This window comes from Rheinheimera pleomorphica, from assembly GCF_011634895.1.
In the GTDB taxonomy this organism is placed as follows: domain Bacteria; phylum Pseudomonadota; class Gammaproteobacteria; order Enterobacterales; family Alteromonadaceae; genus Alishewanella; species Alishewanella pleomorphica.
The window spans coordinates 229,359-275,801 of sequence record NZ_SIRR01000025.1 but is presented as its reverse complement, the minus strand read 5'-3'; the positions used below and the strand labels follow the sequence as shown (position 1 = coordinate 275,801).

At 51.4% G+C, this 46,443-nt stretch carries 47 protein-coding genes and 1 pseudogene (1 of these 48 cut by a window edge); 26 read left to right on the top strand and 22 right to left on the bottom strand.

Translation table 11 applies throughout. The features are described from left to right. The first annotated feature begins 212 nt into the window (after positions 1 to 212). Complete coding sequence (locus tag EYB30_RS16275; RefSeq protein WP_166840150.1) at positions 213 to 704, top strand: transposase; 492 nt, start codon at positions 213 to 215, stop codon at positions 702 to 704. Between the two features lie 284 nt (positions 705 to 988). Here EYB30_RS16275 and EYB30_RS16270 read toward each other — a convergent pair whose 3' ends face one another. Further along, positions 989 to 2,605: an MFS transporter gene (locus EYB30_RS16270; RefSeq protein WP_166840148.1), complete on the bottom strand. Its 1,617-nt coding sequence runs from the start codon at positions 2,603 to 2,605 to the stop codon at positions 989 to 991. Between the two features lie 320 nt (positions 2,606 to 2,925). On the opposite strand from EYB30_RS16270, the gene narL reads away from it, so the two are divergent. The 7 genes and pseudogenes from narL (at position 2,926) to EYB30_RS16235 (ending at position 10,340) form a co-directional block, all read left to right on the top strand. After that, complete coding sequence (narL, locus tag EYB30_RS16265) at positions 2,926 to 3,579, top strand: two-component system response regulator NarL (RefSeq protein WP_166840146.1); 654 nt, start codon at positions 2,926 to 2,928, stop codon at positions 3,577 to 3,579. Between the two features lie 14 nt (positions 3,580 to 3,593). Beyond that, on the top strand, positions 3,594 to 4,841 hold the full coding sequence (moeA, locus tag EYB30_RS16260; protein WP_174978759.1) for a molybdopterin molybdotransferase MoeA: 1,248 nt from the start codon (positions 3,594 to 3,596) through the stop codon (positions 4,839 to 4,841). A gap of 312 nt (positions 4,842 to 5,153) precedes the next feature. Next, complete coding sequence (locus EYB30_RS16255; RefSeq protein WP_166840144.1) at positions 5,154 to 6,773, top strand: thiamine pyrophosphate-binding protein; 1,620 nt, start codon at positions 5,154 to 5,156, stop codon at positions 6,771 to 6,773. A 96-nt stretch (positions 6,774 to 6,869) separates the two neighbouring features. After that, entirely contained in the window at positions 6,870 to 8,189 is a 1,320-nt protein-coding gene (gene trhP, locus EYB30_RS16250) for a prephenate-dependent tRNA uridine(34) hydroxylase TrhP (RefSeq protein ID WP_166840142.1), read from the top strand. Between the two features lie 2 nt (positions 8,190 to 8,191). Beyond that, positions 8,192 to 8,374: pseudogene (locus EYB30_RS16245) on the top strand (YfhL family 4Fe-4S dicluster ferredoxin); the annotation flags it as partial. A 97-nt stretch (positions 8,375 to 8,471) separates the two neighbouring features. Beyond that, a complete protein-coding gene (locus EYB30_RS16240) occupies positions 8,472 to 9,800 on the top strand; it encodes a PP2C family protein-serine/threonine phosphatase (protein ID WP_166840138.1) in 1,329 nt (442 codons plus the stop codon). Positions 9,801 to 9,845: 45 nt separating this feature from the next. Continuing rightward, the gene (locus EYB30_RS16235; RefSeq protein WP_166840136.1) at positions 9,846 to 10,340 is read left to right on the top strand and encodes an STAS domain-containing protein; all 495 of its coding nucleotides are present in this window, start codon (positions 9,846 to 9,848) and stop codon (positions 10,338 to 10,340) included. Between the two features lie 14 nt (positions 10,341 to 10,354). On the opposite strand, the gene EYB30_RS16230 is transcribed toward EYB30_RS16235, so the two are convergent. Then, complete coding sequence (locus EYB30_RS16230) at positions 10,355 to 11,260, bottom strand: LysR family transcriptional regulator (protein WP_166840134.1); 906 nt, start codon at positions 11,258 to 11,260, stop codon at positions 10,355 to 10,357. Positions 11,261 to 11,394: 134 nt separating this feature from the next. Between EYB30_RS16230 and ycaC the strand changes: the two genes are divergently transcribed. From ycaC to EYB30_RS16210, 4 genes are all read left to right on the top strand, one after another. Continuing rightward, complete coding sequence (gene ycaC / locus EYB30_RS16225; RefSeq protein WP_166840132.1) at positions 11,395 to 12,021, top strand: isochorismate family cysteine hydrolase YcaC; 627 nt, start codon at positions 11,395 to 11,397, stop codon at positions 12,019 to 12,021. Positions 12,022 to 12,147: 126 nt separating this feature from the next. Further along, positions 12,148 to 12,612 carry a VOC family protein gene (locus EYB30_RS16220; RefSeq protein WP_166840130.1) on the top strand — a complete coding sequence of 155 codons (465 nt, stop codon included), beginning with the start codon at positions 12,148 to 12,150 and terminating at the stop codon, positions 12,610 to 12,612. Positions 12,613 to 12,631: 19 nt separating this feature from the next. After that, the gene (locus EYB30_RS16215) at positions 12,632 to 13,183 is read left to right on the top strand and encodes a YdeI/OmpD-associated family protein (RefSeq protein WP_166840128.1); all 552 of its coding nucleotides are present in this window, start codon (positions 12,632 to 12,634) and stop codon (positions 13,181 to 13,183) included. A gap of 207 nt (positions 13,184 to 13,390) precedes the next feature. Next, positions 13,391 to 13,936, top strand: coding sequence for a GNAT family N-acetyltransferase (locus EYB30_RS16210; protein ID WP_166840126.1), 546 nt, complete (start codon positions 13,391 to 13,393; stop codon positions 13,934 to 13,936). Between the two features lie 90 nt (positions 13,937 to 14,026). Here EYB30_RS16210 and EYB30_RS16205 read toward each other — a convergent pair whose 3' ends face one another. Next, positions 14,027 to 14,494 (bottom strand): CreA family protein, encoded by a 468-nt coding sequence (locus EYB30_RS16205; protein ID WP_166840124.1) that lies wholly within the window; start codon positions 14,492 to 14,494, stop codon positions 14,027 to 14,029. Positions 14,495 to 14,772: 278 nt separating this feature from the next. On the opposite strand from EYB30_RS16205, the gene EYB30_RS16200 reads away from it, so the two are divergent. The 5 genes from EYB30_RS16200 (at position 14,773) to EYB30_RS16180 (ending at position 18,390) form a co-directional block, all read left to right on the top strand. Beyond that, entirely contained in the window at positions 14,773 to 16,014 is a 1,242-nt protein-coding gene (locus tag EYB30_RS16200) for a hypothetical protein (RefSeq protein WP_166840122.1), read from the top strand. A gap of 1 nt (position 16,015) precedes the next feature. After that, on the top strand, positions 16,016 to 16,828 hold the full coding sequence (locus EYB30_RS16195) for a hypothetical protein (RefSeq protein WP_166840120.1): 813 nt from the start codon (positions 16,016 to 16,018) through the stop codon (positions 16,826 to 16,828). Next, positions 16,818 to 17,297, top strand: coding sequence for a hypothetical protein (locus EYB30_RS16190; protein ID WP_166840118.1), 480 nt, complete (start codon positions 16,818 to 16,820; stop codon positions 17,295 to 17,297). The genes EYB30_RS16195 and EYB30_RS16190 overlap by 11 nt, the downstream gene beginning before the upstream one ends. A gap of 259 nt (positions 17,298 to 17,556) precedes the next feature. Beyond that, entirely contained in the window at positions 17,557 to 17,868 is a 312-nt protein-coding gene (locus EYB30_RS16185) for a cupin domain-containing protein (protein WP_166840116.1), read from the top strand. Between the two features lie 15 nt (positions 17,869 to 17,883). Further along, positions 17,884 to 18,390 carry a GNAT family N-acetyltransferase gene (locus EYB30_RS16180; RefSeq protein ID WP_166840114.1) on the top strand — a complete coding sequence of 169 codons (507 nt, stop codon included), beginning with the start codon at positions 17,884 to 17,886 and terminating at the stop codon, positions 18,388 to 18,390. 73 nt (positions 18,391 to 18,463) lie between these two features. On the opposite strand, the gene katG is transcribed toward EYB30_RS16180, so the two are convergent. The 3 genes from katG to EYB30_RS16165 all read right to left on the bottom strand — a co-directional run bounded on the left by katG (position 18,464) and on the right by EYB30_RS16165 (position 21,783). Continuing rightward, a complete protein-coding gene (katG, locus tag EYB30_RS16175; RefSeq protein WP_410200350.1) occupies positions 18,464 to 20,671 on the bottom strand; it encodes a catalase/peroxidase HPI in 2,208 nt (735 codons plus the stop codon). A gap of 297 nt (positions 20,672 to 20,968) precedes the next feature. Beyond that, on the bottom strand, positions 20,969 to 21,373 hold the full coding sequence (rnk, locus tag EYB30_RS16170) for a nucleoside diphosphate kinase regulator (protein WP_166840109.1): 405 nt from the start codon (positions 21,371 to 21,373) through the stop codon (positions 20,969 to 20,971). Next, positions 21,373 to 21,783: a GreA/GreB family elongation factor gene (locus EYB30_RS16165; RefSeq protein ID WP_166840107.1), complete on the bottom strand. Its 411-nt coding sequence runs from the start codon at positions 21,781 to 21,783 to the stop codon at positions 21,373 to 21,375. Before EYB30_RS16165 ends, rnk begins: the two co-directional genes overlap by 1 nt. A gap of 367 nt (positions 21,784 to 22,150) precedes the next feature. Here EYB30_RS16165 and EYB30_RS16160 point away from each other — a divergent pair, with 367 nt between their 5' ends. Beyond that, positions 22,151 to 22,687, top strand: coding sequence for an OmpA family protein (locus EYB30_RS16160; protein ID WP_166840105.1), 537 nt, complete (start codon positions 22,151 to 22,153; stop codon positions 22,685 to 22,687). A gap of 11 nt (positions 22,688 to 22,698) precedes the next feature. Here the strand turns inward: EYB30_RS16160 and EYB30_RS16155 are convergent, their stop codons facing one another. Both EYB30_RS16155 and EYB30_RS16150 read right to left on the bottom strand, forming a co-directional pair. Further along, the gene (locus EYB30_RS16155; RefSeq protein ID WP_166840103.1) at positions 22,699 to 23,637 is read right to left on the bottom strand and encodes a universal stress protein; all 939 of its coding nucleotides are present in this window, start codon (positions 23,635 to 23,637) and stop codon (positions 22,699 to 22,701) included. Between the two features lie 136 nt (positions 23,638 to 23,773). Continuing rightward, entirely contained in the window at positions 23,774 to 24,331 is a 558-nt protein-coding gene (locus EYB30_RS16150) for an ECF-type sigma factor (protein ID WP_166840101.1), read from the bottom strand. A 107-nt stretch (positions 24,332 to 24,438) separates the two neighbouring features. On the opposite strand from EYB30_RS16150, the gene EYB30_RS16145 reads away from it, so the two are divergent. Next, positions 24,439 to 26,904 (top strand): serine/threonine-protein kinase, encoded by a 2,466-nt coding sequence (locus EYB30_RS16145; RefSeq protein ID WP_166840099.1) that lies wholly within the window; start codon positions 24,439 to 24,441, stop codon positions 26,902 to 26,904. On the opposite strand, the gene EYB30_RS16140 is transcribed toward EYB30_RS16145, so the two are convergent. Further along, positions 26,901 to 27,311 (bottom strand): hypothetical protein, encoded by a 411-nt coding sequence (locus EYB30_RS16140; protein ID WP_166840097.1) that lies wholly within the window; start codon positions 27,309 to 27,311, stop codon positions 26,901 to 26,903. The genes EYB30_RS16145 and EYB30_RS16140 overlap by 4 nt on opposite strands. 178 nt (positions 27,312 to 27,489) lie before the next feature. Between EYB30_RS16140 and EYB30_RS16135 the strand changes: the two genes are divergently transcribed. Further along, positions 27,490 to 28,542 carry an aldo/keto reductase gene (locus EYB30_RS16135; protein ID WP_166840095.1) on the top strand — a complete coding sequence of 351 codons (1,053 nt, stop codon included), beginning with the start codon at positions 27,490 to 27,492 and terminating at the stop codon, positions 28,540 to 28,542. 35 nt (positions 28,543 to 28,577) lie between these two features. On the opposite strand, the gene dinF is transcribed toward EYB30_RS16135, so the two are convergent. From dinF to EYB30_RS16095, 8 genes are all read right to left on the bottom strand, one after another. Continuing rightward, a complete protein-coding gene (gene dinF / locus EYB30_RS16130; protein WP_206674669.1) occupies positions 28,578 to 29,897 on the bottom strand; it encodes an MATE family efflux transporter DinF in 1,320 nt (439 codons plus the stop codon). A gap of 62 nt (positions 29,898 to 29,959) precedes the next feature. Continuing rightward, a complete protein-coding gene (locus EYB30_RS16125; RefSeq protein WP_241698065.1) occupies positions 29,960 to 30,568 on the bottom strand; it encodes a Type 1 glutamine amidotransferase-like domain-containing protein in 609 nt (202 codons plus the stop codon). 97 nt (positions 30,569 to 30,665) lie between these two features. Continuing rightward, positions 30,666 to 31,319: a lipase family protein gene (locus tag EYB30_RS16120; RefSeq protein WP_241698064.1), complete on the bottom strand. Its 654-nt coding sequence runs from the start codon at positions 31,317 to 31,319 to the stop codon at positions 30,666 to 30,668. Between the two features lie 569 nt (positions 31,320 to 31,888). Next, the gene (locus EYB30_RS16115; RefSeq protein ID WP_166840091.1) at positions 31,889 to 32,398 is read right to left on the bottom strand and encodes a M23 family metallopeptidase; all 510 of its coding nucleotides are present in this window, start codon (positions 32,396 to 32,398) and stop codon (positions 31,889 to 31,891) included. Between the two features lie 439 nt (positions 32,399 to 32,837). Beyond that, positions 32,838 to 33,281 (bottom strand): DUF3429 domain-containing protein, encoded by a 444-nt coding sequence (locus tag EYB30_RS16110; protein WP_166840089.1) that lies wholly within the window; start codon positions 33,279 to 33,281, stop codon positions 32,838 to 32,840. Then, positions 33,281 to 33,610, bottom strand: coding sequence for a hypothetical protein (locus tag EYB30_RS16105; protein WP_166840087.1), 330 nt, complete (start codon positions 33,608 to 33,610; stop codon positions 33,281 to 33,283). The genes EYB30_RS16110 and EYB30_RS16105 overlap by 1 nt, the downstream gene beginning before the upstream one ends. 2 nt (positions 33,611 to 33,612) lie before the next feature. After that, positions 33,613 to 33,957 (bottom strand): thiol-disulfide oxidoreductase DCC family protein, encoded by a 345-nt coding sequence (locus EYB30_RS16100; protein WP_166840085.1) that lies wholly within the window; start codon positions 33,955 to 33,957, stop codon positions 33,613 to 33,615. A 70-nt stretch (positions 33,958 to 34,027) separates the two neighbouring features. Next, positions 34,028 to 35,872: a M1 family metallopeptidase gene (locus EYB30_RS16095; RefSeq protein ID WP_166840083.1), complete on the bottom strand. Its 1,845-nt coding sequence runs from the start codon at positions 35,870 to 35,872 to the stop codon at positions 34,028 to 34,030. Between the two features lie 129 nt (positions 35,873 to 36,001). Here EYB30_RS16095 and EYB30_RS16090 point away from each other — a divergent pair, with 129 nt between their 5' ends. The 4 genes from EYB30_RS16090 to EYB30_RS16075 all read left to right on the top strand — a co-directional run bounded on the left by EYB30_RS16090 (position 36,002) and on the right by EYB30_RS16075 (position 40,226). Beyond that, a complete protein-coding gene (locus tag EYB30_RS16090) occupies positions 36,002 to 36,727 on the top strand; it encodes an SIMPL domain-containing protein (RefSeq protein ID WP_166840081.1) in 726 nt (241 codons plus the stop codon). Between the two features lie 101 nt (positions 36,728 to 36,828). Continuing rightward, positions 36,829 to 37,869, top strand: a complete 1,041-nt coding sequence (gene selD, locus EYB30_RS16085; RefSeq protein ID WP_166840181.1) for a selenide, water dikinase SelD — start codon at positions 36,829 to 36,831, stop codon at positions 37,867 to 37,869. Further along, on the top strand, positions 37,869 to 38,972 hold the full coding sequence (gene mnmH / locus EYB30_RS16080) for a tRNA 2-selenouridine(34) synthase MnmH (protein WP_166840079.1): 1,104 nt from the start codon (positions 37,869 to 37,871) through the stop codon (positions 38,970 to 38,972). Before selD ends, mnmH begins: the two co-directional genes overlap by 1 nt. A 3-nt stretch (positions 38,973 to 38,975) precedes the next feature. Next, positions 38,976 to 40,226, top strand: a complete 1,251-nt coding sequence (locus EYB30_RS16075) for a DUF2254 domain-containing protein (RefSeq protein WP_166840077.1) — start codon at positions 38,976 to 38,978, stop codon at positions 40,224 to 40,226. Here EYB30_RS16075 and EYB30_RS16070 read toward each other — a convergent pair. Then, positions 40,223 to 40,771, bottom strand: a complete 549-nt coding sequence (locus EYB30_RS16070) for a TetR/AcrR family transcriptional regulator (protein ID WP_166840075.1) — start codon at positions 40,769 to 40,771, stop codon at positions 40,223 to 40,225. The genes EYB30_RS16075 and EYB30_RS16070 overlap by 4 nt on opposite strands. 185 nt (positions 40,772 to 40,956) lie before the next feature. Here EYB30_RS16070 and EYB30_RS16065 point away from each other — a divergent pair, with 185 nt between their 5' ends. Next, positions 40,957 to 41,385: a CBS domain-containing protein gene (locus EYB30_RS16065; protein ID WP_166840073.1), complete on the top strand. Its 429-nt coding sequence runs from the start codon at positions 40,957 to 40,959 to the stop codon at positions 41,383 to 41,385. 170 nt (positions 41,386 to 41,555) lie between these two features. On the opposite strand, the gene EYB30_RS16060 is transcribed toward EYB30_RS16065, so the two are convergent. The 3 genes from EYB30_RS16060 to EYB30_RS16050 form a co-directional block, all read right to left on the bottom strand. Further along, the gene (locus tag EYB30_RS16060; RefSeq protein ID WP_166840071.1) at positions 41,556 to 42,641 is read right to left on the bottom strand and encodes a fatty acid desaturase family protein; all 1,086 of its coding nucleotides are present in this window, start codon (positions 42,639 to 42,641) and stop codon (positions 41,556 to 41,558) included. Positions 42,642 to 42,652: 11 nt separating this feature from the next. Further along, positions 42,653 to 43,699, bottom strand: coding sequence for a flavin reductase family protein (locus EYB30_RS16055; protein WP_166840069.1), 1,047 nt, complete (start codon positions 43,697 to 43,699; stop codon positions 42,653 to 42,655). A 229-nt stretch (positions 43,700 to 43,928) separates the two neighbouring features. Further along, positions 43,929 to 44,420 carry a DUF2938 domain-containing protein gene (locus EYB30_RS16050; protein WP_166840066.1) on the bottom strand — a complete coding sequence of 164 codons (492 nt, stop codon included), beginning with the start codon at positions 44,418 to 44,420 and terminating at the stop codon, positions 43,929 to 43,931. Between the two features lie 77 nt (positions 44,421 to 44,497). Here EYB30_RS16050 and EYB30_RS16045 point away from each other — a divergent pair, with 77 nt between their 5' ends. Further along, on the top strand, positions 44,498 to 44,938 hold the full coding sequence (locus EYB30_RS16045; protein ID WP_166840063.1) for a helix-turn-helix domain-containing protein: 441 nt from the start codon (positions 44,498 to 44,500) through the stop codon (positions 44,936 to 44,938). Between the two features lie 49 nt (positions 44,939 to 44,987). On the opposite strand, the gene EYB30_RS16040 is transcribed toward EYB30_RS16045, so the two are convergent. Beyond that, positions 44,988 to 46,443 carry the 3' portion of a S41 family peptidase gene (locus tag EYB30_RS16040; RefSeq protein ID WP_166840059.1) on the bottom strand. The gene runs 1,796 nt beyond the window's last position, so the window shows 1,456 of its 3,252 coding nt (coding positions 1,797-3,252); its start codon lies beyond the right edge, outside the window; it ends in the stop codon at positions 44,988 to 44,990.

The window sequence follows — 46,443 nt, the reverse complement described above, 5'->3', positions numbered from 1 at the left end:
GGGGCGCAATAATGCGCCCCTACGGTGGTATGGGTTTACATATTGAATTGGGTGTTTGCGTCGGGTTTTCGGGGCGCCTTCTTGTATAAAATTGGGCGCCCCTACGATGGTTGGGTGTAACAATTGGATGTGGTGTTTGCATCGATATTGTAGGGGCGCCGGTCGTTAAAACAACGGGCGCCCCAGAAGGTGCACGTTTCTGGATTAGAAAAATGTTCAACAAGGATGTTCACCATCGACAGTCAATCAGATTGCGTGGCTATGATTACAGCCAACCAGGGCATTATTTTCTGACGATTTGTTGTTATCAAAAACAAGCCGTGTTTGGTGAGGTATGTCAGCAGCAAGTTCAACTTAATTTCTGTGGCGAAATTGCAAGAGACTGTTGGTTAAACATCGCCGGGCAATACTCTTTTAGTAAACTTCATGAATTTGTCATTATGCCTAATCATATGCACGGCATTATCGAACTCACTGCACAACAACCTGACCCGATGGGTAAAACTACGCTAGGACAAATAATCCGTAGCTACAAAGCGTCGGTAACCAGCGCAATTAGAAATCAAACACAAAGTCAGCAATATGCTGTCTGGCAACGCAATTACTATGAACACATTATCCGTAGCGAAGCGTCATTTTTGGCAATTACGCAGTACATTCGTGACAATCCGAAAAAATGGCCAGAAGACGAATACTACGTGTAGTAGGGGCGCATTATTGCGCCCCGAATTTGCAACCAGATTGCCGGGAAAATGCCAATGCAGGGTCGATATGGGGCGCAATAATGCGCCCCTACGGTGGTTTGGGTGTGAAAATTGAATTTGGTGTCTGCGTCCGATTTGTAGGGGCGTATATTTACGCCCCAGAACCTGTAGCCGGATTGCCGATAAAATTCCAATGTACGGTTGGCAGGGGGCGCAATGATATTGGGGCGCAATAATGCGCCCCTACGGTGGTTTGGGTTTACATACTGATACGCCGTAAGTAATTACGGGTTATAAAACTCGCCGTTTTTACGCAGGTAAAAGAACCAATTTATCAGCAAACACAAACCATAGAAGATGGCAAAGCCAACCATTGCATATTCCGGTGTGGCAGCTTTTATTTGCTCACCCAGCACCTGTGGAATGTAGAAGGCGCCATATGCTGCTACCGCTGACGTCCAGCCCAGTACCGGGCCGGCTTGTTCTTTCGGGAATACCACGGCAATGGTGCGGAAGGTAGAGCCGTTACCAATGCCACTGGCAGCAAATAAGCCTAAAAAGATCAGAAAGAACGGCACAAAGTACTGCTCTGGTGTCGCACTTTGATACGCCAGTTGCATATAGTAGGCAGCGCCTAAGGCACATAATACCATCACCACTGAGCACAGTTGGGTAACGAAAGCACCGCCGAGTTTATCAGCAATCCAGCCGCCGACCGGGCGAATTAGGGCACCAACGAAAGGCGCTATCCAGGCGTAAGTTAGGGCGCTGGGACCATTCGGGTTAGGTGTGCTGTGGGTCATTACGCCATCGACCATAATATGGCTGTAACCAAAGATCACTTTAATGGATAACGGAAAGGCCGCGGCAAAACCGATAAAAGAGCCGAACGTCATTACGTACAATACGCTCATTACCCAGGTGTGTTTGTTATTAAATATTTTGTATTGCCGGTCCAGGCTGGTGCGAATGGCGCCGGGCAGCAGTTTTAATAAAAATACCGTGGCAAATAAAATAGCCAGCAGCACTATTTCTTTAGGAATACCAAAACCTGAGCCATTGGCTGACTCGGGCAAAATCAGCCACAAGCCAGCGATAGAGGTAATAAAGCCAATACCCAACATCGCCAGAATAATGCTAAAAGCTTTAACGGCTGAGGGTAGCTTAGGCGTGACTTCTTCAGTGTGAATATTATTGGTGCCAAACCAGAGCAAAAATGCCAGCGGTACTAAGGTAATTAGCCAGGCAAAGCCGGCATTTTGGATCCAGGTGTCAGTGCCGGCTGGTATAGTGCCGGTTACCGTGCCGCTGGCTTTGGCCAGTACCATAGGTTCACCGCCGCCAAGCAGGGTGAACACCCCGTAAGACATAAAAATGGGTACCAGGATTTGTACTGTAGTGACACCAAAATTGCCCAGGCCGGCATTTAACCCCAGCGCTAAGCCCTGTTGCTTTTTCGGGAAGAAAAAACTGATATTCGACATCGACGAGGCAAAGTTACCGCCGCCAATACCGGATAACAGCGCCATCAGCTGGAATACCCACAGCGGGGTGTCGATGCTCTGCAGCGCCAGGCCGGTGCCCACCGCCGGTATCATTAATAAGCTGGTGGTGAGAAACAGCGTATAACGGCCGCCACATAAGCGGACGAAAAAGCTCGATGGTATACGCAGCGTAGCGCCGGTTAAGCCGGCAATAGCGGTAAGGGTAAAGAGCTCAGCGGTGCTAAACGGGTAGCCGACATTAAGCATTTGTACCGTAACAATACTCCATAGCATCCAGACACCAAAGCCGCACAGCAAGCTGGGAATTGAGATCCACAAGTTGCGATTGGCAATGGCTTTGCCTGTGCTTTGCCAGAAGTTGTCGTCTTCCGGTTGCCATTGTTTAAGATCTGACATAGTTCACTCCTGTTAGGAACAGCAATTTAAGCTAGCCAAACTATGCAGGGCACAGCGCGTTGTCACAATGTATCTTCGGAGTTAGCCGCTAGCAGCTCGGGGATAGTTAGGGGTACCTATAAAGTGGTAAGTGTTGAGTGGTAGAGTTTTAATGTTGAATTAAATCAGATATTTATGCTTGTGTATTGAGTTATGGTAAGCCTTGGTGGGGTGTCGTGCCAAATAGGCTGTTCTGCCATTTAACTGATTTATATCAAAGTTAGCGCTGCCTTGTTATAAGCTAATAGCTATACAGCAAGACGTCAGATTTGGAGCAAGGCATGTCAGAGCAAAAATCCAGCATTATGCTGGTGGATGATCACCCGTTATTACGCAAAGGCTTAAAGCAGTTACTGGCACTGGAAGATGAGCTGGAAGTCATCGCCGAGGCCAGTAGTGGTATGGATGCGATACCGCTGGCTGTTGAACTGGACCCGGATCTGATTATTCTGGATTTGAATATGCAGGGTATGGATGGCATAGCTACCTTAAAACGGCTGCGCGATGAAGGGGTTACCTCGCGCATTGTGATGCTGACGGTATCTGACGCTGATGAAGATGTGGTGAATGCCATTAGCAACGGTGCTGATGGCTACCTGCTAAAAGACAGCGATCCCGAGCTGTTGCTGGAGCATATTAAACGCGTATTAACCGGCAAAATGGTGTTAAGTGAAGCGGTAACTCAGGTGCTGGCGACGGCGCTGCGCCGTCCGGCGGTAAAAACGCCAGCCGAGCTTAACAGCCTGACCAACCGGGAATATGAAATTTTAAGTTTTATCGCCAAGGGCTTAAGCAATAAACTGATTGCCCGCGAGCTGAATATCTCTGACGGTACGGTAAAAGTGCATGTGAAACACCTGCTGAAAAAGCTTGGCCTGCGCTCAAGGGTAGAGGCGGCGGTGTGGATGGTCAATCAGCAAGGTAACAAGGTTTAAAGGAGCGCCGCCTGATGCAAGACAACCGCGTGCCGAAATCCATGTTAAGCGCCGAACAGGCGATATTACAGATGCTTAGCGAAGTCGCGCCGCTGACGCAGACTGTTAGCGTACCCTTAACTGCTGCGCTGGATCGTGTGCTGGCGCAGCCTGTGGTATCCAGCATTAATGTGCCAGGCTATGACAACGCTGCTATGGATGGCTATGCGCTAAGGGCGGCTGAGGTTAGCCCAAACCACCCGCTGACCGTGGCCGGTGTCGCACTGGCAGGCCATGCCTTTACCGATAAGGTGCCCGCGGGCAGTTGCGTGCGCATTACTACCGGCGCAGTTTTACCATCAGGGCTGGATACCGTGGTGATGCAAGAGCAGGTTGAGCTTACGCAAACCGATTTACAGCAACAAATAGTATGTCAGTTAGTGCCGTCGCCGGGTGAGCACGTACGCCGCGCCGGTGAGGACATCGCCAAAGGTGCTGAAGTGTTTGCCGGCGGCCATAAACTGCGCCCGGCCGACATTGGTTTGTTGGCATCTTTGGGTATTGCCAACGTTAAGGTATGGCGTCAGCTAAAGGTAGCGATATTCTCCAGCGGCGATGAACTGGTGCCGCCAGGCCAAAGCCTGGGAGATGGCCATATTTACGACAGCAACCGTTATGTGATTGCCGCTATGCTGCAGCGTCTTGGCGTAGAAGTGATTGATTTGGGTTTGCTACCTGATGACCCCAAAGCGATAGAGCAGGCCTTTACACAGGCAATGACGCAGGCCGATGTGCTGGTTACCAGTGCCGGCGTGTCGGTAGGCGATGCCGATTACACCCGGCAAATTCTGCACAAGTTGGGCCAGATTAACTTTTGGCAGGTGGCAATTAAGCCCGGCAAGCCGTTTGCCTTTGGCAAACTGAATAACTGCTGGTTTTTTGGCCTGCCCGGTAACCCGGTAGCGGCGGTGGTCACGCTGGAGCAACTGGTGCAGCCGGTATTGCGTAAACTCAGTGGTGAAACCGTTACGGCTGACGTTAAGCTATTGTGCGCCGAATGCGAGGTGCCGCTAAAGAAACAGCCCGGCCGGATGGATTTTCAGCGCGGCTGGTACTGGCAGGGTGAGCATGGTTTAAAAGTGAAAACCTTAGGTAGCCAGAGCTCGGGTATGCTCAGCTCCATTGCCAACGCCAACTGTTATATCGTGTTGGCGCGTGACAGCGCCAGCCTGCCAGCCGGTGAAACAGTGCCGATATTACCGTTCTCTAATTTGCTGCGTTAATAGCTGTAGGGGCGTATATTTACGCCCCCGAACCTGCAGCAGTATACAACGGGGCGCAAATATGCGCCCCTACACTGGTTCGGATTTAATCACAGTATTCGGTGTCTGCACGGGATTTGTAGGGGCGCATCATTGCGCCCCAGAGCCTGAACCTAGGTATAACAGTGTGGAAATCAGAGCGCCTGATTTTATAGAGCAGGCGCCCCTACCACCTTTGCGCCGGTGGAAGCCGGCGTAGCCTTGATCTGCATCAACACTCCCTGCTGCAATAATCAGCACACTGCCCGGCGTTAAGTTTAACTGGAGCGGTGTATGTTATTAGTCGATGCCCTATTGCACGAACTGGACGTATTTGGCGTTAAACAGCTATTTGGTATTCCCGGTGATTTTGTGCTGCCGTTGTTTGAACAGCTACAGCAGCGTAACCGCCTGCCGCTGTATTATCTAAGCCATGAACCCTCGGCGGTGTTTGCCGCCGATGCGGCCGCGCGCATCAGCAATAACCCGGCGGTAGTGATATTAACCTACGGTGCCGGCGCATTAAACGCTGTTAATGCGGTAGCCCAGGCCTATGTTGAGCATGTGCCGCTGCTGGTGATTGCCGGTTTTCCGAGCCAAAGTGAGATTGACCGCGGCTTGCAAATTCATCATCAGGCGAATACCGTCGACTCACAGCGCGATATTTACCGCGAAATCACCGCAGCGCAGTTTCGCTTAGATAACCCGGCGCGCTGTGGTGAGGATATTCGCGCCGCACTTAGCACAGCGAAACAGCAAAGCCGGCCGGTATTGCTGGAAATACCGCGCGATGCGGTAGCCTTTCACACTGAACTGGCAGGGCCTTATCAGCCCGAGGCGATAGCGCAGGATGAACTGGCGTTGGCAGTAGCCGATGTCGCCGCGCGGCTGAAGCAAGCGCAGCGGCCGGTCATTTTAGCCGGCGTCGATGTACGTCGCTTTGACGCTGTAGCCGAGCTTGAAGCCTTAGCCGACAAGCTTAATATCCCTTTTGTCAGCACCTTAATGGGCCGTGCCAGCTTTAACCAGCAACACCGGCTGTATGGCGGTATTTTTCTCGATAAAACCGACCTTCGTCCGGCCCAGCTGCTGCGCGATGCCGACCTGATTTTACAAATTGGCGTGATAAAAACCGACAGCAATTTTGCCGCCCACAGTGAGTTGTTCCCGGCGCATAAGGTGGTGTGCATCGAGCAAAATCAGCTCAGGCTGGGGCCCGCTACCTACCATCAACTGGCGTTAAAACCGTTACTGGCAGCGTTAATCACGCAAGCAATTTCGCCCTTTGCGCTGCAGAGCATGCCAACTGCTGCAACCGTAGCGGCAGAGCAGCAGCTGAGTGCCAGCAGCCTGGTGCAATGTTTAGACCGCGTGTTAACCGTGCGCAATGACACTGTGCCGCTTATTTCCGATATTGGTGATTGCCTGTTCGCCTCCTTGCACGCTAACCCCAGCTTGATGCTGGCACCGGCGTTTTATGCCTCTATGGGTTATGCCGTGCCGGCCGCTTTTGGTGTACAAGCAGTTACCGGCTTACGGCCAGTGGTGCTGGTAGGGGATGGCGCCTTTTTAATGACCGGGCTTGAGCTTGGCCACTGTACCCGCTATGGCTTTGCGCCGGTGATAGTGGTGTTTAATAACCAGCGCTGGGACATGATAGAGGCTTTTGCCCCCAGTCTTAGCTGCACTAATTTGGCTAATTGGCACTATGCTGATTTGGCACGCAGCATGGGCGGCCATGGTATGCAGGTAAATACGTTAACAGACTTTGCCCAGGCACTGCAGTTAGCGCTGGACAGTAACAAACGCTTTAGCCTGATTGAGGTGATGTTGCCAGCTGGTAGCCGCACGGCGCGGCTGGATAATTTTGCCAAAGGTTTTAAAGCCGCTCAGTTGGCGCAGACTAGCTGCTAAATACCCCGGGTTTGCGGCAGATCAAAGCCGGTTTTAGCGCCGGCGTTAGACTAGCCGCCATTTTTATTGCGCTATTGCAGTAGCTGAGGCCTTGTTATGTTTACACCTGAATTACTCTCACCCGCCGGCAGCTTAAAGGCGCTGCGTCTGGCCTTTGCCTATGGTGCCGATGCGGTGTATGCCGGCCAGCCGCGTTACAGCCTTAGGGTGCGCAACAACGAGTTTGATTTAGCCACGCTGGAAATAGGCATTAACGAAGCCCATGCACTGGGCAAAAAGCTGTATGTGGTGGTCAATATTGCGCCGCATAACAGCAAGCTAAACAGTTTTATCGCTGATATGGCGCCGGTGGTTGCGCTTAAACCTGATGCGTTGATCGTGTCCGACCCTGGCGTGGTGTATTTACTCAAACAACACTTCCCGCAAATGCCGCTGCACTTATCGGTGCAGGCCAATACGGTAAACTGGGCGGCGGTGAAATTCTGGCAGGCGCAGGGGGTAGAGCGGGTGATTTTATCGCGCGAGCTGTCGGTGGATGAAATTGGCGAAATTCGCCGTGAAGTACCGGACATGGAAATAGAAGTGTTTGTGCATGGCGCACTGTGCATGGCGTACTCAGGCCGCTGTTTGTTATCGGGCTATATTAACCGACGCGACCCGAACCAGGGCGCCTGCACCAACAGCTGCCGCTGGCCGTATCAGGTGCATGCGGCGCGTGAGGACGACGCCGGCCAGTTTACGCCGATAAGCACACCGGCCTTGCTGGAAGAGCAGGGCCGCCCCGGCGAGCTGATGGCGATAGATGAAGACTTGCACGGCACTTACATTTTAAATTCAAAAGACTTGCGTGCCATTGAGCATGTACCGGCGTTAACGGCGATGGGCGTGCATTCGTTAAAAATTGAGGGCCGTACCAAATCACCCTATTATGTGGCGCGCACTGCCCAGGTGTACCGCCAGGCCATAGACGATGCCGTGGCTGGCAAAGCCTTTAACCCGGCCTTACTTAGCGAGCTTAACGGCATGGCTAACCGCGGCTTTACTGAAGGCTTTTTACGCCGGCATAAGCCACAGGACACGCAAAACTATGACACCAGCCACAGTATTGGCGAGCAGCTGTTAGTCGGTGAGTTTATTGGCGAGCAGGATAGCGAAGGCTTTGCTTTATTGGAGGTAAAAAACCAGTTTGCCATCGGTGATAGTCTGGTATTAATGACGCCGGCCGGTAATCACCGCTTTACCTTAACGGCGCTGCGCGATAAGCAGGATAATGCCATAGTGCTGGCACCGGGTGCCTGTTATCAGCTTAAAGTATTGTTGCCGCTTAGCAGCGATTTGCGCTTTGCTATGCTGCTAAAACAGCTGCCTGTGGCGGCCACCGCCGGCAGTGATTTAGCCGTTAATGCGGCAGGTTAAACATGCCGGCCGTAATTGACGTCAGCTGTATTAATTGCGATATGTGCGTGCCTGAGTGCCCAAACGAGGCCATCAGCATGGGCGCAAAACACTATCAAGTCGACCCCGCGCTTTGTACCGAATGCATTGGCTACTACGATAAACCAACCTGCATCGCCGTCTGTCCGCTGGATTGCATTGAGTTGGTAGCAGCGCCCTGAATAGTTGCCGCTGTTAACATCGCGCACCCTGTGCCCGGCAGCTATAGTTAAAGCAGTTGCCAGGCAGTAGGAGGGAAGCCCGATGTCGCAGCACGCTGATACTACGCAGAAAAACAATGCTGATGACGAGGTTCTGCTGTTTGCTGCAGACAGTGATGAACCAGAGCAAGCGCTGGCCAGCTGGAAGGTATTAATTGTTGATGACGACAAAGAAATACACCAGATCACCCGGTTGGCGCTGCGTGATTTTAATTTTTTACAGCACAAACTTGAGTTTATCAGTGCTTACAGTGCCGCTGAAGCGCGCGAGATATTGGCACAGCATGCTGATATCGCGTTAATTTTGCTGGACGTGGTAATGGAAACCGATGACGCCGGTTTAACCTTAGTGCGTTATATCCGCGAGCAGCTGCATAACGATGTGGTGCGCATTATTCTGCGTACCGGTCAGCCAGGCCAGGCGCCGGAGCAGCGCGTGGTGCAGGATTACGATATTAACGATTATCGCGCCAAAACCGAGCTTACCGTGCAGCGTCTTAGTACCACAGTGGTGTCGGCACTGCGTGCCTTTGTCGCGATAGAGCAGCTGGCACAATTAAATGCCAGCTTAGAGCAGCAGGTAGCGGCCAGAACGGCTGAGCTTGAAGCCAGTAACCGGCAGTTGCAGCAAACGCTGGCCGAGCTGGAAGCCGGCGAGCGCGCCGGTAAGCAGGTGCAATTTAAAATGTTGCCACCACCAGAGGCGAGTTTTGCTGCTTATCAGTTTAGCCATGCGTTGTACCCGTCCGAATTTATGAGTGGCGACTTTGTCGATTACTTTGCTGCCGACGCGCACAAAGTGGTGTTTTATATTGCCGATGTGTCGGGCCACGGCGTGGCATCGGCCTTTGTTACCGTGTACTTAAAGCGTTTTATCAGCGCTAATCTGGAGCGCTACCGCCGCGGCAGCTCTGCACTTATTACTGAGCCGGCGCTATTACTGGCAGCGTTAAACCGCGAATTACTGCAGGAAAAAATCGGCAAATATATTGCGCTGTTTTATGCTGTGCTGGATACCGAAAAAGGCGAGCTAACCTATGCCAATGCCGGCGCCTTTCCGTGGCCGCTGTTGCATCAGGGCGCGAATGCCCGTTATCTGTCACTAAAAAGTACACCGGTCGGCATGTTTGATTTTGCCAGTTACACTAACCACAGCCTGCAACTGCAGGCCGACAGCCGCTTGGTGTTAGTGTCTGACGGTATGCTGGATATGCTGCCACCGGCAGATAATGACGAAAAACTGCAGTATTTAGCGACCATCAGCCAGCAGCATCGTCATATCAGCAGCTTATTACAGGCGCTGGCGATAACGCCGGAGCAGCCGCTACCGGATGATTTAACTATACTTCAGTTAACCTGCAATTTGGCGTAAAGGCTGCTATCACGCCAGCCGGGCTAGCAAAGCGGGGGAGGTGATATGACACAGCAACAACAACTGCTGTTTGCCTGTATCGATAACTGCTGCTACTTCAAGCTAAGTGGTGAGTTGCGCTACACCAATGCCAGCGGTATGGATGATTTGGTCGAGCGCTTATTTGCCAGCGAGCTGAACTGCCAGCAACTGGTGGTCGATTTAAACGACGTTAGTTTTATGGACAGCACCTATATTGGTTTACTGGCCAGTCTGGCGCGTTTTTGTCAGCAACAGCAGTTACCGCGGCCAACATTGTTTTCTACCAACAGTGATGTCAATGAGCTGTTGTACAGCCTGTGTCTGGAGCAGGCGTTTGATATTGTGCAGCAAGCGACCACAGCGGCGATTGAGTTATCTGCCGTCAGTACTCATGACTACAGCGAGCAGCAGCACGGCCAGATGATCCTGCGCGCCCACCAGGCATTAATTACGCTGAATGATAAAAATAAAGCCGCCTTTCAGCCGGTGGTAGACTTACTGAAACAGCAGTTAAAGTGACGCCAAGAGCGATGTTAATCTTCATTTATCATCTGGTATTTTTCGGCAAAAAAATCTATCAGGGCCCGCACTGACGGCAGCTGGCCGCGCCTTGACGCATACACCAGATGGATCACTTCACGTTTGGGCTCCCACTCCGGCAGCAGCCGGATAAGCTTACCCTGTGCCAGCTCGTCGGTCAGCATCAGCTGCGGTAACTGCACTATGCCGACACCCGCCAGCGCGGCGGTTTTTAGCGCCAGCATATCGGTGGTGATGTAGCGCGGCGTAAAACTAACACTGGCATGCTCGCCGCCAGGGTGACACAGCTGCCAGCTATGCTGCTCTTCCGGCCGCGCCCGGCTCATGGCCGGTAACTGGCTAAGCTCTGCCGGCAACTGTGGCGTGCCAAACTGTGCCAGCAATGCTGGGGCCGCCACCAGGCACTGGCCGCGGTCGGACAACATACGCAGCACCAGCTCGCTGTCTGCCAATGGCAGTGGCCTTACCCTCAGGGCTAAATCCAGCCCTTCTGCAATGACATCCACCCGGCGGTTGGTCGCTTCAAGATGGATCTGTATCTTGGGGTAGCGCAGCATAAATTCGCTAAGCATGGCGCTGACATGAAAATGCAGCAGCCCCACCGGGCAGGTCAGCCGCACTACGCCGGCCGGCTCGGCACTTAGCTCATCAATCAGTTGCTGGGCGGCGTCGGCTTCTACCAGCATAGCGCGGCAATGCTCGTAGTAGCGCTGGCCAACGTCGGTAACGGTAAAATGCCGGGTTGAGCGCTGCAGTAAACGCACGCCCAGGCGCTGCTCCAGCATGGCAACCCGTCGGCTCAGTTTGGATTTCGCGATGCCTAAAGCGCGGCCGGCAGCCGCAAAACCGCCATGCTCTACTGTTTGCACATAGTAATATAAGTCGTTCAGGTCCTGCATTTTGGTACTCCACTGTTCTGTTTTTAGAACGATGCGTCATAATTTAGCAGTCTACCCGTGATTTAGCATTGGTTTTAAGCTTGTAGTACGGCTAGCAACAGCTAACCTTTTTGCCTAACACAGGAGTAATACAGATGACTAAGCCTTATGTAAGACTGGATAAAAATAATGCCGCTGTGCTGCTGGTTGATCATCAAACCGGTTTATTGTCGCTGGTGCGGGATATTGACCCTGACCGCTTTAAAAACAATGTACTGGCACTGGCTGATCTGGCCAAGTATTTTAATTTGCCTACCATTTTAACCACCAGCTTTGAGCAGGGCCCCAATGGGCCGCTGGTGCCTGAGTTAAAACAGACTTTCCCGGAGGCGCCTTTTATTGCCCGGCCAGGGCAAATTAATGCCTGGGATAACGACGACTTTGTCAACGCCGTAAAAGCCACCGGTAAAAAGCAGCTGATCATCGCCGGTGTGGTGACAGAAGTCTGTGTGGCCTTTCCAACGCTGTCGGCGCTGGCGGAAGGCTTTGATGTGTTTGTGGTAACCGACGCCTCGGGTACTTTTAACGAGCTGACGCGGGATTCGGCCTGGGATCGGATGTCTGCCGCCGGTGCCCAGCTTATTACCTGGTTTGGCGTGGCCTGTGAGCTGCACCGCGACTGGCGCAACGACATTGATGGCTTAGGCCAGTTGTTTTCTAACCATATTCCGGATTACCGGAATCTGATCAACAGCTATGTTACGCTAACAGCCGGTAAATAAAATTTGAGCCTGGCTGAACAAAAGCGTCTGCTGGCAACAGTGGGCGCTTTTTTCTTTTACTGTACTAACTGGCAGCTATACTAAAGCCGTTGTTAACCTCATATTAACTACAGTAAGGAGACGACTATGTCTAAAGTTCAGCCTATTCCTCCAGGTTACAGTGCAGTACTGCCTTATCTGGTGATTAAAAATGCTGCTGCGGCACTGGATTTTTATCAGAATGCCTTTGACGCTGAGACCCTGATGTGTATGCAGATGCCAGACGGTGCGGTCATGCACGCCGAGATGAAGATTGGTAATGCAATCTTTATGCTGAGTGAGCAAAGCGATGCCTGGTGCAATAAAAGCCCGGATATGCTTGGCGACAGCCCGGTAACCCTGCTGATTTACGTGCCGGATGTTGATGCCTTTGTAGCCCGGGCCGCCAGTGCCGGTGCCAGCCTGACTATGCCGGTTGCCGACCAGTTCTGGGGCGATCGCAGTGGTTGTTTGCAAGACCCCTTTGGCCATCGCTGGATGATCTCAACCCATATTGAAGATGTCAGCGAACAAGAGATGGCTAAACGGGCGGCACAGCTGTTTGGCGGATAAACAGCGAGGCTTATGTGTAATGCAGCGAAGTGATACATACTCTGCGTTTGCCGCTACCGTGTTTGCTGCGGCGCAAACAGATGATCCGCAGTTGCGGGCGTTTGTCGTGCTACCCAAGGCGGCCAGTGACAAGCTGCCCAGACGCGGCAGAACCTCTGTCAGCGGCCATATTAATGGTGTGGCGTTTCAGGCCACGCTAGAGCCGGATGGCCAGCTTAGCCATTGGTTAGCCTTAAGTGAAAACTTGCTTAAGGCGGCCAGCGCGGCAATTGGCGATGAGGCCAGCTTTGATATTCAGGCGCTGCATCAGGAGCCGGAACCTGCAGTACCCGCTGATTTGCAGCAGGCGCTGGCCGCATCTGCTGACGCCAGTGCCGTCTGGCATGACACTACCACCATCGCCCGGCTGGATTGGATCCACTGGATCACCTCGGCTAAGCAGGCGAAAACCCGTGCTAAGCGGGTCAGTGATGCCTGCAATATGCTGGCTGCAGGAAAACGGCGGGTCTGTTGTTTTGACCCGTCCGGTTTTTACAGTAAGGCTTTTAGTGCCCCCAAAGCAGCTGATTAACATTAAGGCCTGTAAGACCAGGCTCTTTTTTACATTGATCGATAAAAATATCGAATGCTTCTCTGTTAATCGGCTCAAGTTGCAGAATTGCAGGATAAGTTATCCCTTCATTAGATGTAGCCTGTTGTGAAAACCGCAGTGAGTGTATAAACAGGTTTTGTTGTAGTACCCTTGCCGGCATCCAACAAAATAAGCCGGGTAATACCTATGTTACAAGTCCCCGCCACTGAGCGGTTGCACTTCGCTTTATTGTCAGAGCAGGATGCGCAGTTATTTTTTGAAGTAGATCAGGACGCCGAGGTAATGCGCTATATCAATGGCGGTAAGCTCACCAGCATGCAAACCATCGTTGAAGTGATGTTGCCGCGTATGGCGCTATACCGCGACGCAGAGCGCGGATTCGGCATCTGGCAGGTGCGGCGCACTGTCGACAATGCTTATTTAGGCTGGGTATTAATACGGCCGATGGGGTTTAACAGCGCAACCCCGAGCAACGATGATGTTGAAATTGGCTGGCGCTTTAAGCGCGAGTACTGGGGCCAGGGGTATGCCAGTGAAGCCGCAAAAGCGGTGGCTGATGTGGTGCTGGCAAGTAATCAAAATGTGCAGTATTTGTCCGCCATTGCCATGCCGGATAATGCCGGTTCTATTGGCGTAATGCGCAAATTGGGTATGCAGTTTATCAAACGCTTTATACACCGCGATGCGCTGGGCGATGTTGATGCCGTGTTGTACCGCAAAAGTGTAAGGTGAAATTAAACCCGCTCAGGCTGGCCAGCGTAAAATTCACTGGCAGGAAAACCTGGTTTAAACATGACTCTGGCGCTGATAGCTGCGCGCGGTTTAGTTCTGCTGGCTGTTAGCGGCACTGTAAGCCTTTGTGCCCCACAGCGGCACCGTAGATAAGCTGTGTTTAAAGCTGCCGGAGGTTTCTTTGGTGGCGTAGGACAGATACATTAAGGTTTGGTTTTCTGCATCAAATATCCGGCGGATCTTCATGCTTTTAAAGAAGATGCTTTTTGATTTACTAAACAGTACCTCGCCGTTTTTGCTTTTGTCTATTTGTGCAATCATCGCTGCCGTGATAGGCCCGGTCTGACGGCAGGCGATAGAGCTGTCGGACGGGTCGGATAAGTCCAGGTTGGCCTCGATACTGGACACATGACAGGTGACGCCGGTAACGACCGGATCGTTAATGGCATCGAGCTTGATATCCTTAGTGGTAAATACCCCCAGTGATACATCGCCGACTTCATTCTTGTCACAAGCTGACAGCATCAAAAGCAGTAATAAACCGTAAACAGCGCGCATAGCAGGGCCTCCTAGGGGTTAAGTTTGTCCGTACTTAATTATTTCAACACTTTGATTATGTCGATACTGGCACGTTGACTGCGGGAAAAAAAGGCCAAACTGCAGCAAAGCAGGGTTTCTTATCAGATTTATCAGGCGACTTCGGCGGCGCGACCTGCTGGCATGACGTAAGGTTAAAAACGTGATGATGCAAAATAGTTATTGAAATGTTTTTTTATGTTTGAATTGTGGTTTTGTGATGGTTAAAATCTGTATCTTTCTTCAAGGACGAGCGCACTATGAGTTATCAGGAAATTACCCGTCATGCATTGAGCCGCAGCCCACTGTCACAACTTGATGATTTACAACAACGATTGGGGCAGGCCGGTATAGGTAAAGGCAGGCTTCAGACATTGCTGCATCGGCTTAGTTTTACTGATCAGGCATTGGGTATGCTGGAGGTATTAAACGATTTTGATTTTAAAAAAGTATGGCAAGAGATTGCCGCGCTATGCCAGGATAGCCAGCCACAAAGCAGTGTCGGCTGGTGGCGAGATGCCACGCGGCGCTTAACAAAAAGCCGTTATCCGTTTCAGCAGTATCACTATTTAATTAGCTACCAGCGTGAGGCTGGGCAGCATATTGTTATTCATGAAATTTATTTTGATATGCAACTAAAAGGACCGCAGCAACCACCTAAAAATGAGCGCAATATGTTATACCGTGTAGAGCGGGCTATGGGCGCGATGCCTTACAGACAGGCTCAGGCAGCGGGGATGTTAGCGGCGATGGAAGGAGCGTGGGCACTTGATGATGTCCCGGTAAGTACAGTAGTCACAGACTATGCTGCGGTAAATGGTATGCTAAATGAGGTACAAAAAGCGGCCTGGTTAATGGGCGCACATTTAGATGTGGCTTACCCCAAGGCCGCTATGCCGGACTACACTCTGGTACATAACCCGACGGAAGGTTTTTTGCAGGATTTGGTTGAATGCTGGTGGGATAAAAGACCCGATGCGGCTCCCAGCCATAATGCCCAGCATTTAGCCAGTGCACTACGCCAGCGCCAGGCGCAGGGTAAAACCACACAGTGGCTGGTGCATAGCCAGGGGGCGATAATTTTTACCCGTGCTTTGCAGCAATGCCGGGCGCAGGGCATTGTGCTGGATAAACACGAAGTGGTAGTGCATGCTGCTGGTGCCAATATGGTTAAATTGCGCGACGCTGCCCAGGCAGTGGGCGTAAAGATAATAAAAAACCGCGCTAATCCGTTCGATTTTGTGCCCAATGTGGCCGGTGCTAATGATTTAAGCCCCAGTGGCTTATTGCGTAGTATTAGTATGTTGTGCTCTGTTATTGGCGGTACGCCGTTAACCAGCCCGCATACATTGCCTTATTTGGGGTTACGTAGTTATCAGCAACAGTTGCAAAGTGCCGGTCGGCCTTTAAAGGCTGCTATGGTAAGGCAAGTGTACAACTTGCGGTTGGCTAAGGTTAAACGCAGCGGCAAACAGCTAATTAACCGAATCACAGGGCGATAAAATGAGCCTGAATATCGTAAACCGAATGATAGGCCGTGGCTTTAAAGGTGGACCTAATACGCTTAAATTTATTCCGCACCGATTAGAGCTGGAGCAGGATGTACTGGAATTTTGTGTGCCAGTGGTCAACCCAAACCGCTGGCCTGAACAAGCACCGTACCTGTCACCTGAATTATTGGCACAAAGCAAATGGCAAGAAAGGGCGTTGCCTTATTTGCTGCTGCATGTGCAAAGCTACTGGTATGGCGGACCTTTTCTTAAAACCGGTGGCCAACCGTTGGCGTACCTGGAATTAAGCATTAAGCTAAAATCCGTTGCGCCGGATCAGACTATAGAGCGGCACAATCTGGAACTATTGGGTCGCTATATCGGCTGGGAATACGATGATTACTATAACGCGCCAGAGTATGATTCGGATGCTGGTCCGGGCCGAGGCTGGAATACCCGCAAGCGGGATAGGCTGCGTTCTCCTCCGCAGCTCATGCGTGATCGCACAGAGGAAGAATTAGACGAGATAATGGCGAGAGATGGTATGCCAATGCCAGAACATTTTGAAATTACAGAAATTGAGCGGCAGCATTGGCTATTGTATTTACATCGGCGCAGTCCGTTAAAACTACCCGAGAGATATTATTGCTACCCGCTAACCCACCTGCATTATCTGGAGATAAGCTTTGCTTACCTGGATCAACTTGGTTTTCCGCAGTACTGGGAAGCCGATGCTCGTAAAGCCGAGCAGAAAATAATGCAAAGTATGCAACTGCATTTAGCCGATCGACTGGGTGATAACAAGGGAATAACGATTGACGGCTGATTTATTGATTGCAATGACAGGGGAGTTTGCTCAGGTTTTTGAACTACTTGAATTATCAGTGTTGCACCTGAAGGAGTTGAAAGCGAACAATTGGGGCTGGTTTTTAGTTGTTGCCATGCTGCTTTATATTGGTATTTATGCAGCATTAATAGGTCCGCTTTTTCGTTTTTGCAGACGTTTTCATACCAATCTAATGGAGCTTCCTCTTCATCTGTTGTTAATCGTAAACTTAATATTACCCGTTATTCTGCTGCCGCTGGCGGCAGTGGGGCCGAGTTTCTGGCTACCCGGTTTACTTTTTATTCTGCTATATATTTTGCTGATTTGTGTTGAGGCGAAAAATGCACAGGGTGACGGCGCAGTTATTTACATGGTTCATAGCCAATTTTTGCTCTTTATTATTTTACCAACGGCTTTTACCCTAAGGCTTGTGATAGATATATATCGTTGGCTCATTAGTATATTCTAATTATATAAAGCCCAGACGGTGAAACCAACATAAAGTGTTGTTTCAATGCGGCCTTAGTCGTTTTTATTAGGTAGTTTAAAGGGGAAAAAAGTAAGAATAATCCGCAGTAAAGACTTTACCGCTAACAAAGCCAAACAGTGTTAAAGCAGGGTTTATTTTCCGGCGTTAGTTGTTTATCCTCTGGCTGAGGATAAGGCAATGACAGTTGCGCAGTAACAGACTGATAAGACGTGTTTATCAGCACAGATAAAGGTAAGCAATGAACATAATCCGCAGTAAAGATTTCACCGCCAGCCGCGCCTGGGGCGCACTGGATATTGCCAGTATGAATGGTATAACCACCCGGCTGCACTGGACTGATAAACCGTATAAATGGCATATCAATGATTGCGAAGAAGTGTTTGTTGTACTGGATGGCATAGTGGATATGCATTATCGCGACGCCGGCACCGAGCAGGTTAGCCGTTTAGAGGCCGGCGATATTTTTTATGCTGGTATTGGCTGCGAGCATGTCGCCCACCCGGTAGGTGAAGCGCGAATTTTAGTGGTCGAAACGGCCGGCAGTGTTTGATGGGTGTTGTAGTTTATGACAACGAGCATACGGTTAATTAAGCCGGAAGATATACCGGCAGTGGTGGCGCTGCAGGATAGCTGCTACAGCGACGCCTTGTATGAAAGCCCGGCCTTGTTACAGCAGCGTCTGGCCGCAGCTGCCGACAGTTGCTGGCTGGCTGAAGATGCTAAGGGCCAGCTTTTAGCCTATTTATTCAGCTATCCGTCAATTAATGGCCATATTACGCCGTTGGCGTCGGCTTTTAAGGTAAGTAACACGCCCGAACTGCTTTATCTGCATGATATGGCGGTAAGCCCTGGTGCCCGTAGCCTGGGGCTGGCAAGTGGCTTACTGGCAATAGCAAAGCAGCATGCGTTAAGCCTGGGCCTGACAAAACTGGCGCTGGTGGCGGTGCAGGGCTCGGTGCCGTATTGGCAGCGCCACGGTTTTCACCTGGTCACCACGCTGGCCGACAGCGCAGAGCAAGCGCTGGACAGTTATCGGGGCGAGCAAGCGCGTTATATGCAAGCCGCGCTGTAGCGAACACACCGCATAAGTATAAAAAAGCGCTGCACCTGTTAAGGCTGCAGCGCTGTGGGTTACCGGGCCGGTGTTAACGGTCCAGGTTCATTACCTTAGTCCAGGCTTTGACAAAGTCATCAACAAACTTTTGCTTTGACGTATCAAAGGCATACACTTCTGCCACGGCGCGCAGTTCTGAGTTTGAGCCGAAAATCAGATCAACAGAAGTGGCGCTCCACTTTTTGCTGCCGGTTTTACGGTCAAAACCTTCATACACGCCTTCGGTAGCCGACTTTTTCCATACCGTGGACATATCCAGCAGATTAACGAAGAAGTCGTTGTTCAGCGTACCTGGCTTGTTGGTGAAGACGCCGTGTTTTGCGCCCTGATAGTTGGCATCCAGTGCCCGCAGGCCACCCACCAGCACTGTCATCTCCGGTACCGTAAGATTAAGCTGATCGGCTTTATCTACCAGCATTTCGGTTGGTGACTTATAGCTGGCTGCGACATCAAAGTAGTTTCTGAAGCCGTCTGCAGTGAGCTCCAGTAAGCTGAATGAATTAACGTCAGTCATCTCCTGGCTGGCATCACCGCGGCCTGGCTTAAACGGTACTGTGATGTTATAACCGGCGTCTTTAGCGGCTTTTTCAATAGCGGCAGCACCGCCCAGCACTATCATGTCAGCCAGCGATACTTTACGTTTGCCTTTATTAAAGTCAGCTTGCACTTTGCCAAGCGCCGCTAATACTTTTGCGGTTTCAGCCGGGTTATTTACTGCCCAGTCTTTTTGCGGTGCCAGCGCTATGCGCCCGCCGTTAGCGCCACCGCGCATATCAGACTGACGATAGCTGGCGGCAGAGCCCCAGGCTACCCGTACCAACTCAGGTACGCTTAAGCCGGTTTTTAAGATGCTGGCTTTTAGCGACTTGACATCTTTGTCGTTGATGGTTGATTGGGTTTTCTGATCGATAGGATCCTGCCAAATCAGCACATCTTCAGGCACTTCTTTACCCAGGAAGTTACGTGGTGGCCCCATATCGCGGTGGGTTAGTTTGTACCAGGCTTTGGCAAAGGCCAGGCGGTATTCCTCCGGGTTTGCCAGAAAGCGCTCAGCAATTTTGCGATATTGTGGATCAAATTTAAGCGCTAAATCGGCGGTGGTCATCACCGGCGGGTTAAACTTGCCTTTAACGTGGGCATCCGGCACGATTTTATGCAGTGATTCATCCGTTGGGATCCATTGAATAGCGCCAGCCGGGCTGCGAGTTTGTTTCCAGTCAAAATTAAGCAGGTTACTTAAATACAAGGAGGTCCAGCGCGTAGGGGTTTGCGTCCAGGCGCCTTCTAAACCACTGGTAATGGTATCCTCAGAGTGGCCTTTACCGCAGTTGTTTTTCCAGCCCAGGCCTTGCTCTTCAATGCCGGCAGCACCTGGCTCTGCGCCTAAACAATCAGCAGGTTTATGCGCACCGTGCATTTTACCAAAGGTATGGCCACCGGCGATAAGTGCCAGGGTTTCTTCGTCATTCATTGCCATACGGCCAAAGGCGACACGGATATTTTTCGCTGAGCCCAGTGGATCCGGTACACCTTTCGGGCCTTCCGGGTTGACGTAAATTAAGCCCATATGGGTGGCACCGAGCGGCCGTTGTAATTGGCCGTCTTTGTCTTCACGATCGCTGGCCAGCATTTCCACCTCTGGCCCCCAGTACACCATATCCGGCTCCCAGTCATCGGCGCGGCCACCGGCAAAGCCATAGGTTTTAAAGCCCATGTTTTCCAACGCAACATTACCGGCTAATACCATTAAATCTGACCAGGATAAGGCTTCACCGTATTTTTGTTTCACCGGCCACAATAAGCGGCGGGCTTTGTCCAGGCTGGCGTTATCCGGCCAGCTGTTGAGCGGGTCAAAACGTTGCTGGCCGCCACCGGCGCCGCCACGGCCATCCAGGGTGCGGTAAGTACCGGCACTGTGCCAGGTCATACGGATAAAAAACGGGCCATAGTTGCCAAAGTCCGCCGGCCACCAGTCCTGTGATTCGGTCAGCAGCGCGTTGATATCTTGCTTTACCTTGTCCAGGTTAAGCTTACTAAAGGCATCAGCGTAATTAAAGTTAGCGCCATAAGGATTAGAGCGTGCATCGTGATCGCGTAGGGGCGATAAATCCAGCTGCTGTGGCCACCAGAACTGGTTATTTCTCACTGCGCCCATTGCAGCGCTGCCCTGGCCGGAAGCGCCGGCAGGCTTGGTCATGGTTTTATCACTGGCAAAGGCGGCTCCGGATACCAGCAGCATGCTTATCATGCCGGCCAGTGCCCGGGTTTTAAATGTCTGTCTATTCATTGTCTGCTTCCTTTTTAATAATCAGATAAACCTGTTACAGGTGTAAGCAGTGCAGGGTGATAGCGCAGAGCATTGCAGGCTCTGCGCGGACATCATCTGCTTAACTGCACAGCAATGAAGAGTGTAGAGTAAGATCCTAATAGATGTAGGTGAATTAAATCGATAGAGCTAATCGATAAAACTGATTTTTGTTGCCCGTTAGCGTGTCGTGCCGCGGGCAACTGACAGAGTATAGTTATGGCGTGTTAGTTAACGATGATAAAGCCCGGCGCGCTCTGGCTGATACAGCACTTCTTCTACCGTGATGCTGGACATATTGCCGCTGGGCAGGGGCCAGTTAATGGTGTCGCCACATTTAAGCCCTAACAGAGCACTGCCCACCGGCGCCAGAATCGAAATTTTATCGCCGCTTTGGTCCAAATCTTTCGGGTACACCAACGTCAGGGTACTCTGTTTACCATTGGCCAGGCGAAAGCGCACGGTAGAATTCATGCTGACCACATCCGCCGGCAACGCCTCTGGCGCTACCAAGGTGGCGCGCTCTAATTCCTGGCTTAGGGTGTCGTAACCAATGGTGTCTTCACTGAGGCTACTGAGTAATTTGTCCAGCCGCTCAAAGTCGGTGGCAGAGAGCATAATGTCGGGTGTTTTCATCAATGGTTCCTTATTGTCCGTTGTTTAACATAGATAACACTGAGGATATGTAGCCTTAGTGGTTGACCCAGCAAGCTTAATTGAATATCTGATGCGGCTGTTTTACCCAGTAAGGCACTGCCCAGTGGCGATAAAACAGAAATACGTTGTCGCCGGTAACAGGCTTGATCCGGGTAAACCAATTGCAGCCAGCCCTGCTCATGAGTGTCGAGGTTTTTCAGCTCGACAGAGCTGCCAGCGCGTATACAGCTGCTGTCATTGTTTAGCCGGTTTTGGCAGCGGTTGTCGGCAATAAAATGCACAATACGGCTCAACGCCAGTGCATTAACCGGTAGTAACTGTTGGCACGCCAGGGCGGCAATGACGCTGGCAAAGGTTCTGTTCAACTGTTTTGGATAGCAGAAATACATTATAGCCCCACCTTAAAGAAGCAGATAAAAGTACAGATAAGTAAAAGGTGTTATGCCGGTTTCGCGCAGGGCAAAACCGGCCTAAGAATGGAAGGCGATAGCGATATTATGCTGGCGGCGAACCACTGGGGTGCCGGATAAAGACGAAACAGAATTTAGCATGGGCGTACCATAGTGCATCTTTGCTTAAAGTTCAATCATGTCAGCATTGGTGGCGGGCGATAAACGATAGCATGTAACTATTTTGCTGTTTGTTAAAATGCAATGGCTTTATTTTTTCTTGCTGTAAATCTGAGGTGTTTATTTGATTAACAAAAACCATTAAAGTGTGCGGCATTATTTAACACTAACATTGGAGTACTTTGTTTTGCGCACTTTATCATCTTTATTGCTGGCGGTTATTACCGCTTTGGTTAGCGCTGGCTGTGCCAGTACCTCTGGCTCTGCAAGTAATACCTCAACAGCCATGGCGACGGCAGATACGGCTAAGCCACAAACGTTATTTTCTGCCCGGCTACAGCCGGCAAGCGGTGTGGTGACGTCTGTGCTGGCCGACGGCCGGGTAAAAGTGGCTTTTCCCGGCATTACGGCATTTTCACATGATGGTGCCCGTATCAGTGAAGAGCAGCAGCGCCAGTTACTGGCAGTGGCTGAGACGTTAAAAGGTATGCGTTATCAGACGCTGACCGTGGTCGGGCACACCGACAGTTCAGGGGCGTTGGCATACAACCATAAATTGTCGCAGCAGCGGGCTGAGCAGGTAACACGGTTTTTAGTGCAACAGGGGTTATCTGCACAGCAGCTCAGTGCCGAGGGCCGCGGCCCGGCAGAGCCTATCGCTGACAATAGCAGCGCAGCAGGCCGGGCAGCTAACCGCAGGGTAGAGCTGGAGTTGCTGTTTTAACGATACCAGCATTACAGCAGCTGTGCCCGCTGTACTGTGTCGGCCAGTGGCGAGGGCTTCACCACTAGAACATCACAGGGTGTGTGCTCAGTCAGATAATGGGCGGTATCGCCTAAAATGGCTGAGCCAATACTGTGCATATGGTTGTTACCAATAATCGCCAGCTGGCTATGCAGGCTGGTGGCGGCACGGGGAATTTCGTCATCCGGCAAGCCCTCACTTAAATGCAGGCAATGCGCTGGCAGGCGATGCTGACAAAGATAAGGCTGCAGTTTTTGCTGATGCTGCGCGGCGATGTCGGGCAGGGGAAGAAAGCCCTGGCGTTCATCGTAAGGCAAGCTCATGGAATAATTATCATTGCAATAGCAGTTGATTACATGAAGTTGATCAGCCGCTGTGGTGGCCAGTTGCTGGCCAAGTTCCAGGATGGCCGTGTTGATTAAGTTATTGCCGGGCAGCTCGCTGTCAACATCCAGGCAAGCCAGAATGGTCATTTCCTGTGCTGCGGTGGCCGGTTTTACCAGCCATACCGGTAACGGACAATCACTGATCAGGTAGTGATCCAGGCCCAGCGGCAGTAAGCCGAGTAAGCGCTGTGGTTTGCGCTGTAATGTAATCACCATGCTGATATCACTATGTTGCAGCAAGCGGGCAATGGCCGGTTTTTCTGCTTCGCGCCAGGAAATAATAAGATCTAAATCAATCCGCTGTGCTGTTTGTGCATCTATCTGAGCGCAGATGGCTTGTTGCTGCTGCCTGACAAACACGGCCAGATCGTCATCGGCCTGCGGGTTGTCATAGGGCCGTTTTTGCAGTTGTTGATAAAAGGACTTAAATACCGTTATCCGGCTGTTATGTTGCCGTGCTAACTGCAATGCTCTGCGGAGGGCTTCGCTATCATCGGTGCCCTGTTGCTGTATCACCAGCAAGTGGTTAAATGCCTGTTTCATAGTGTGCTCCAGCTTAGAGTGCCTGATGCTGCGTCCGGTATGGCTGCAGCAGGTATACTGCAAAATTACCCTGTTATTAGCACTAAGCGGATTTGGTCAGACAAAACGACAGCGGGCAGAAAAAATAGGTAAGTTTTTACAGCGCCTGATGCAAAAAGGCTTTCGCCAATTTACTGCTGCGCTCGATGGTTTTGCTGGAAACACCATATAAGCGGGCAATTTGCAGCGTGGTTAAACCGGCAAAAAACTGTAGTTCGAGAATTTCGGCTTTGGCAGGGTCGATATCGGCCAGGTTGCTAATCGCCTGATCGATAGCGATGATACCCTCAGGGCCTGCACTGTGGCCAATGCTGTCGGTTAGCGTTAGCTGAGCATAACCATCGCCGCGTTTAGCGGCTTGCCGGGCCCTGGCATGATCAACCAGAATACGGCGCATAATACGGCCAGCCAGATTGAAAAAATGTAACTGATCCTGATAACTGACATTGGCGCCGCTTAAGCTGATAAAGGCTTCATTAACTAGCGCAGTGGGTTGCAGCGTATGGTTATGCCGCTCACGGTACATACACTGCGCCGCCAGTTGATGCAGTTTGTCATACACCAGTTGGCTAAGCCTGGTTTGTGCTTCTTCATCGCCACTTTGCCAGCGCGACAGTAAGACCGTGATATCAGACGGCTGCGATAGGGTAGACATAGTGATAATTTCAACTAGGCTGTTTAAAGCACTAAGTATAGGTTGTTTTCAGTGGTTTGCAGCCGGTATTGACACTTTCGCACAGTAACCGCAAACAGGGATTGCGCATGGATAAACAGCGTTGGCAACGCGCCGAACAGTTGTTTTATCAGGCAGTTGAACTATCAGCGGCAGAACGTGAAGCCTTTATTTGCCAGGCTTGCCAGCAGGATGCGGCGTTGGCCGAGTTAGTACGACGCTTGCTGGCGCATCAGGGGCACACGGCGCAGCTGCAGAGCATGCTGGCACTGAGTGCCGTGCAGCTATTGCAATGCCAGCAGGATCTTAGTGGTAGTGTTTTGGGGCCTTACCGTTTGCTGCAGTTACTGGGGCGTGGTGGCATGGGCGCGGTGTATCTGGCCGAGCGGGCCGATCAGCAATTTGAAAAGCAGGTGGCGGTTAAGCTGATTGGCACCACTCTGCAGCAGGCCGAGCTGTTGCATGCCTTTAAAGCCGAGCGGCAGATCCTGGCCAGTCTGGAGCACGGTTATATTGCCCGGCTGCTTGATGGTGGCACAACTGAACAGGGCATGCCCTATCTGGTGATGGAGTATGTGCAGGGCCAGGCTATTGATATGTATTGCCAACAACAGCATTTAACTGTGATACAACAGCTACAGCTGATGGTAAAAGTGTGTAATGCCGTGGCCTATGCGCATCAGAATATGGTAGTGCACTGTGATTTAAAACCGTCGAACATTCTGATCACTGGCAGCGGCGAGCCGAAGCTACTAGATTTTGGTATCGCCCGTTTGCTGGACCGCACTGCCGTGACTGGTGGGCATAATGAAACGGCGCCGCGTCGGCTGACGCTGCGCTATGCCAGCCCGGAGTTAATCAATAGCGGTCAGGTAAGCAGTTTAACCGATGTATATTCACTGGCGGTGATCCTGCAGCAACTGCTGGGGCAGCAACTGACTACCGATTTACACTGGATCCTGAGCCGGGCGCTGGCGCATGATCCGGCGCAGCGGTATCACTCCGTTGCCGCTTTTGCCAACGATATTAAGCGCTATCTCGGTGGTTATCCGGTGCAGGCCAGGCCCGACAGCTGGTGGTATCGCAGCCAGATGTTGGTGCGGCGTAATTTAGCCAGCAGCCTGTTGTCTGGCGCGGCGCTGCTGGCGGTGATCGGTTTTAGTATTGCTATCTGGCTGCAATCACAGCAGGTTGCCGCGCAGCGTGATCAGGCCCGGTTGCAGCGTGATAAAGCCCAGGCTATCACCGATTTTGTTACTGGCATGCTGGCCAGTGTCGACCCCTTTGTTGCGCAAGGTCAGACTCCCACAGTGCAACAGATATTGGATCAGACCAGCTCGCAATTGCAACAAGACGAGGCGCATGCCCTGTTGCAACAACCTGAAGTGGAAGCCGCCGTACGACAGGTAATAGGACGTAGTTATTTTTCGTTGGGGCAACTTAGCGCGGCGCAATCTCATTTGGAGCAGGCCAAAGCGCTGGCAGAGCAGTATCAACTTACTGCGACCGAGCTGTATTTGTCGATTATCACCAGCCTGGCCGGGCTGTATAAAGATCAGTATAAAACGGCTGATGTATTAGCCCTGTCTTATCAGGCGCTTAATTTGACCGAACAACTGTACGGCGCCGGGCATAATAAAACACTGGGCGCACTAAGTGATCTAGCCGGTGCTTATCATACCGCCGGAGAGCTGGTTAAAGCAGAGCAAATGTGGCAGCGTTTATATCAGCAGCGGCTAAAACTGCTGGGCGCGCAGCACCCTGATATCATCAACTCGCTGACTAACCTCGGTATTATTAACCATTGGTTAGGGCGCTACGACAAGGCTGAGCACTATTACCAGCAGTGTCTGGACAAAGCCAATGAGTTATTGGGCGAAAAACACCCGGCAACCCTGCAATGTATGAGCACCCTTGGCTCAGTATATGAAACCAGTGGCCGCTATCAGCTGGCTGAGCCGGTGATCCGTGACCATATCACCCTGGCCCAGCAAGTACTGGGGTTGCAGCATCCGGATACTCTGCGTTCTATGCATAATCTGGCCGATACTTACCGTGGTTTGGGCCGGCTGGTTGAGGCTGAACAGCTGTTTCGTCAGGTACTGGCAGAACGCAGCACGGTACTGGGCAGTGATAATATTGAGACTCTGCAAAGCCAGATGAAACTGGCTCGGGTGCTATTACTACAGCAGCAGCCGGCAGAGGCGCAGCAGCTGCTGGCACCAGCCTATGCCAAGATGCAGCAGCAATTGGGACAGTCGCATCCGTCGGCATTAACCGCCGGCCAGCTTCTGGCGGACGCTTATTTAGCACAGCAACAATATCAGCGCGCTCTGGCGCTGTATCTGCAGATCATACAACAACGCCAGGCTGACCTTGGTGACCATCCGGATTCTATCGATACCCTGGCGTCGCTGGCGCAGTTGTATCTGCAATTGCAAAATGTGGCGCGGGCAGAGCAAACCTTGCAGCAGGCAGAACAGCTGGCACAGCAGTTTCCGGGGCATAGTCACCGCAGGCTGGAACAGGCCAGGTTGGCCATGGCGCAGTATTAGTTAGCCAGTGCCCAGCCGTTTTCTGTTTTACGCAGTTGTAGCGTCTGCTGTTTTACCTGGTACGTATCGCCAGCGTTAAAATCACCGTATTGCAGCTTCAGTAAGCCAGCGGACATACCGCTGGCCACTTTTTCCAACGGGTTACCGGGCTTGGCCGTTTGCTGGTCCAGATAAGCTTTAAATGACTGTTTAAACTCTATATTGTATGTCACTTCCGCCGTGTAATGCTGCTCACTGTCTGCCCAGCCGTTGTGTTTTGTCAGATCGTTTACATCGATTAAATCCTGGTATTGTTGGTCAAATTGCTGTTGTAACAGGTGTTCCAGCTGGCTCTCACCCGGGGCGCCGGAGCAGGCAACCAGGCCGCTCACCATGGCCAGCATAACTAAAGGTCGGATAACGCGCATACATCTCTCATCTTGCTACGGGAAATGCGCTGATTATGATACAAAACCAGCAGCGGCTGCCAGTGTTAAAGCACTGCTAGCCGGTTAACGCGGTTTTTCTTAAGCAAAAGCTGGCAAGCTGAACCACGGTTGCTATGATGCCGTAACAAAATATCACTGATACAACTATAGGTTTTTTATGCAATATTCTGTTTTAGGCAGCAGTGCAGTAAAGGTATCTCGCGTGTGTTTAGGCAGTATGACCTGGGGCTGCCAAAACAACCAGCTTGATGCCGATGCGCAGCTGGATTATGCACTGGCGCAGGGCGTAAATTTTATCGATACCGCCGAAATGTATGCCGTTCCGCCCACAGCACAGACATACGGCGCGACAGAGCGTATTATCGGTAACTGGTTAAGCCGTAACCGCACTAAACGCAGCGATATCGTGCTGGCGACCAAGATGGCCGGGCCGGGGCTGGCACATGTGCGCGCTGGCGCCGATATGACACCGCAAGCGTTAGTGCAGGCCGTAGATGCATCATTGCAGCGCTTGCAGACCGACTATATCGATTTATACCAGCTGCACTGGCCTAATCGAGTGTCACCGCATTTTGGCAAACACCCGGTTGGCCGCATTGGTTTTTCTGACGTTGATGCCGCAGAGCAAACCGAGCAAATGCTGGGCTTGCTGCAGGCGCTGGATAGCTGTGTTAATGCCGGCAAAATCCGTTTTTGTGGCTTGTCTAACGAAACGCCCTGGGGCATTAGTCAGTATTTGCAGCTGAGTAAACAGCATAATGTACCGCGTATGGTATCGATTCAGAACGAATTTAGCCTGCTACACAGCAAAGACTGGCCGTATTTGATTGAACAATGTGTGCATGAGAACGTGGCCTATTTGCCGTGGTCGCCGCTGGCCGGTGGTGCCTTAACCGGTAAATACCTCGGCGGTAGGCGGCCCACAGGTACACGCTGGAGCATGCTGCAACGTAATGGTTTGTTTCGTGATACGCCGCAGTCGAACCAGGCGATAGCCGCCTTTATTGAGCTGGCAGCAGCGCATAGCGTGGCACCGGCCCAACTGGCACTGGCCTGGGTTAATCAGGTGGATGGCGTAACCTCAACTATTATCGGCGCCACCAGCATGGCGCAGTTACAGCAAAACATCGGTGCCTTTTCACAGCCGCTAACGGCAGCAATATCGGAAGATTTAGCGCAGTTTTTACGACAATATCCGGCGCCGTTCTAGTTGCGGGCCACTGGCGGCCCCGGCGCTGCTCTTTACTAGAATAATACCGCCGTACCACGGCGGTATAGGGGCCAGGCCAGTGTCAGGCCGCGCAGTAGCATAAACAGGCTTAGTGCCAGCCATAATGCATGGTTGCCCAGGCTGTGCAAAGTGGCATAACACAGCACAAAGCCGGCAAATGACACCAGCATAGCGTTACGCATGGCACGGGCTTTAGTTGCACCAATATAAATGCCATCCAGCAGATAGCTCCATACCGCCAGTAAGGGTAGGGCAATTAGCCAGGGCAGGTAGTCGGCGGCAGTAATTTGCACTGCCTCAATGGAGGTTAGGAGCGTAATCAACGCCGGCCCGCCAAGCCAGAACAGCAGGCAAAACAGCATGCCTAATACCAGGCCCCATTGTGCCAGTATGGCAAATAACCGTTGCAAATCGCGCTGATCTTTGGCCCCGACGGCTTTGCCGGTCATTGCTTCGGCGGCATAGGCAAAACCATCCAGCGCGTAAGATACCAGCATTAAAAAGCTTAGCAGTACAGCATTCGCCGCCACGATGGTATCGCCTAAAGCTGCACCACGAAAGGCAATAAATGCAAATACCAGCTGCAGGCACAGGCTGCGGATAAAAATATCGCGGTTTAGCGCAAACAGCCGGCCATAGCCGCTTAGCTGTCGCAGCTGCAGCCAGTTTACACTGCCAAGCTGCTGGGCCCGCCATAAGCGGCGCAGCAAATACAGGCCAAGCAGCAGGGAGCTGTAGTCGGCTATCACAGAGGCAGCCGCGACACCGGCCACCTGCCAGTCAAAACCCAGCACAAAAACTAAGTCCAGCACTATGTTCAGGCTTTGGTTACACAGCAGTAACCACATCGGGTAGCGGGCATTGTGCATCCCTAAAAACCAGCCCAGCAGCACCATATTCAGCAATGCGGCCGGCGCGCTCCAGATGCGGATATGAAAATAAATACCGGCTTGCTCAAGTACTTCGCTGCCCGCATCACTGTACACATTAACTAGTGGCATAATAAACGGACGGTGCAACAACAGTACTAAGGCTAAAAACAACGCAATCAGGCCGGCTTGTAACAGACTGTTTCTTATCGCTGTTTTGTTGTCAGCACCATAAGCCTGCGCCGTTAGGCCGGTGGTGCTCATGCGTAAAAAGCCCAGCAGTAAAAACAGCAGGCTGATAAGGCTGCTGCCCAGTGCGACGCCGCCTAAGTACCAGGGGTGTTCAAGATGGCCCACCACGGCGGTGTCTACCAGTGACAGCAGTGGTATGGTCAGGTTAGACGCAATCATCGGCAGGGCAATAGCCAGCACCTGCTGTTGCTTGGGCGGGAAAAAATTTAGCAAAACGTAATTATCATCAAACAGTGACTAAGGCCGGCCATACTAACACAAGCGGGCTAAGCCAATTAGCCAGCCCAAACTTCAAATTTATTGCCGCGTACTACTATGGCTTCAGTGTTGCTAATTGGGCAAAGATCGAGTTTTCCTTCATAACGAGAGATGATGCTCTGAACTGCCTCTTTGAATGGAAAGTTTGTATGATGAGGAACCGGATAAAAATCAATCATGTTTAATGCTGAAAATGTACCAATATTCGGCGCGGCAGTGAAATCATCCATGTCTTTTACATACTCAATATCGCACGAAAGCACAATGGAACCGGCAGACTCTCCAATGTACATTTTTCCTGAGTTTATGTGTTCTGATATTAATTTATCCGCACCTGTTCTTTTCAGCTCTTGAAGCAAAAAGAAAGTGTTACCGCCAGTAATATAGACGTAATCATTTTTTTGAATTGTACTTACTATTTTTTCTTTTGTGGCCGTCGAAATTTCAAGCTCGTCAACAATTAGCCCGCGTTCTTCAAGGGCCTTTTTGCCAGCATCCACATAAAACTTTACCTCTTCGACAAGGCTCGCCGTTGGTATGAATGTGACCGTTTTTCCTGCACATTTTTCATCGGCGAACTTCACGAATAAATCTGCTACATCCACGAAAGATGACGCTAAAAACATCTTTTTCACTAAACCACCTTAATGTCTGAGTACTTCTCTGGATATTTAACCGCTGCATTAACCCGCCCTGCGCAGCAGTTTCGGTTTGAATACAGTGTTAGCCTCCGACGCCTTGCACCCAATCCAGTACTGGATTAGTCCAAACCGGAAGCGGCATGTAAAACGCGCCATGCAATTTGCCGGTGGAGATTTTGATCTCCTTGAATGATCGCAGTTGCTCCGACTGCTCTGCCAGAGGCTTGCAACTGGCAGCTAGTGTATCGCTTTCCTCATAAACCGAAAGAACCTGGCCCGTCAGACTAATGTGTGGCGCAGCAGAGCCACCAGGGCAAGCAGCGAGCAGGACGAAGCGAACTTGTGGCCGGCGTAGAAAACTGGATACGCGTGTTGCAATGCCGCCGCCTTTTGAAAAGCCGACGACAACGATATTGTCGGGCGAAACGCCGCGTTCGATCAACTTTTCAATTTGAGAGACAACAATGCCGGCATATTGATTGATATCGGTTTTAGCTGGGCGCTGTGCCGAAATGACTACAGCCCCCCGGGATGAAAGTGTCTCGAGTATCGCGGGGTAATCATATAGCCCAAAACGCGGATCGGTAGGGCGAGGCCCAAAATTCTCAATGATTCGCCCATGCAGATAGATTAAGTAAATCTTTGTCGGTTCAGGCGAATCGGGCACTTCGGTATAAAGGGGGTTCGCATGTACTGGCATTAACGCAGTGAGCAAGAACAAAAGCCAAACTTTCATCGAATTCTCCTTGGTTACACCACGCCAAGCTCAGCCAGGGAAGGTCGCATCGCGGCCTGATGTCGGCTTGGTGGAAGTGTTATGTGTATTCAGCTTGTTACCTATGTATGATGCCCATAGAGGGGCTTTACCGAAAGACTGAAAAGTACAACCTTTGTATCCATTTGCTCTTCAATTCTTGGCAAATTTCAGGATATTTATAGAACACAAGAGCGTCAAAATCGGGTTTGGCTTTGTCATTAAATTGCCCAATGACTATCTGGTAGCACTCGTCCAGTATTTTGTAATAATTGTCTACGTATAGTGATGCATCTTTTACGGATAACTTTGTATCGTACTCTTTTTTAACGGCATCCCTAAATAGCTTGTTCAGTGAGCGCTTGTCACTTGAATAAGCCGAATCAAGTATTTTCATCGCATTGTTAAATGTCATTTTAGACACTATTCCATTTTGACTCTGTTCTTACTCAACGCCCCAACCAACGGCGCATTGAGCTGGCTAAAATACAGAGCACAGCGACGCCAGCCAGCGAAAATGCGTCCGATTGCGTTGGTCTGTTATACGCCACTTACTTTAATTTCTCATGTGGATTTAGGAAGAACATTTTTTTCCAACCCTGTGTTTCAGTTGTTATTAACCAAGGTATAGGAATAAGTGAAAAAATTGAATAGTGAATATGGGGTGGTTTACCAAGAGCATTACCTGAGTCACCTAGCGTACCAATTACAGCACCAGACCAGAGCAATGCGCCACCCGAGACAGAAATACTTTCTAGATGTGCGTAGTAGTGTATGCGCCATTTAGGTCCCAAAACAGCAACCACATTGCCGCCTTTGCCCATAGTGCCGGTATAAACAACAACCCCTTTAGTTGATGAAAGTACAGGCGTGCCTTTTTTTCCGAATATATCTATTCCTTTATGAACGCCAGAGCTACCCCAAGGCTCAAACCAAAAAGTTTTGTGGTTCCAATCTTTGGCTGTGGCATTTTTTACCGGAATAATCATGTTCTCAGGAATCAGTAGTCCAATGATGATTAGTACAATTGCTGAGATGGATAGGATTTTGACTTTTTTCACTGACCTTTCCGTGGCGTATAACGCTTCAATTTGGGGCGCGCGTTAGCGCGTCCCAGAAACTTCACCCTTTACTTTTTCCAGGTCACGTTGACTTATAGCGTCGTATGATTCTAAGAATTCCATCGGGATACCATTTGAGGCTTAACGCTTTAGCGTTTTATCCGGCATGTTGTTCAGTGACGGCTAAACGCCTGTTGAACGGCCTGGTTCGCTTAATTTTGGGTATAACGAATGCTAATGGAATTTATTATTTTAGGGAACAATTAATTTACAGGTGTTCCAGTCTTGGTTGCGCGCTTTGATGCCTTTCTGGTGCCTATCCGGTGTTTGCTGCTCAGTGCTTGTTAGCGTCGTTAAACCAGTTGCTGATACCGCTGCAAAAAATCGACAAAGGCTGTTACCCGTGTTGGACGGATATGCCTGGGTGGTAAAGCCGGTTTTAACCGCCGGCAAAGGCCGGATTTTGAATAAGCCAATACAGCAACAGATGGCTGGCGCTGACGATCAGCGTCAGCTGGTTACGCAGGGCGCGGTAGCTGATGCTGTACTGACGGTTAATGCCCAGCCGGTACTCGGCTAAGCGCAGCAGTATAAATAAACACGCCTGAGCGGGTAAAAAGTACTCGCTGGCAGTAAAAAAGGCGATAAAACTCAGTACCGGAAAGCTTACCGCTGCTATGGCTAAACGGCCGGTTTTTGCGCTGCTGTTAGTGTGCAGCACAGGCCAGAATACGCCGGCCATAAACCCCAGAATAAGCGCACTATACAGGCTGTACAGCTCAGGTATTTCTGCTGCACTGAGATAAAACGGTTGCAGGTACAACAACGGCAGGGCAATAAAAGGAATGAGGCCGGCATAACCCAGTACAGACAAGCGTGACATTATAAGCCCTCCATTAAAATAGCCTGGCGCTCCTGTTCGGTTAACACACCGACTAACACCGTGCGCCGGCGCAGCTTGCACATGCGTTCGCCGCTATCAAGCAGTGCGGCTTTAAACAATTCAGGCTGGTTTATACAATCCAGAATACTGTACCAGTGAATATAGCTGCTATGGCGCACTATACCGGCCTGATAACGTTGCTCCAGCGTCTGCAATACCTGTGTTACCAGCTCTGGCTGCGCCAGTAACTTATCTGCCATCGCGCTATGCAAGCGTAAAATCTGCGCATCAGTGGCTGCGCTTTGTCTGGTTAAGGTTCGCCGGCGCATGGTTAAAGTGTGCAATCGCCATTAGTACAGTTAGTGCGTTTTGCTGCCCAATAAGCATAGGCTTTTTGTGCCAGCCAGTAGCAGGGCGGCAGGCGCAAAAAGGCGACTAACCAGGTATGGCCGGCCAGATGCCAGTAGTGTAATGTTGCGTCAATGCCAATTAAAAAATGATCATGCTGCCACAGATGAATGCGCTGCATCATGGCCTGTTTAGTCACACCGGCAAAACCGCTAAAGCCCTCATTACTGATATCTACAAGCTCTAAATGCGGAGTTAGTTTAGGCGCCAGCCAGTTGATTTCACGCTGGCATAAACGGCAACTGCCGTCATAAAACAGTTTTTGCATTGCTTACTCATAAAAAAGCCTGTTACCAGCCTTTACGCTGCCAACAGGCTTTAGATCAGTGCATTTTAGGCTAGCGTAGTAAGGCGTCAACGCTGCCCTGCGCCAGCGGGTGGTAACCCGGGCGGGCTTTTTCATAAACGGCACGGGCAAAGGCCAGGCCTTCCGGTGTGCTGGCTAATTGCTTATACAGCGGAATAATCAGCTTACGCCGGCCGATGTTAATCAGATATTGCTCCAGCGGCGCTGCGATTTCCTGATAACCGGTTTTCAGTGCCAGCAAATACCAGGCGTGGGCAATTTCGCTGTTAGTTGACTGCGTCAGGTTAAAGCCGGCATCCAGTTCGGCCAGCTGCTCTGGCGTAATGCTAAGCGGTAAATTATTAATAAAATACAGCCATTCATGCACTGTCCAGTTGCTGGTTGGCAGGCTATCTAAGGTCGCTGCGCCGCTTAACCAGCTACTGGCTTGCTGTTGTACCTGATTAAACGCATCAGATTGTGGCTGCGGCGTACCCTCGGGTAAGCCGGGTTGGTAAATCCAGCGATTAACCTCGTCCAATGACACTATGCCGGGGTATTTTTGCAGCAGCTGCCGGTCAAGATAGTTAATAAAGGCGGCGGTATCCAGGCTTTGAAAGGCATGATCGTCAAAGTATTGTTTAACAAAAGGGTCGAACTTATCGCGGCCGAACTTTTGCTCCAGATACATTAAAAACAGCTGGCCCTTGGTGTAAGGCACGCCGCTAAAGGCATCGTCCGGGTCGCGGCCTTGTAAATCGATATGCAAAATGCTGTCATTGGCACTTAGCTCTGTAAGTTCATCTTTTAAGCCCTGCACCGATAATGCTTGCTCCATCACGGCACGGTCGGTACCAAATACCTGCTCCATAATGCGGTTTTCGACATAAGAAGTAAAACCTTCATTCAGCCATAAGTCGCGCCAGCTGGCGTTGGTTACCAGGTTACCCGACCAGGAATGCGCCAGCTCGTGAGCAATCAGGTTTACCAGGCTGCCATCACCAGCCACAACAGTGGGGGTAATAAAGCTCAGCACCGGGTTTTCCATGCCACCAAACGGAAAGCTTGGCGGCAGGATCAGCAAATCATAGCGGCCCCAGCGGTAATCGCCGTACAGCTGTTCGGTGGCATCAATCATTGCCTGGGTGCTGGCAAATTCTTCTGCCGAGGCCTGCAGAATATAAGGCTCGGCATAAACGCCGGTTTGCTCGCTCATGGCTTTAAATTGCAAATCGCCGGCGGCAATAGCAATTAAATAGGCCGGTATAGCCTGCGGCATATAAAACTGATAATCACCATCGCGCGCTGTGGCCGGGTCGTTAGGGGCGCTCATCACGCTGAGCAAATTGTCTGGTGTCTGAATGCGGGCGCTGTACGTCATACGCACAGCCGGCGTGTCCTGAATTGGGATCCAGCTACGGGCGTGAATAGCCTGGTTCTGGCTAAACATAAAGGGCGTGGTTTTACCGGCGGTTTGCTCCGGCGTTAGCCATTGCAAACCAGAGGCTTGTTCGGTAGAGCTGTAGTAAATACGCAGGGTGTCAGCCTGAAAACCCGGGCTGACACTTAGTTTGCTGCCCAGCACCGCATCACGCTGGCTTAAGCTAAAGGGCACTTTTTGCCACTGGCCATCAGCGCGTTTGGCATAAATACGCTCAATCAGCAGATCGCGTGTATCCAGATAGACGTCATTTTGGCCAGTAGCCTGCTGCTGCCAGTTAAGTTTCAGGTCAGCAAAGCCGGTTAAACTCTTTTGTGTAAAGTTAACCGCTAAATCCAGATGCAGATGGCTTACCTTAACCGCATCGTAATTTGCATAGGTATAGGCATCAGTGGCAGCAAAGGCAGAATTGCCATACAGCAGAGCCGCGCTCAGGCATAACAGGCGCACAGACATAAGGTTTCCTTAAAAGCAGAAAAAAGGCAGTGTAAGGCGAAAACCGCCTGAAATACAACGCTACAAATAATGACAATTTAACCGCGCCGCTTTTGTTGTAATGCGCGTAATACACTAAAGGAGCACAGCATGAAATTTTCTCTGATAACCAGCGCACTGGCATTGGCGTTTAGCGGCGCCATACAGGCCAGCCCGTTGCCGGATTTTCCGTTTATCAATGTTACCGGTGTCGCCAAACTTGAGGTCGCACCGGATGAAGCCCGGTTGCAGCTGGTGATCCGCCACACCGCGGCAACAGCCGATGCCGCCACTAATGCGGTATATCAGCAAAGCCGGCAGTTGTTGCAGTTTTTGCAAACGCAGGGGCTGACCGAGGCGGATATTGAAGCGGCTCAGCTAAATAAAAGCGCACTGTACAAAGACTATAATGACAGAACCATTACCGGCTATGAAGCCAGCCAGCCGGTAACGCTAACGCTAAAACAGCTGACCAACTATGCTGCCATTATGGATTACCTGTTTAAACAGCCGCAGATCTTTAATATTCAAGCCAGCTTTGACAGCAGTAAGCGTGAGCAGCACGAGCTTAAATTAAGCCAGCTGGCTGGCGAAAATGCCCGGCAACGGGCGCAGCAGCTGGCGGCGGTGCAGGGGGTAAAAATCAGCTCAGTATTTGCCATCAGTGACACCGCTGACTGGGGCTCGCTGGCCGGCGACTTTGGCTTTAGCGGCGCCGCTGTCAGCTATGGCATGCTGCGTAAAGCCGATATGGCCGAAAGCAGCGGCATGTTAGTGTTGCCAAAACATATCAGTCTGGAAAAATCGGTAAAGGTGATTTACCAGATTGCGCCTTAACCCGCTGAACTTAAGTGAAAAGCCCTGACGGCTCTTGTGATCTGTCAGGGCTTTGGTTATGTTGGCATGATGTTTGTCGCTTTTAGTTGCCCTGCCTGATGATGTTGGACTTTTCTGCTGTTAAATTAACTGAATATAGCCATGGCGCTGGTTGTGGTTGCAAGATATCGCCACAAGTGCTTGATACTATTCTAAAAACTAAGCTTAAATTTAGTGACAGTAAATTACTGGTGGGCAATGCCAGTAAAGATGATGCCGCCGCCTATGATTTGGGAGATGGCACAGCGCTTTTAAGCACCACCGACTTTTTTATGCCGATTTGCGATGACGCCTTCGATTTTGGCCGCATTGCTGCCACTAACGCTATCAGTGACATTTATGCGATGGGCGGCACGCCGATGCTGGCAATAGCCATTTTAGGCTGGCCGGTGACTAAGCTACCGGCAGACCTGGCGCAGCAGGTGCTTGAAGGGGCACGGCACACCTGTAAAGAGGCTGGCATAGTGCTGGCCGGTGGCCACAGCATTGATGCCCCAGAGCCGATTTTTGGCCTGTCGGTAAATGGCCGGGTTGCTATTACCCGGCTAAAACGCAATGACACCGCCCAAGCCGGTGATCGACTGTATTTAACCAAACCGCTCGGTGTGGGCATTTTAACCACGGCACAAAAGCAGAAAAAACTGCTGCCAGAGCATGCAATGCTGGCGCGCGACACTATGGTGCAGCTGAACCGGATCGGCGCCGATATTGCCAGGCTTGAGGGTATCTCAGCGATGACCGACGTTACCGGCTTTGGGCTGCTTGGTCATTTGCTGGAAATGTGTGAAGGCAGTGGCCTGTATGCCGAGCTGGACAGCCATGCGGTGCCGGTGTTACCCGAAGTAGCAAACTATATTGCCAAAGGCTGCATTCCGGGAGGCAGTGGCCGCAATTTTGCCAGCTATGGTGCCAAGGTATCGCCACTAAGCAGCGAGCAGCAGGCACTCCTGTGCGATCCGCAAACCAGCGGCGGCTTGTTGGTGGCCGTTAGCCCTGACGCCGAAGCGGCTTTTATTCATCTGGCGGTAGAGTATGATTTAGCGCTGCAGCCAATAGGTGAGCTAAAAGCCCGCGGCCGCGGCCACCGTATCCGCGTACGCTGATGAGCAAGATACCGGATACGTTGCCGCTGTGTGCTCACTATGACGAGATTTTGCGCCGGCAGCTACCTTTGCTGGATGTACGCGCCCCGATGGAATTTAGCCGCGGTGCCTTGTATGGCAGTGTCAATTTACCACTGCTGACCGATACCGAACGCGCTGCTGTCGGTACCTGCTATAAACAGCAGGGCCAGCAGGCGGCCATAGCGCTGGGGCACCAGCTGGTGCAGGGCGAAGTAAAAGCGGCGCGGGTACAAGCCTGGGCTGATTTTGCCAAAGCACACCCCAATGGCATCTTGTACTGCGCGCGCGGTGGCCTGCGCTCGCAAATTGCGCAGCAGTGGCTTGCTGATGCCGGCGTGCTTTACCCCAGAATAACCGGCGGCTTTAAAGCGCTGCGTCAGGCGGCGATTAACGCGATAGCGCAGGTGGCAAGCCAACCGCTGTTGCTGCTGGCCGGCCCCACCGGCAGTGGCAAAACCCGTTTATTAACGCAGTTACAGGCGGTAGATTTAGAAGCGCTGGCCAACCATCGCGGCTCGGCTTTTGGCCGTAAGCTTGCAGCCCAGCCCAGCCAAATCAGTTTTGAGAACAACCTGGCGGCCAGGTTTTTACAGGTACAAAGCACACAACCGCCGTTTTTGCTGTTAGAGGATGAAAGTCTGCTGATAGGCCAGCGCAATATTCCGCACGCACTGTATCAGGCAATGCAGCAAAGCCCGCTGCTGTTACTGGAAGAGCCGCTTAGTGCCCGCATTGAGGTGATACTGCAGGATTATATTATCGACTTGTATGCCGAGGCCGTTGCCACAGTGGGCCAGCAGGGCTTTGAGGTGTTTAGCGACATGTTGCGCCAGGGTATGGCGCGCATTGCCAAACGTTTAGGCGGCGCCCTTTACAGCGAATTGGCTGCTATGCTGGAACAGGCATTAAGTGCGCAGCAGCAAACTGGCGATATCAATTTGCACCGGTTGTGGATAGCGCGGCTACTAACAGATTACTACGATCCTATGTATCAATATCAGTTGCAAAAACGCAGCTTGCCGGTACTGATGAGGGGGAACGCTACTGAGCTTAGCAAGTGGTGGCAGCAGCAAAGAGGCTAAAACATGGTAACAAAATGGGGCTGGAAGCTACTTAAACTAAGCCGCACCTTGTGGGTACGAACCGTAGCCTTTGCACTGTTGGCGTTGTTATCGGCCTTAGTGGCGGTGCTGCTGCAGGATCTGATCCCCGCCTCTGTCGCCGGTATTATTGGCGCCGGTGCGGCGGAGAAAATCCTGACGATTCTGGCATCGAGCATGCTGGCCGTTACTACCTTTTCGCTTAGTATTATGATTGCCGCCTTTAGCGCCTCCACCAACAGCGTGTCACCGCGGGCCACCCGGCTGCTAATGGAAGACAGCACGACACACAATGCGCTGGCAACCTTTGTCGGCTCGTTTTTATACAGTATTGTCAGCATTATTCTGCTTAACACTAAGCTTTATAACGAGCGTGGTGAGGTCGTGCTGTTTTTAACGACGATAGTGGTTACGGCGCTGATTGTTATTACAATACTGGTATGGATAAACCATTTATCGGGCCTGGGTCGGGTAGGGGAAACCGCCAACCGGGTAGAGGACAAAGCCTATGCGGCGCTGATGGCCTTTGTTAACGATCCCTGGCTCGGGGCCAACCCGCTGACAACCCTGGCACAAGTGCCAGAGCGCGCCAAAGCCTTTTTAACCTCAACCATTGGCTATATTCAGCATGTCGATGTAAACGCCATTTATAGCTGGGCACAAGCGCACGACTGTAAGGTGTTTATTGTGGTGCGTGCCGGTGTTTTTATCGAGCCAGGCCGGCCACTGCTGTGGATCGACGGCGAGCTGCCGGATAACACCGACAGCTTAGCTAAGGCCTTTACTATTGAAGATTTTCGCAGCTTTGATCAGGATCCGCGCTTTGGCCTGCTGGTGCTGGCCGAAATAGCTTCTAAAGCCTTGTCACCGGCCATTAATGACCCTGGCACTGCCATTGAGATTATCGGCCGTGGTATGCGGGTATTAAGTAACTGGCAACTGCCCGATAGCAGTGACGCTGTCGTGCGTTATCCGCGGCTCTGGCAGCTAGGGTTGTCGCTTAACGATTTGTTCGATGATTTTTTCACGCCGATAGCCCGTGACGGTGCGGCCCTGGTTGAAATTCAGATCCGCTTACAAAAAAGCTTTATTGCCCTGGCAAAAATGAACCCACAGCTGCGTATTCAGGCCAGGCGCCACTCCGAAGACGCGCTGGCAAGGGCTGAACAGGCACAACGCCACGCCAGTGACCTTGCCCGGTTAAAAGCGCTGCACCGAGCGCTGATGGACACTTAACGCCATAGTTTTAGGTTATCGCTGCAGCGGAGTTTGCGCTGCAGCAACGCCAGACTATGTTGCTGCGCTACTGAGCTGTCGTTTAGCCAGTAGATAAATACCGCGACAAACAGCGCGCTCAGTGCCAACTCCTGGCCAATACGTGCAGCGCCACTGGCCTGTAATTGCGCCGCTTCGCGCAGCCACTGCACGGTGCGGCTAAGGCGTAACACACCGCCTAACTGCAAATGAATATGGCCCGGTTCCAGTTTATATAACAGCATCTGGCCGGTCAGCTTATGGTAGGGGGCCAGTGCGCCAAGCCAGCGTTTTATCGCCTGCTCAATACGCTGTGCCGCCGGTAACGCTGCAGTTTGCGCAGCGGCTAACATCGCTTTATCGGCGCGGTCAAACCAGGCATCAACTAACTCATCTTTAGTACGGTAGTGCGGGTAAATATCGGCCAGGCTAATGCCCAACGCAGTGGCCACCTGGTGCAAGCTCAGGTGCTCCCAATGGGTGTTAGCAGCCAGTGTCAGGGCTGTATCTAAGATCTGTTCGCGCATAAACAATACCAGGCTGACGAGTAGTTCAAATTTAGTCGTTTTTGGCCAAAAGTGCAGAATTAACTGTTTTTGGCTAAAAACACCAGGCGTAGCCGCTATTGCTCAGGGCTGGTAATGCCGCTAAAAAACGCTATAGTCTTGGCCATAAGAGTGAAGTTTTACAGTGGCTTAGCCAAGAGTAACCTATGTTGAATGTTGCCCGTTTAATGAGCGCCAAACCGGTGAGCGTTTCACCCGATGATACCCTTAGTGTCGTAAAGCAAATTTTTGACCACGTAAAGTTTCACCATGTGCTGGTGGTAGAGAAGGGCATCTTAATTGGTGTGTTATCTGACCGCGATTTATTTAAAGCCTTAAGCCCACATATTGGCACCGCAGCAGAAACGCCGCGCGATTTAGCCACCTTAAATAAAAAAGTGCATCAGGTGATGCTGCGCAAGCCAGTGACGTTGCAGCCAGAGGCTAAGGTGATGGATGCTATTCATTTATTTAACCATGAAGGGGTGTCCTGCATACCGGTAGTCGACAGCCACAATCGGCCGCAGGGTATTTTAAGCTGGCGCGATATTATTCGCGCACTGGACCGCACCGATAAACGCACGACGGCAAATTAACTGTAGGGGCGCATTATTGCGCCCAGGCAGAACATCGGGCGTTAATTATATGCCCCGCATATCGTGCGCAAAGATGCGCCCCTGCGCCAAATCCGGCGTAAATATACGCTCCTGCACAAATTGGGCGCAATAATGCGCCCCTACGCCAAATCGGGCGCAAAGATGCGCCCCTACAATGCTTTTACCGCGCTTTTACCACCGGGCAGTGAATAGCGCATAATGCGCCAAAACACTGTGCTGTACTGGCGCAAAAAGCTGCCGGTGTTATACGGGATGCCGTATTTTGCCGCTATTGCCTGCACCTGTTTGGCCATCTTCGGATAATGCCGGGCAGGGATATCGGGAAATAAATGGTGCTCTATCTGGCAGCTTAAATGGCCGGTTAAAATATGCAGCCAGGTTGGGCCGGTAAAGTTGGACGAGCCCAGCATCTGGCGGTAATACCAATGGCCGCGGCTTTCGTTTTCGCAATCCGCCGCCTTAAAGGCATACACCTCTTTAGTAAAGTGGCCGCAAAAGATTACTGTTGATGTCCATAAATTGCGGATTAAATTGGCCAGTAAATTACCGCACAGCACCCACAGCCACATCGGCCCTGCTATTAACGGAAAGAACAGATAGTCTTTTATCAGTTGGCGCGCGCCTTTAACAAAAAAGGCTTTTTTAAGTTCAGTGTCAGACACCTGCGTTTGGCGGTCATTCTTCTTTTTACCGAAAAACACCCGCTGGCCAGCCAGCTCGTGGTAGGACACGCCCCACTGAAACAACATGCTCAGTAGCAGGTAAGTGCCGCCTTGCCATAAATTGCGCAGCCGCCAGCGAAAATCGTTGCTAAGACGCAGCAAGCCATAACCAAAGTCACGATCCTTGCCGATAATATTGGTATAGCTGTGATGCTCAACATTGTGGGTGCGCTGCCAGGAGCCTGACTCGCAGGCGATGTCCCACTCGTAGCGGCGGGAGTGTAATAGCGGATCGTTCATCCAGTCGTACTGGCCGTGCAGTACATTGTGGCCAATTTCCATATTGTCGAGAATTTTCCCCAGCGCCAGCAGCAACACGCCAAGGCCCCACAGCCAGGGCGTGATAAAGCCTAGCACCAGTAGAATACGGCCACTGATCGCACTGATACGCTGCAATAGCAACACGCGGCGAATGTAACGCGCATCGGCCTCGCCCAGTTGTGCCTGCACCTGCTGTTTTATGTCGTCCAGCTCGCTGGCCAGCGCGTTGTATTGTTCGTTGCTTAATGCCATGGTTCGCCCTGCTATTGTTTTAACACCAGATCCGTGACCGGCTGGCTGATACATAACTGAATTTGTTCACTGCCATGGCCGCTTAACGCGCCGCTGCGGATATCACGCACCTGGCCGCTGACTTTGTCGCAGACACACTGAAAACACACGCCAATGCGACAACCAAAACGCGGGTTTACCCCCTGTTGCTCGGCACTTTGCAGCAAACTCAGGTTGGCTGATGCGGTAAACACCTTATTACCGGCTGCGTGTTGCAGCGCTACCTGATGCTGGCCGCTGTTATCGCCACCGGCCAATACCGGTAGTGCCGGGCCAAATTGCTCCTGAAAAATATCGCCCTTCGCTACGCCGGCTTGTACTAAGGCGGTGCTTAACTGCTGCATAAAAGCAGAGGGGCCACACAGATACAGCTGCTTATTATTGGCCGCGGTGCCTATTTGCCGGGTAAAGACGTCGCTATGTTCAAACCGGCTGTCGGATAAATGAAGGGTAAATAACGGCTGTTGTGCTGCCAGCTGTTGCAGCCGCTGCAGCAAGGCGGCGTTTTCTGTGCCGCGTACGCGGTAGTATAAAGTGGCCGGTGCCAACCAATGGCGTTGGCTCAATAGCATAGAAGCAATAGGCGTAATACCGGAGCCGGCGGCAATAAACAGCGCGGGCATCGCGGGTTGTTGCCAGCTAAAATCGCCCTGCGCAGCGCTGATATTCACTACGCTATTGCTTTTTAGGCTGGCCAGTAGCGGGGTAAAGCTGCCGCTCTGACTCACTTTGCAGCAAAGTTCAATCTGGCCTGTGGCCTGCCACAGGCTAAGCGGCGAGCAGATGCTAAAAGGCCGGCTCAGGTTTCTGCCGTTATGTGTAAGTGTTAACAGCAGGTGCTGGCCTGGCACAAAACCCGGCCAGCGCGACGACACGTTAAAGCGTAACAGCACCATATCCGGCGTTTGCCAGCTTGCTGACATTAAACGGGCGCGATATTGGCCCGGCAGAAAACCGGGCCAGATGGCTTGTAGCAGTGGTAACAAATACAGACGTACAGAGGCTTGGTTGCCTAGCATTAAACAAAATTGCCGCCACAGGCGGCCTAATACAGTGATCACAGCGATTTACTTACCACAGAAAAATTCAGCGCACATTTGTACACTAAAATATCTGGTTTGGCCAGTTGAATGTCTGGCTATATGAATTATTGGTTTTTAATATATTGAAAATAAACAATATAATTTTATTTATTCAGGCTGCTGATTTTATATTTCAGTGCACACTTGTACGTTTAATGTGCTTAGCTTATAGCGCCGACAACAGCATAAGTGTCTGGCCGGACAGGTATAAGCCCAGGCCGAAAATGCTATGGGTTAGCAGGCTATGTAAGCGTGCTGAAACCGGGTTGGGTGTACGACTGGCGGCCACGCCTGCGCCCATCGCCGGTTGCATGAGTAAAAAAGGGGCGGCAACGGTGGCAATACCCACGGTTAGTGCCGGCAGCAGGCTTGGCTGTTGCAGCCAGCTGACACCAAAAATAGCAATGAGTAGCGCAGCAAAGGCAATGCCGATCAGATAATGGGCTAACCAGCCAACGCTATGTTCGCCGCGCATGGCGGGGGCGGCCGCTATCGCCTGATGGCGAAACTGGCCCCGTGTCATATGCAGTAGCCAGCGGCCTACCATGGCATAGTTTGCCGGCGCGACACCTAACAGTGTTTTACGCAGCATAGTCCACACATCCATTAGCGCAGTAGCACCAATACCCATTAGTACAATCGCTAACAGCGGCTCCATCAGATTCTCCTGGTTGTTTGCAGTTAATATCGGTGTTAGCGTACAACTTCAAGTTAGCTTTAAGTCAAGGAGCAATAATGGATATTGCCGAAGTTGCCAAACGCTCGGGTGTGCCGGCATCGACGTTACGCTATTACGAAGAAAAAGGCTTAATCAGCTCTGTTGGCCGCCGGGGGTTAAGAAGAGTGTTTAATGCTAACGTGTTGCAGCGGCTGGCATTGATTGCGCTGGGCCGGGCAGCAGGCTTTACGCTGGACGAAATGGCACCAATGTTAGGGCAAAAGGGGCCGCCGGATATCGACCGCGCCTTGCTGTTAGCCAAAGCCGATGAACTGGACAACACTATTACACAACTGCAGGCAATGCGCGATGGTTTACGCCACGCTGCCGTATGTACAGCAGCAAGCCATATGCAGTGTCCTAAGTTTCGCCGCTTGCTGGGGCTGGCGGCTGATGGCGTTATTCACGCCGCTGGAAAACGCCAGCGGCTAAAACGGGCGAAAGCAACGCTGGCATAAAAAAGCCGCTATCGGGACAGCGGCTTGAGATCTTTATACTGCAGAGCTGTTACATACCGAGTTGTGTTGGCATCGCTGGCGCCTGACTGTGATCTTTGGGCGGGTTAGCCTTGAGCTCGTCCAGCGTGTGTGTAATGGCACGCTCTAACTGCACATCTATGCCTTTATTCACCGCTATCGGATCCAGTTCTACCTCAATATCCGGCGCGACACCTTCGTTTTCGACCCGCCACTGCCCGTCCGGCGTGTAGAAGCGGAAAAACGGCACGACATGAAAACCGCCATCAATCATTGGCGGGTTAGCAGAGATACCAATTAAGCCACCCCAGGTGCGCTTACCGATGGTTTTACCCAAACCTAGGCGTTTAAACGCCCAGGGCAGGAAGTCACCGCCAGAGCCGGCATCCTGGTCAATCAACATGGTTTTCGGGCCATAAATACCACCGCCCGGAGTGGTAAAGACCAGGCCATCACGGTCTTTCCAGCCGGATAAAAACGGCCGGCCGAGAATTTCGGTAATGTAATTGGCCGCCTGGCCACCGCCATTTCTACGCTCATCAATGATCAGTGCCGGTTTATCAACCTGAGCAAAGAACATGCGGTTAAAGAAGTAAAAACCGCCATCTGCCGTGTTGGGCAGATAGACATAGGCCACTTTGCCGTCGGTTTTTTCGGCGACTAACTTGCGGTTATGCTCTACCCAATGCCATAGCCGCAGCTGGCTGTCATTGGCAATCGGCTCAACGGTAATGTTGCGGCGGTTTTTACCTTTAGCATCATCGGCCAGCGTCAACACCACTTGTTTGCCCTGGGTGTTGTCCATCAAGGCGTGAATATTATCCGTGCTGTTAAGCTCGCGGCCGTTAATGGCCAGCAGATAATCGCCGGCTTTAGCACTGGCACCTGGTACATTCAGTGGTGCTTGTAAAAACGGGCTCCAGCGATCGCCCTGATAAACAGTACTAAACTGATATTTGCCGTTTTTCAGCACAAAATCGGCGCCCAGCAAGCCCATTTTACTTGGGGTTTCCTGATGCACATCGCCACCGCCAATACGGTTGTGGCCGACCTGCAGCTCAGCAATCATGTCTACCAGTACGTCGTTTAAATCTTCGCGGCGCTGCAGATGTTTCAGCATTGGTTGGTATTTGTCATAAATGGCCTGCCAGTTAATACCGTGCATATTGGCATCATAAAAGTACTCTTTTTGCATACGCCAGGCGTCATTAAAAATTTGCTGCCACTCTTCACTGGGGTTAACAAAGCTGCGCACCTCGCTCAGATTAACGGCTTTAGCGTCTGGCTTAGCCTTGGCATCACCTACCTCCAGTTTGTTTGGCTGGCTGAATAGCAACACTTTGTTGCCATCCTGGCTTAACTGATAGTCACTAATGGCTTGTGCGACTTGCTCAGTCTTGTGTTCGGCAAAATCATAGCGATATAAAGTGCCGTTATTCGGGTTTTGCTGCGCCGGTGGCTCATTACTGCTGCCAGGCTGGCTACGC

Bases quoted from the DNA above. Each gene is read 5' to 3' on its own strand.
- EYB30_RS16275 (WP_166840150.1), top strand. From the start codon at position 213: ATGTTCAACAAGGATGTTCACCATCGACAGTCAATCAGATTGCGTGGC.
- EYB30_RS16270 (WP_166840148.1), bottom strand. From the start codon at position 2,605: ATGTCAGATCTTAAACAATGGCAACCGGAAGACGACAACTTCTGGCAA.
- narL (WP_166840146.1), top strand. From the start codon at position 2,926: ATGTCAGAGCAAAAATCCAGCATTATGCTGGTGGATGATCACCCGTTA.
- moeA (WP_174978759.1), top strand. From the start codon at position 3,594: ATGCAAGACAACCGCGTGCCGAAATCCATGTTAAGCGCCGAACAGGCG.
- EYB30_RS16255 (WP_166840144.1), top strand. From the start codon at position 5,154: ATGTTATTAGTCGATGCCCTATTGCACGAACTGGACGTATTTGGCGTT.
- trhP (WP_166840142.1), top strand. From the start codon at position 6,870: ATGTTTACACCTGAATTACTCTCACCCGCCGGCAGCTTAAAGGCGCTG.
- EYB30_RS16240 (WP_166840138.1), top strand. From the start codon at position 8,472: ATGTCGCAGCACGCTGATACTACGCAGAAAAACAATGCTGATGACGAG.
- EYB30_RS16235 (WP_166840136.1), top strand. From the start codon at position 9,846: ATGACACAGCAACAACAACTGCTGTTTGCCTGTATCGATAACTGCTGC.
- EYB30_RS16230 (WP_166840134.1), bottom strand. From the start codon at position 11,260: ATGCAGGACCTGAACGACTTATATTACTATGTGCAAACAGTAGAGCAT.
- ycaC (WP_166840132.1), top strand. From the start codon at position 11,395: ATGACTAAGCCTTATGTAAGACTGGATAAAAATAATGCCGCTGTGCTG.
- EYB30_RS16220 (WP_166840130.1), top strand. From the start codon at position 12,148: ATGTCTAAAGTTCAGCCTATTCCTCCAGGTTACAGTGCAGTACTGCCT.
- EYB30_RS16215 (WP_166840128.1), top strand. From the start codon at position 12,632: ATGCAGCGAAGTGATACATACTCTGCGTTTGCCGCTACCGTGTTTGCT.
- EYB30_RS16210 (WP_166840126.1), top strand. From the start codon at position 13,391: ATGTTACAAGTCCCCGCCACTGAGCGGTTGCACTTCGCTTTATTGTCA.
- EYB30_RS16205 (WP_166840124.1), bottom strand. From the start codon at position 14,494: ATGCGCGCTGTTTACGGTTTATTACTGCTTTTGATGCTGTCAGCTTGT.
- EYB30_RS16200 (WP_166840122.1), top strand. From the start codon at position 14,773: ATGAGTTATCAGGAAATTACCCGTCATGCATTGAGCCGCAGCCCACTG.
- EYB30_RS16195 (WP_166840120.1), top strand. From the start codon at position 16,016: ATGAGCCTGAATATCGTAAACCGAATGATAGGCCGTGGCTTTAAAGGT.
- EYB30_RS16185 (WP_166840116.1), top strand. From the start codon at position 17,557: ATGAACATAATCCGCAGTAAAGATTTCACCGCCAGCCGCGCCTGGGGC.
- EYB30_RS16180 (WP_166840114.1), top strand. From the start codon at position 17,884: ATGACAACGAGCATACGGTTAATTAAGCCGGAAGATATACCGGCAGTG.
- katG (WP_410200350.1), bottom strand. From the start codon at position 20,671: ATGCTGCTGGTATCCGGAGCCGCCTTTGCCAGTGATAAAACCATGACC.
- rnk (WP_166840109.1), bottom strand. From the start codon at position 21,373: ATGAAAACACCCGACATTATGCTCTCTGCCACCGACTTTGAGCGGCTG.
- EYB30_RS16165 (WP_166840107.1), bottom strand. From the start codon at position 21,783: ATGTATTTCTGCTATCCAAAACAGTTGAACAGAACCTTTGCCAGCGTC.
- EYB30_RS16155 (WP_166840103.1), bottom strand. From the start codon at position 23,637: ATGAAACAGGCATTTAACCACTTGCTGGTGATACAGCAACAGGGCACC.
- EYB30_RS16150 (WP_166840101.1), bottom strand. From the start codon at position 24,331: ATGTCTACCCTATCGCAGCCGTCTGATATCACGGTCTTACTGTCGCGC.
- EYB30_RS16145 (WP_166840099.1), top strand. From the start codon at position 24,439: ATGGATAAACAGCGTTGGCAACGCGCCGAACAGTTGTTTTATCAGGCA.
- EYB30_RS16140 (WP_166840097.1), bottom strand. From the start codon at position 27,311: ATGCGCGTTATCCGACCTTTAGTTATGCTGGCCATGGTGAGCGGCCTG.
- EYB30_RS16135 (WP_166840095.1), top strand. From the start codon at position 27,490: ATGCAATATTCTGTTTTAGGCAGCAGTGCAGTAAAGGTATCTCGCGTG.
- EYB30_RS16125 (WP_241698065.1), bottom strand. From the start codon at position 30,568: ATGTTTTTAGCGTCATCTTTCGTGGATGTAGCAGATTTATTCGTGAAG.
- EYB30_RS16120 (WP_241698064.1), bottom strand. From the start codon at position 31,319: ATGAAAGTTTGGCTTTTGTTCTTGCTCACTGCGTTAATGCCAGTACAT.
- EYB30_RS16110 (WP_166840089.1), bottom strand. From the start codon at position 33,281: ATGTCACGCTTGTCTGTACTGGGTTATGCCGGCCTCATTCCTTTTATT.
- EYB30_RS16105 (WP_166840087.1), bottom strand. From the start codon at position 33,610: ATGCGCCGGCGAACCTTAACCAGACAAAGCGCAGCCACTGATGCGCAG.
- EYB30_RS16100 (WP_166840085.1), bottom strand. From the start codon at position 33,957: ATGCAAAAACTGTTTTATGACGGCAGTTGCCGTTTATGCCAGCGTGAA.
- EYB30_RS16095 (WP_166840083.1), bottom strand. From the start codon at position 35,872: ATGTCTGTGCGCCTGTTATGCCTGAGCGCGGCTCTGCTGTATGGCAAT.
- EYB30_RS16090 (WP_166840081.1), top strand. From the start codon at position 36,002: ATGAAATTTTCTCTGATAACCAGCGCACTGGCATTGGCGTTTAGCGGC.
- selD (WP_166840181.1), top strand. From the start codon at position 36,829: ATGTTGGACTTTTCTGCTGTTAAATTAACTGAATATAGCCATGGCGCT.
- mnmH (WP_166840079.1), top strand. From the start codon at position 37,869: ATGAGCAAGATACCGGATACGTTGCCGCTGTGTGCTCACTATGACGAG.
- EYB30_RS16075 (WP_166840077.1), top strand. From the start codon at position 38,976: ATGGTAACAAAATGGGGCTGGAAGCTACTTAAACTAAGCCGCACCTTG.
- EYB30_RS16070 (WP_166840075.1), bottom strand. From the start codon at position 40,771: ATGCGCGAACAGATCTTAGATACAGCCCTGACACTGGCTGCTAACACC.
- EYB30_RS16065 (WP_166840073.1), top strand. From the start codon at position 40,957: ATGTTGAATGTTGCCCGTTTAATGAGCGCCAAACCGGTGAGCGTTTCA.
- EYB30_RS16060 (WP_166840071.1), bottom strand. From the start codon at position 42,641: ATGGCATTAAGCAACGAACAATACAACGCGCTGGCCAGCGAGCTGGAC.
- EYB30_RS16055 (WP_166840069.1), bottom strand. From the start codon at position 43,699: ATGCTAGGCAACCAAGCCTCTGTACGTCTGTATTTGTTACCACTGCTA.
- EYB30_RS16050 (WP_166840066.1), bottom strand. From the start codon at position 44,420: ATGGAGCCGCTGTTAGCGATTGTACTAATGGGTATTGGTGCTACTGCG.
- EYB30_RS16045 (WP_166840063.1), top strand. From the start codon at position 44,498: ATGGATATTGCCGAAGTTGCCAAACGCTCGGGTGTGCCGGCATCGACG.